The 55515-nt window shown below is 66.4% G+C and carries 53 protein-coding genes and 1 other RNA gene (1 of these 54 only partly in view); 36 read left to right on the top strand and 18 right to left on the bottom strand.

What is annotated here, in order from left to right; genetic code table 11:
* Positions 1-64 precede the first annotated feature (64 nt).
* On the bottom strand, positions 65-1033 hold the full coding sequence (locus MMB92_RS14165) for a hypothetical protein (RefSeq protein ID WP_277562735.1): 969 nt from the start codon (positions 1031-1033) through the stop codon (positions 65-67).
* 354 nt (positions 1034-1387) lie between these two features.
* On the opposite strand from MMB92_RS14165, the gene MMB92_RS14160 reads away from it, so the two are divergent.
* Entirely contained in the window at positions 1388-2683 is a 1296-nt protein-coding gene (locus MMB92_RS14160; RefSeq protein ID WP_011694210.1) for an MFS transporter, read from the top strand.
* A gap of 81 nt (positions 2684-2764) precedes the next feature.
* Here MMB92_RS14160 and MMB92_RS14155 read toward each other — a convergent pair whose 3' ends face one another.
* Positions 2765-4672, bottom strand: coding sequence for a tetratricopeptide repeat protein (locus MMB92_RS14155; RefSeq protein WP_080323309.1), 1908 nt, complete (start codon positions 4670-4672; stop codon positions 2765-2767).
* A gap of 58 nt (positions 4673-4730) precedes the next feature.
* Here MMB92_RS14155 and MMB92_RS14150 point away from each other — a divergent pair, with 58 nt between their 5' ends.
* The gene (locus MMB92_RS14150; RefSeq protein ID WP_006486889.1) at positions 4731-6377 is read left to right on the top strand and encodes an FAD-dependent monooxygenase; all 1647 of its coding nucleotides are present in this window, start codon (positions 4731-4733) and stop codon (positions 6375-6377) included.
* A gap of 6 nt (positions 6378-6383) precedes the next feature.
* Here the strand turns inward: MMB92_RS14150 and MMB92_RS14145 are convergent, their stop codons facing one another.
* From MMB92_RS14145 to MMB92_RS14130, 4 genes are read right to left on the bottom strand one after another with little or no spacing between them, the layout of a single operon-like run.
* Positions 6384-6635, bottom strand: a complete 252-nt coding sequence (locus MMB92_RS14145) for a formate dehydrogenase subunit delta (protein WP_006486928.1) — start codon at positions 6633-6635, stop codon at positions 6384-6386.
* A gap of 7 nt (positions 6636-6642) precedes the next feature.
* The gene (gene fdhF / locus MMB92_RS14140) at positions 6643-9594 is read right to left on the bottom strand and encodes a formate dehydrogenase subunit alpha (protein ID WP_277562734.1); all 2952 of its coding nucleotides are present in this window, start codon (positions 9592-9594) and stop codon (positions 6643-6645) included.
* A gap of 17 nt (positions 9595-9611) precedes the next feature.
* Positions 9612-11189, bottom strand: coding sequence for a formate dehydrogenase beta subunit (locus tag MMB92_RS14135; protein ID WP_275524182.1), 1578 nt, complete (start codon positions 11187-11189; stop codon positions 9612-9614).
* Positions 11186-11686, bottom strand: coding sequence for an NAD(P)H-dependent oxidoreductase subunit E (locus MMB92_RS14130; RefSeq protein WP_277562733.1), 501 nt, complete (start codon positions 11684-11686; stop codon positions 11186-11188). Before MMB92_RS14130 ends, MMB92_RS14135 begins: the two co-directional genes overlap by 4 nt.
* A 131-nt stretch (positions 11687-11817) precedes the next feature.
* On the opposite strand from MMB92_RS14130, the gene MMB92_RS14125 reads away from it, so the two are divergent.
* From MMB92_RS14125 to MMB92_RS14115, 3 genes are all read left to right on the top strand, one after another.
* Complete coding sequence (locus tag MMB92_RS14125; RefSeq protein ID WP_077190896.1) at positions 11818-12924, top strand: substrate-binding domain-containing protein; 1107 nt, start codon at positions 11818-11820, stop codon at positions 12922-12924.
* Positions 12925-13024: 100 nt separating this feature from the next.
* Positions 13025-13294 carry a hypothetical protein gene (locus MMB92_RS14120; RefSeq protein ID WP_006486884.1) on the top strand — a complete coding sequence of 90 codons (270 nt, stop codon included), beginning with the start codon at positions 13025-13027 and terminating at the stop codon, positions 13292-13294.
* A 345-nt stretch (positions 13295-13639) separates the two neighbouring features.
* A complete protein-coding gene (locus MMB92_RS14115) occupies positions 13640-13993 on the top strand; it encodes a DUF4148 domain-containing protein (protein WP_006486887.1) in 354 nt (117 codons plus the stop codon).
* 248 nt (positions 13994-14241) lie between these two features.
* Here the strand turns inward: MMB92_RS14115 and ssrA are convergent.
* The 4 genes from ssrA to ompA all read right to left on the bottom strand — a co-directional run bounded on the left by ssrA (position 14242) and on the right by ompA (position 16875).
* Positions 14242-14611: a transfer-messenger RNA gene (gene ssrA / locus MMB92_RS14110) on the bottom strand.
* Positions 14612-14628: 17 nt separating this feature from the next.
* Positions 14629-15342 carry a phosphoglycolate phosphatase gene (gph, locus tag MMB92_RS14105; protein ID WP_277562732.1) on the bottom strand — a complete coding sequence of 238 codons (714 nt, stop codon included), beginning with the start codon at positions 15340-15342 and terminating at the stop codon, positions 14629-14631.
* Positions 15343-15355: 13 nt separating this feature from the next.
* Positions 15356-16054 carry a bifunctional 2-polyprenyl-6-hydroxyphenol methylase/3-demethylubiquinol 3-O-methyltransferase UbiG gene (gene ubiG / locus MMB92_RS14100; RefSeq protein WP_006486844.1) on the bottom strand — a complete coding sequence of 233 codons (699 nt, stop codon included), beginning with the start codon at positions 16052-16054 and terminating at the stop codon, positions 15356-15358.
* A gap of 152 nt (positions 16055-16206) precedes the next feature.
* On the bottom strand, positions 16207-16875 hold the full coding sequence (ompA, locus tag MMB92_RS14095) for an outer membrane protein OmpA (protein ID WP_006476579.1): 669 nt from the start codon (positions 16873-16875) through the stop codon (positions 16207-16209).
* A 524-nt stretch (positions 16876-17399) separates the two neighbouring features.
* On the opposite strand from ompA, the gene gyrA reads away from it, so the two are divergent.
* The 16 genes from gyrA to cysM all read left to right on the top strand — a co-directional run bounded on the left by gyrA (position 17400) and on the right by cysM (position 35141).
* Complete coding sequence (gyrA, locus tag MMB92_RS14090) at positions 17400-20003, top strand: DNA gyrase subunit A (RefSeq protein ID WP_012492866.1); 2604 nt, start codon at positions 17400-17402, stop codon at positions 20001-20003.
* A gap of 83 nt (positions 20004-20086) precedes the next feature.
* A complete protein-coding gene (locus MMB92_RS14085; RefSeq protein ID WP_006486966.1) occupies positions 20087-20686 on the top strand; it encodes a DUF2059 domain-containing protein in 600 nt (199 codons plus the stop codon).
* A 155-nt stretch (positions 20687-20841) separates the two neighbouring features.
* Positions 20842-21924 (top strand): 3-phosphoserine/phosphohydroxythreonine transaminase, encoded by a 1083-nt coding sequence (gene serC, locus MMB92_RS14080; protein ID WP_111441527.1) that lies wholly within the window; start codon positions 20842-20844, stop codon positions 21922-21924.
* Positions 21925-21957: 33 nt separating this feature from the next.
* A complete protein-coding gene (gene pheA, locus MMB92_RS14075; RefSeq protein WP_034200855.1) occupies positions 21958-23040 on the top strand; it encodes a prephenate dehydratase in 1083 nt (360 codons plus the stop codon).
* Between the two features lie 186 nt (positions 23041-23226).
* Positions 23227-24153 carry a prephenate dehydrogenase/arogenate dehydrogenase family protein gene (locus tag MMB92_RS14070; protein ID WP_111441528.1) on the top strand — a complete coding sequence of 309 codons (927 nt, stop codon included), beginning with the start codon at positions 23227-23229 and terminating at the stop codon, positions 24151-24153.
* Positions 24154-24166: 13 nt separating this feature from the next.
* A complete protein-coding gene (gene aroA, locus MMB92_RS14065; RefSeq protein ID WP_006486921.1) occupies positions 24167-25471 on the top strand; it encodes a 3-phosphoshikimate 1-carboxyvinyltransferase in 1305 nt (434 codons plus the stop codon).
* A gap of 13 nt (positions 25472-25484) precedes the next feature.
* Positions 25485-26171 (top strand): (d)CMP kinase, encoded by a 687-nt coding sequence (gene cmk / locus MMB92_RS14060; protein WP_080323312.1) that lies wholly within the window; start codon positions 25485-25487, stop codon positions 26169-26171.
* Positions 26172-26295: 124 nt separating this feature from the next.
* Complete coding sequence (gene rpsA / locus MMB92_RS14055; protein ID WP_006486958.1) at positions 26296-28026, top strand: 30S ribosomal protein S1; 1731 nt, start codon at positions 26296-26298, stop codon at positions 28024-28026.
* A gap of 22 nt (positions 28027-28048) precedes the next feature.
* Complete coding sequence (locus MMB92_RS14050; protein WP_006486894.1) at positions 28049-28372, top strand: integration host factor subunit beta; 324 nt, start codon at positions 28049-28051, stop codon at positions 28370-28372.
* A gap of 210 nt (positions 28373-28582) precedes the next feature.
* The gene (locus MMB92_RS14045; protein WP_006486935.1) at positions 28583-28876 is read left to right on the top strand and encodes a LapA family protein; all 294 of its coding nucleotides are present in this window, start codon (positions 28583-28585) and stop codon (positions 28874-28876) included.
* A 53-nt stretch (positions 28877-28929) separates the two neighbouring features.
* The gene (gene lapB, locus MMB92_RS14040) at positions 28930-30102 is read left to right on the top strand and encodes a lipopolysaccharide assembly protein LapB (RefSeq protein WP_006496539.1); all 1173 of its coding nucleotides are present in this window, start codon (positions 28930-28932) and stop codon (positions 30100-30102) included.
* Between the two features lie 90 nt (positions 30103-30192).
* Positions 30193-31593, top strand: coding sequence for a UDP-glucose/GDP-mannose dehydrogenase family protein (locus tag MMB92_RS14035; protein WP_006486856.1), 1401 nt, complete (start codon positions 30193-30195; stop codon positions 31591-31593).
* A gap of 7 nt (positions 31594-31600) precedes the next feature.
* Positions 31601-32551, top strand: coding sequence for a D-glycero-beta-D-manno-heptose-7-phosphate kinase (gene rfaE1 / locus MMB92_RS14030; RefSeq protein ID WP_006486931.1), 951 nt, complete (start codon positions 31601-31603; stop codon positions 32549-32551).
* A 64-nt stretch (positions 32552-32615) separates the two neighbouring features.
* Complete coding sequence (rfaD, locus tag MMB92_RS14025) at positions 32616-33608, top strand: ADP-glyceromanno-heptose 6-epimerase (RefSeq protein WP_196445938.1); 993 nt, start codon at positions 32616-32618, stop codon at positions 33606-33608.
* Positions 33609-33681: 73 nt separating this feature from the next.
* Positions 33682-34029: a helix-hairpin-helix domain-containing protein gene (locus MMB92_RS14020; RefSeq protein WP_006496537.1), complete on the top strand. Its 348-nt coding sequence runs from the start codon at positions 33682-33684 to the stop codon at positions 34027-34029.
* A gap of 209 nt (positions 34030-34238) precedes the next feature.
* Positions 34239-35141 (top strand): cysteine synthase CysM, encoded by a 903-nt coding sequence (gene cysM / locus MMB92_RS14015; RefSeq protein WP_012492863.1) that lies wholly within the window; start codon positions 34239-34241, stop codon positions 35139-35141.
* 77 nt (positions 35142-35218) lie between these two features.
* Here the strand turns inward: cysM and mltB are convergent, their stop codons facing one another.
* On the bottom strand, positions 35219-36562 hold the full coding sequence (gene mltB, locus MMB92_RS14010) for a lytic murein transglycosylase B (protein ID WP_077021933.1): 1344 nt from the start codon (positions 36560-36562) through the stop codon (positions 35219-35221).
* 43 nt (positions 36563-36605) lie between these two features.
* Here mltB and MMB92_RS14005 point away from each other — a divergent pair, with 43 nt between their 5' ends.
* Positions 36606-37529 (top strand): histone deacetylase family protein, encoded by a 924-nt coding sequence (locus MMB92_RS14005; RefSeq protein WP_006486840.1) that lies wholly within the window; start codon positions 36606-36608, stop codon positions 37527-37529.
* A gap of 28 nt (positions 37530-37557) precedes the next feature.
* Here MMB92_RS14005 and MMB92_RS14000 read toward each other — a convergent pair whose 3' ends face one another.
* Positions 37558-38466, bottom strand: coding sequence for an alpha/beta hydrolase (locus tag MMB92_RS14000; protein WP_264835629.1), 909 nt, complete (start codon positions 38464-38466; stop codon positions 37558-37560).
* Positions 38467-38682: 216 nt separating this feature from the next.
* On the opposite strand from MMB92_RS14000, the gene MMB92_RS13995 reads away from it, so the two are divergent.
* The 5 genes from MMB92_RS13995 to MMB92_RS13975 all read left to right on the top strand — a co-directional run bounded on the left by MMB92_RS13995 (position 38683) and on the right by MMB92_RS13975 (position 43113).
* Positions 38683-39717: a methionine ABC transporter ATP-binding protein gene (locus MMB92_RS13995; RefSeq protein WP_043205428.1), complete on the top strand. Its 1035-nt coding sequence runs from the start codon at positions 38683-38685 to the stop codon at positions 39715-39717.
* On the top strand, positions 39707-40360 hold the full coding sequence (locus MMB92_RS13990) for a methionine ABC transporter permease (protein WP_006486982.1): 654 nt from the start codon (positions 39707-39709) through the stop codon (positions 40358-40360). Before MMB92_RS13995 ends, MMB92_RS13990 begins: the two co-directional genes overlap by 11 nt.
* Before the next feature lie 28 nt (positions 40361-40388).
* A complete protein-coding gene (locus MMB92_RS13985; RefSeq protein WP_048984666.1) occupies positions 40389-41183 on the top strand; it encodes a MetQ/NlpA family ABC transporter substrate-binding protein in 795 nt (264 codons plus the stop codon).
* A gap of 228 nt (positions 41184-41411) precedes the next feature.
* The gene (locus tag MMB92_RS13980) at positions 41412-42161 is read left to right on the top strand and encodes an electron transfer flavoprotein subunit beta/FixA family protein (protein WP_006496532.1); all 750 of its coding nucleotides are present in this window, start codon (positions 41412-41414) and stop codon (positions 42159-42161) included.
* 16 nt (positions 42162-42177) lie between these two features.
* Positions 42178-43113: an electron transfer flavoprotein subunit alpha/FixB family protein gene (locus MMB92_RS13975; RefSeq protein ID WP_006486854.1), complete on the top strand. Its 936-nt coding sequence runs from the start codon at positions 42178-42180 to the stop codon at positions 43111-43113.
* A 226-nt stretch (positions 43114-43339) separates the two neighbouring features.
* Here MMB92_RS13975 and MMB92_RS13970 read toward each other — a convergent pair whose 3' ends face one another.
* Positions 43340-44626 (bottom strand): D-amino acid dehydrogenase, encoded by a 1287-nt coding sequence (locus MMB92_RS13970; protein ID WP_060263355.1) that lies wholly within the window; start codon positions 44624-44626, stop codon positions 43340-43342.
* 146 nt (positions 44627-44772) lie between these two features.
* Between MMB92_RS13970 and MMB92_RS13965 the strand changes: the two genes are divergently transcribed.
* Together MMB92_RS13965 and MMB92_RS13960 are read left to right on the top strand one after the other, a co-directional pair.
* On the top strand, positions 44773-45261 hold the full coding sequence (locus MMB92_RS13965; RefSeq protein WP_012492860.1) for an Lrp/AsnC ligand binding domain-containing protein: 489 nt from the start codon (positions 44773-44775) through the stop codon (positions 45259-45261).
* A gap of 90 nt (positions 45262-45351) precedes the next feature.
* Positions 45352-46530 (top strand): PA0069 family radical SAM protein, encoded by a 1179-nt coding sequence (locus tag MMB92_RS13960; protein WP_048984663.1) that lies wholly within the window; start codon positions 45352-45354, stop codon positions 46528-46530.
* Positions 46531-46581: 51 nt separating this feature from the next.
* Here MMB92_RS13960 and MMB92_RS13955 read toward each other — a convergent pair whose 3' ends face one another.
* Complete coding sequence (locus MMB92_RS13955; RefSeq protein ID WP_006486876.1) at positions 46582-47049, bottom strand: TM2 domain-containing protein; 468 nt, start codon at positions 47047-47049, stop codon at positions 46582-46584.
* Positions 47050-47160: 111 nt separating this feature from the next.
* A complete protein-coding gene (locus MMB92_RS13950; protein ID WP_062910900.1) occupies positions 47161-48300 on the bottom strand; it encodes a PQQ-dependent sugar dehydrogenase in 1140 nt (379 codons plus the stop codon).
* 152 nt (positions 48301-48452) lie between these two features.
* Between MMB92_RS13950 and rpsP the strand changes: the two genes are divergently transcribed.
* The 6 genes from rpsP (at position 48453) to MMB92_RS13920 (ending at position 52582) form a co-directional block, all read left to right on the top strand.
* Positions 48453-48707 carry a 30S ribosomal protein S16 gene (rpsP, locus tag MMB92_RS13945; protein WP_006476550.1) on the top strand — a complete coding sequence of 85 codons (255 nt, stop codon included), beginning with the start codon at positions 48453-48455 and terminating at the stop codon, positions 48705-48707.
* A gap of 42 nt (positions 48708-48749) precedes the next feature.
* Positions 48750-49427 carry a ribosome maturation factor RimM gene (gene rimM, locus MMB92_RS13940; RefSeq protein WP_006493547.1) on the top strand — a complete coding sequence of 226 codons (678 nt, stop codon included), beginning with the start codon at positions 48750-48752 and terminating at the stop codon, positions 49425-49427.
* A gap of 1 nt (position 49428) precedes the next feature.
* Entirely contained in the window at positions 49429-50223 is a 795-nt protein-coding gene (gene trmD, locus MMB92_RS13935; protein WP_006486979.1) for a tRNA (guanosine(37)-N1)-methyltransferase TrmD, read from the top strand.
* Between the two features lie 133 nt (positions 50224-50356).
* Positions 50357-50749 carry a 50S ribosomal protein L19 gene (gene rplS, locus MMB92_RS13930; protein WP_006486838.1) on the top strand — a complete coding sequence of 131 codons (393 nt, stop codon included), beginning with the start codon at positions 50357-50359 and terminating at the stop codon, positions 50747-50749.
* 87 nt (positions 50750-50836) lie between these two features.
* The gene (locus tag MMB92_RS13925; protein WP_006486824.1) at positions 50837-51523 is read left to right on the top strand and encodes a CoA pyrophosphatase; all 687 of its coding nucleotides are present in this window, start codon (positions 50837-50839) and stop codon (positions 51521-51523) included.
* Between the two features lie 120 nt (positions 51524-51643).
* Positions 51644-52582, top strand: coding sequence for a CobD/CbiB family protein (locus tag MMB92_RS13920; RefSeq protein ID WP_006486900.1), 939 nt, complete (start codon positions 51644-51646; stop codon positions 52580-52582).
* 77 nt (positions 52583-52659) lie between these two features.
* Here MMB92_RS13920 and MMB92_RS13915 read toward each other — a convergent pair whose 3' ends face one another.
* From MMB92_RS13915 to MMB92_RS13905, 3 genes are all read right to left on the bottom strand, one after another.
* Positions 52660-52977 (bottom strand): hypothetical protein, encoded by a 318-nt coding sequence (locus tag MMB92_RS13915; protein WP_011351362.1) that lies wholly within the window; start codon positions 52975-52977, stop codon positions 52660-52662.
* Between the two features lie 64 nt (positions 52978-53041).
* Entirely contained in the window at positions 53042-53983 is a 942-nt protein-coding gene (gene rsgA, locus MMB92_RS13910) for a ribosome small subunit-dependent GTPase A (protein ID WP_006486937.1), read from the bottom strand.
* A complete protein-coding gene (locus MMB92_RS13905; RefSeq protein WP_048984637.1) occupies positions 53980-55239 on the bottom strand; it encodes a M48 family metallopeptidase in 1260 nt (419 codons plus the stop codon). Before MMB92_RS13905 ends, rsgA begins: the two co-directional genes overlap by 4 nt.
* Positions 55240-55364: 125 nt before the next feature.
* On the opposite strand from MMB92_RS13905, the gene orn reads away from it, so the two are divergent.
* Positions 55365-55515: the beginning of an oligoribonuclease gene (orn, locus tag MMB92_RS13900; RefSeq protein WP_006486828.1), read on the top strand. 470 nt of this gene lie beyond the right edge of the window; the window shows 151 of its 621 coding nt (coding positions 1-151); it begins with the start codon at positions 55365-55367; its stop codon lies beyond the right edge, outside the window.

The raw sequence follows: 55515 nt of genomic DNA, 5'->3' as shown, positions 1-55515 counted from the left end.
GACGGAGCGAGACGAGCGAAAACCCGGCGAAGCGATCTTCGCCGGGTTTTTTATTGCGCGGGCGTCAGTGCGTGAACGCGTCCGGCGTGTCGGTCACGCGGCGGTGCGACAGTTGCGACGTCCAGTCGAAACCGGCCGCGCTCGGGTGTGCCGGGCGGGCCGGCTGCGTGGCGCGCAGCGCGTTCGCCATTGCGATCAACGTGGCCGGATCGTCGAGCGAGCCGCGTGCATCGCGCGTGTTGGCGATGCGCGGCGGCGGAGCGAGTCGATCGCGTGTGCCGGTGCCGGCCGCGTCGCGCGGGATCGGCGGATGCGGAATCGTCGGATGCGCAGCGAGCCGCGGCACGACCGGTGTGCGGGTCGGTGACTTCGTTGTGCGCAGGCCGGTTGCTCGACGTGGTGAAGCAGGCGTGACGTGCCGCACGTCGGCCGTCGCTTGCGGGTGAAGCGTTGCCGGTCGAAGCGCGACGCGGTGCCTGGCTGGCGGCGATTCGACCGTGTGCGCGACGGGCGTCGCCATCTTGTGCTGCGGCATGACGCGCGTCGATGTATCCGGCTGTGCCGAGGCGACACGTATCGAGCCGGTCGATGTCGTGACGTGATCGGACGTACGGCCGGTCGCTTGAATCGCATGCACGGGCCCGAAACCCGCAGGCGGGTCGTACGTGCCGATCAGCCAGCCGATGATGCCGAGCGCGCCGATGCTCCAGCAGACCGCGTACATCGCGCGCCGGTCGCGAGGGCGGCGCGCGGGATGGCGCAACCGCCGGGCGGGGGCCGCAGCCGGCGCGACAGCCCGCCCGCCCGAAGCCGGCAGCGCGGCCGCCGGTAGCGGTTGCCACCGGCATGTGCGGTGCGGCCGGCCGACATCGACGCAGGACGTCGTCAGGGTCGCGAGGCCGTGCTTGCCGGGCCGTGCGCCGGGTGCGCCGAGAAACCGCCATTCGCGGCCGAACGGCGGGACGTGATCGAGCGGATTGACGCGCGGGCGGGCGAGCGCGCCTTCGATCGGGACGAGGGGCGATGGGGTCATGAAAGGGGTACACCGTGCGATACGGGCAACCGTGCCGGCGCGCCGCGGAAATGTCGTTGCAAATCGTGACATTGTGGTCAGCCGGCGAAGGCAGGTCGATCAGATCAATCTGATTCTTGTGCCCGTTTGAGGGCGACTGGTACGAGGTGGGTGCCGCGACAGCCGGGACGGGCGCGCCACAAGGCAAATGTCGGCCTGGCGTGGCATGATTCGCGAATCATGCCGGCGGCGCGTCGTTACGCGCCGTGCCGTCGGCGGGCAGCGATGCCCGTGCGCGCGGGTCAACCCGGCGCGTCGCGCATCGCCGGATTCATGCGGCGCGGTATTCGCGCCATCCGAGCTGAGCGAGAAAACATGTCCACAGCGTCCCCTGCCATCGCGCAGGAATCGAAAGTCCGCACCGTCTTCCGGGTGGTCAGCGGCAATTTCCTGGAAATGTACGACTTCATGGTCTACGGGTATTACGCGTCGGCCATCGCGAAAACGTACTTTCCGAGCGGCAACGCCTTCGCATCGCTGATGCTGTCGCTGTCGGTATTCGGCGCGGGTTTCCTGATGCGGCCGGTCGGCGCGATCGTGCTCGGCGCGTACATCGACCATCACGGCCGCCGCAAGGGGCTGATCCTGACGCTCGGGCTGATGGCGATCGGCACGCTCACGGTGGCCGCGATACCGGGCTATGCGACGATCGGCGTGCTCGCGCCGGTGCTCGTGCTGCTCGGCCGGCTGTTGCAGGGCTTTTCGGCGGGCGTCGAGCTCGGCGGCGTGTCGGTCTACCTGTCGGAAATCGCGACGAAGGGGCACAAGGGGTTCTATACGTCGTGGCAGTCGGGCAGCCAGCAGGTGGCCGTCGTGTTCGCCGCGTTCGTCGGTGTCGTGCTGAACCGCGCGCTGCCGGTCGAGGAAATGACCGCGTGGGGCTGGCGCATTCCGTTCCTGATCGGCTGCCTGATCGTGCCGTTCCTGTTCCTGATCCGCCGGTCGCTGAAGGAGACCGACGAATTCCTGGCGAAGCGTCACCGTCCGACGATGGGCGAGATCATGCGCTCGATGCTCGACAACTGGGGCGTCGTGGTGGCCGGCATGGGGATGGTGATCATGACGACGGTGTCGTTCTACATGATTACCGCCTATACGCCGACCTTCGGCAAGGAAGTGCTGCACCTGTCGTCGCTCGATGCGCTCGTCGTGACCGTTTGTGTCGGGATCTCGAATCTCGTGTGGCTGCCGCTGTCCGGTGCGTTGTCCGACCGCATCGGCCGCCGCCCGGTGCTGATCGCGTTCACCGTGCTGACGCTGGTGTCGGCTTACCCGGCCGTGCTGTGGCTCGTCGGCGATCCGTCGTTCCTGCGGCTGCTCGCGGTCGAGCTGTGGCTGTCGTTCCTGTACGCGTCGTACAACGGGGCGATGGTCGTCGCGCTGACCGAAGTGATGCCGGCCGACGTGCGTACGGCCGGCTTTTCGCTCGCGTACAGCCTGGCCACGACGATCGGCGGCTTCACGCCGGCGATCTCGACGCTGCTGATCCACCAGACGGGCAACAAGGCGGCGCCGGGGCTGTGGTTGAGCGTGGCCGCGATCTGCGGCTTGATCGCGACGCTCGTGCTGTACCGCACGGCCGACGCGCGCAACCAGTACAAGTCGGCCTGACGGCGGCAGGGCTAGCGCGCGGCGTCGGCCGCGCATCACATCGAAACAGGGAGCGCGATGCGCTCCCTGTTTCGTTTGCGGTCATGCTTCGCGCAGCAGGTCGGCCACCGCGGCCGCCACGTCGCGCCAAGCGCCCGGTGCAGGCTGGCGCGCGATCCTGGCCCGCGGATACCACGGGCAGTCGTCGCCGGTGAACCAGCGCCAGTCGGCTGCGAACGGCAACATGACCCACAGTGGCTTGCCGAGCGCGCCCGCGAGGTGCGCGACCGCCGTGTCGATCGTGACGACGCCGTCGAGGCGCTCGATCAGCGCGGCCGTATCGGCAAAGTCGTTCAGCCGGCCGTCGAGACGATGCACGCGCGGATGCGCGTCGACGCGCGTCCGTTCGTCGTCGTCGAGCGCGGGCTGCAGCACGATCCAGTCGATGTCCGGCAGCGCGAGCAGCGGCGCGAGCGCGTCGAACGGCATCGAGCGGTTTTCCTGCGCCTGGCGGCGTCCCGACCAGGCCAGGCCGAACTTGCGCTTCGACTGCCCGCCGAGCGAGCCGCGAAAGCGCCGGCGGGCGCCGTCGGGGGCGTCGAGGTAGCGCGAGCCGGCGATGTCGTCCGGCTGAAGCCCGAGCAGGAACGGCAGGCTCATCAGCGTGCAGGCGACGTCCGCGGCAGGCGGCTTCGCGGCGCCCTGCGCGACGAGCGTCACGCGCCAGCGCGACGCGGCCGGCGCCAGCAGCGCGACGAGCTCCGGCTGGACTTCGAGGACGACGCGCGCGCAGCGTGCGCGGACCAGCGGCACGAAGCGGACGAACTGCAGTGTGTCGCCGAACCCCTGTTCCGCGCGGATCAGCAGCGTGCGCGACGCAATCGGCTCGCCCTGCCAGCGCGGCAGCGTGCCGAGCGGCGTCGCGCCGGGCGTCTCGTGGCGCGCTTCGTAGGCGGGTAGGCCGCGCGTGAAGTCGCGCAGCGTCAGCAGCGTGACCGCGCGGTGCAGCCGCGCGAGCGTGAGATCGGGCGCGACGCGCAGCGCCTGGTCGTATGCGCGCAGCGCCATCTCGTGCGCGCAGAGCGCGTGATGCGCGTTGCCGAGATTCAGCCACGCGAGCCCGAACGACGGATCGAGCCCGACGGCGCGTTCGTAGTAGGGCAGCGCGTCGCGGTGGCGCGCCTGCGCGCAGAGCGCATTCGCAAGCCCGAACAGCGCGAGCGGAAACGGCGGATGCAGCGCGAGCGCGGCTTCGAATGCCGCGGCCGCCTCGGCATGCCGGCCGACCGCATCGAACGTATTGCCGAGATTGAAATGCGCGGCGACGAACCGCGGCTGCGCGGCGATCGCGGCCTGGAAGTGTGCGATCGCATCGTCGGCGCGCCCCATCGCGTTCAGCGCCATCGCGAGGTTGTTGTGCGCGCCCGCGTGCCCGGGCCGGAGCTCGAGCGCGCGACCGAACGCGGCGAGCGCGTCGTCGTGGCGGCCGAGCGCGTTCAGCGCGTTGCCGAGATTGTTGTGGATCGACGCGTCGTCGGGCGTGAGCCGCAGCGCGCGGCGGAAGGCGTCGATCGCATCGTCGTGGCGCTGCAGCGCCGCATACGCGTTGCCGAGGTTGTAGTGCGCGAGCGGAAATTCGGGCGCGAGCGTCAGCGCGTTGCGAAAGCGGTCGATCGCTTCGTCGAGCCGGCCGAGGGCTTTCAGCGCGTTGCCGAGATTGAGCTGCAGCGCCGCATCGTCCGGACGCAGCGCGACGGCGCGGCCGACGAGATCGGCCGCCTCGGCGTGCTGGCCCTGCTGGTGCCGCAGCACGCCGAACAGGTGCAGCGCGTCGGCGTCGGCGGGGTTGGAGGCGAGCGCGTTGCGATAGCCGTGCTCGGCCTCGGCGAGGCGGCCCGCACGGTGTGCGGCGTACGCCTGGTCGAATGCGGAATCCATGACGCGAAAACTGGCGGAAAGCGCGTATTTTCCCACACCGCGCGGCGGGGCCGCGGATCGGCCGGTCGGCATATGGCCCCGTCACGCGGAGCGGCGTAGACTTGCATGATCGCGTGTCATCGAGGTCCTCATGGCTGACACACTGTCCGATATCCCGCCCGTGCTGATCGTCGGCGCGGGGCCGACCGGCCTTGCCGCGGCGATGAGCCTCGCGCGGGCCCACGTGCCGGTGCGCATCATCGATCGTCTCGTCGCGCCCGCGCCGTTTTCGCGTGCGATCGGCATCCAGGCGCGCACGCTCGAACTGCTGGAGCAGCATCGCGCGGTCGAGCCGTTTCTCGCGCTCGGTCATCGCGCGCATGCGGCCGAGCTGCATGCCGACGGCCGCGTGATCGCGCGGCTCGATTTCGATCCGCTGCAAACGCGCTATCCGTATCTGATGTTCCTCGACCAGAGCATCACCGAGCGGCTGCTCGCCGAGCATCTGGCCGGGATGGGCGTGAGCGTCGAGCGCGGTACGACGCTGACCGCCTGCGACGCCGGCGGCACGTCGCTCGACGTGACGCTTCGCCGCGCCGACGGCCGCGACGAGTCGTTCACGCCGTCGTACCTGATTGCGGCCGACGGCGCGCACAGCACGGTCAGGCATCTGCTCGGCCTGGGCTTTGCCGGGCATGCGTTCGAACAGACGTTCCTGCTTGCCGATTTCGCGGCGATACCCGACTGGCCGGACGAAGAGATCCGCCTGTTTACGACATCCGCGGGCATCGCGGGCCTGTTTCCGATGGGGGGCGGTCGTTACCGGCTCGTCGCGGACCGGCCGCCCGGCAGCGATGCGTCGCCTGACGCGCCGGCGCCGTCGCTCGACGAATGCGACGCGATCATCCGCGCGCGCGTCGGCGCATCGATCGCGCCGAGCGATCTTGCATGGTCGTCCTATTTCCACCTGCACAGCCGGATGGTCGACCGGCTGCGTCACGGCCGCGTGTTCTTCGCGGGCGACGCCGCGCACGTCCACAGCCCGGCCGGCGCGCAGGGCATGAACACCGGCATCCAGGAGGCGTTCAACCTGGGCTGGAAGCTCGCCCGCGTCCTCCGTGCAGGCGCGCCCGAGCGATTGCTCGACACGTATCACGCGGAGCGCCACCCGATCGAGCGCGACGTGTTGCGGCAGACCGGTTTCGTCACGCAGGTCGTCGGAGCCGAGCGCGGCGCGATGAAGCTGCTGCGCGATCATGTCGTGCCGCTGCTGGCGTCGTTCGGGCCGATGCGCGACGCGGTCAGGCGCACGGTCAGCGAGCTCGGCGTGCAGTACCGGAAGAGTCCGCTCACGCTCGAGCGCGTGCTCGACGGCGGCCCGCGCGCCGGCGAACGCGCGCCCGATGCACTCGTGCACGTGCTAGACGGGCCGCTCGGTCGCGCGCCCGGCACGGCGCGGCTATACGATCTTCACGATCCGGCGAGCTTCACGCTGTTGCTGCTGGAAGAGCCGGTGAATACCGACGCCGGCGAGGTACCGCCGATCTCGGCCGACGCGCAGGTGCTCGTGCAGGGGCTCGAGCGGATCATGCCGGAAGCGGTGCGCGTGTGGCGTGTCGCCGATGCCGAAGGCGACGGGGCGGCGGGGCTCGCGCAGGAATACGGCCGCTCGCGGCCGTCGTTCTATCTGCTGCGGCCCGACGGCTATGTCGCCGCGCGCGGGCGTACGGCAACCGACGCGAACGCGTTGCTGCGCCACTGCGAAAGCTGGTTCGCGGGCATGTCGGTGTCCGCGTAGCCGCGCTCAGGCCGGCGCCGCCGCGGGGACGAGCGCCGCGCGATGCGCGGCGATCGCGTCGCGCACGATCGGCGCCGCGCGTTGCCCGGCTTCGCTCGACGGATCGTCGAGCGCGGCGAGGAATGCGCGACGCATCCGCGGCTCCCAGAATCGCCGGATATGCTCGGCGATCCCGGTCAGCGCTTCGTCGCGATCGGGCATCGATTCGAAGAATGCGCCGATCTGGTTGGCCATGTCGATCAGGTGGTCGTTGTCCATGGTTGCCTCACTTGCCTGTCGTCACGGCGGCCGGCGCGGCGGCGCGGCGCTCGAGCAGGTCGAGCTGCTCCGTGTTGAAGCGCGCATACGAGCGCTGCCAGTCGGACGGTTGCGCAACCGGCATCACCTGCACGGCCGTCACCTTGTATTCGGGGCAGTTCGTGGCCCAGTCGGAACTGTCCGTCGTGATCACGTTCGCCCCCGATTCAGGGAAGTGGAACGTCGTGTACACGACGCCCGGCTGCATGCGGTCGGACACCCGCGCGCGCAACACGGTCTGACCGGCACGCGACTCGATGCCGACCCAGTCGTCGGTCCGGATCCCGCGATCTTCCGCGTCGTGCGGATGGATCTCGAGGCGATCCTCTTCATGCCACTGAACGTTCTCGGTCCGGCGCGTCTGCGCGCCGACGTTGTATTGCGACAGGATGCGGCCCGTCGTCAGGATCAGCGGATAGCGCTGCGTGACCTTCTCCGGCGTCGGAATGAACTTGGTGATCACGAACCGGCCCTTGCCGCGCACGAACGTGTCGATGTGCATGGTCGGCGTGCCGTCCGGCGCCTGTTCGTTGCACGGCCATTGAATGCTGCCGAGCGCGTCGAGCTTCTCGTACGACACGCCCGAGAAGGTCGGCGTGAGCCGCGCGATCTCGTCCATGATTTCCGACGGATGCGTGTAGTGCATGTCGTAGCCGAGCGCCTGCGACAGCAGCAGCGTGACTTCCCAGTCCGCGTAGCCCGCGAGCGGCGGCATCACCTTGCGCACGCGCGAGATCCGGCGTTCCGCGTTCGTGAACGTGCCGTCCTTCTCGAGGAACGTCGAGCCCGGCAGCAGCACGTGCGCGTATTTCGCGGTTTCGTTCAGGAAGATGTCCTGCACGACGATGCATTCCATCGCGGACAGTGCGGCCGCGACGTGCTGCGTGTTCGGGTCCGACTGGACGATGTCCTCGCCCTGGCAGTAGAGCCCCTTGAAGCTGCCGTCGAGCGCCGCGTCGAACATGTTCGGGATGCGCAGCCCCGGCTCCGGCTGCAGCGTGGCCGACCACGCCTGCTCGAACTGCGTGCGCACGACCGTGTCGCCGATGTGCCGGTAGCCGGGCAATTCGTGCGGGAACGAGCCCATGTCGCACGAACCCTGCACGTTGTTCTGGCCGCGCAGCGGATTGACGCCGACGCCTTCGCGGCCGACGTTGCCGGTCGCCATCGCGAGGTTGGCGATGCCCATCACCGTCGTCGAGCCCTGCGCGTGTTCGGTGACGCCCAGCCCGTAGTAGATCGCGGCGTTGCCGCCCGTCGCATAGAGGCGCGCGGCCTCGCGCACTAACTCGGCCGGCACGCCCGTCACGTCGGCGGTCGCCTCGGGCGAATTGTCGGCCTGCGCGACGAAGTCGCGCCATTGCTCGAACGCGCGCGTTTCGCACCGCTCGGCGACGAATGCATCGGCCACCAGCCCTTCGGTGACGATCACGTGCGCCAGCGCATTGACGATCGCGACGTTGGTGCCCGGGCGCAACTGCAGGTGATGCGTGGCCTTCACGTGCGGACCGTCGACGACGTCGATGCGGCGCGGGTCGATCACGATCAGCTTCGCGCCTTCGCGTACGCGCCGCTTCAGTCGCGAGCCGAATACCGGATGGCCGTCGGTCGGGTTCGCGCCCATCACGACGATCACGTCGGCCTGGCCGACCGATGCGAACGTCTGCGTGCCGGCCGATTCACCGAGCGTCGTCTTGAGGCCATAGCCGGTCGGCGAGTGGCACACGCGTGCGCAGGTATCGACGTTGTTGTTGCCGAACGCGGCGCGCACGAGCTTCTGCACGAGATAGGTTTCCTCGTTCGTGCAGCGCGACGACGTGATGCCGCCGATCGAATCGCGGCCGTATTTCTGCTGCAGCTTGCGGAATTGCGTCGCCGCGTAGGTGAGGGCTTCGTCCCAGCTCACTTCGCGCCACGGGTCGGTGATCTTCTCGCGGATCATCGGCTTCGTGATGCGGTCTTTGTGCGTCGCATAGCCCCACGCGAAACGTCCCTTCACGCAGGCGTGGCCTTCGTTCGCGAGACCGTTCTTGTGCGGCGTCATGCGCACGACCTGCGTACCCTTCACCTCGGCCTTGAACGAGCAGCCGACGCCGCAGTACGCGCAGGTCGTGACGACCGAGTGTTCGGCCTGGCCGAGCTGCACGACGGATTTTTCCTGCAGCGTGGCCGTCGGGCAGGCGGCGACGCACGCGCCGCACGACACGCATTCCGATGCCATGAACGATTCGCTTTCGCCGGCGGCGACGCGCGATTCGAAGCCGCGCGCGGCGATCGTCAGCGCGAACGTGCCCTGCGTTTCCTCGCACGCGCGCACGCAGCGGTTGCAGACGATACACTTCGACGGATCGTACGTGAAGTACGGATTCGATTCGTCCTTCGTGTCCTTCAGGTGATTCGCGCCATCGAAGCCGTAGCGCACTTCGCGCAGCCCGACCACGCCGGCCATGTCCTGCAGCTCGCAATCGCCGTTGGCGGGGCAGGTGAGGCAGTCGAGCGGATGGTCGGAGATGTACAGCTCCATCACGTTGCGGCGCAGCGACTGCAGCCGGTCCGACTGCGTGCGCACCTTCATGCCGGCCTCGGCGGGCGTCGTGCACGACGCCGGATAGCCGCGCCGGCCTTCGATCTCGACGAGGCACAGCCGGCACGAGCCGAACGGTTCGAGCGAATCGGTCGCGCAGAGCTTCGGGACGTTGACGCCGGCTTCGATCGCCGCGCGCATCACCGACGTGCCGGCCGGCACCGTGACCGGCTGGCCGTCGATTTCGAGCGTGACGTCGGTGTCGGCATGCCGTTGCGGCGTGCCGTAGTCGGTTTCGTCGAATGGGTCGAATGCGCGCGCCTGCGCGGCGCTCTTGCACGCGCATTGGCCCGAGCCGCAGCCGCCTTGGCGGACGTTGTTCGTGTCGAGGGACATGCAGGGCTCCTTCTGGGTCAGGCCGCAGCCTTGACCGGGCCCGACGCGGCATCCTTGCCGGCTGCGAGCCCGAAATCTTCGGGGAAATGGTCGAGCGCGGACAGCACCGGGTACGGCGTCATGCCGCCCATCGCGCACAGCGAACCGGCGAGCATCGTGTCGCACAGGTCGCGCAACAGCGTGACCTGCCGCTCCGACGTGTCGCCGTCGCGAATCCGCGCGATCGTCTCGACCCCGCGCGTCGAACCGATCCGGCACGGCGTGCACTTGCCGCACGATTCGATCGCGCAGAACTTCATCGCGTATTCGGCCAGCTCGGCGAGATTCGACGTGTCGTCGTGCAGCACGATGCCGCCGTGGCCGACGACCGCGCCGATCGCCGTGTACGCCTCGTAGTCGAGCGGCACGTCCCACTGATGGTCGGGCAGGTAGGTGCCGAGCGGGCCGCCGACCTGCGCGGCGCGGGCCGGCCGGCCGCTGGCCGTGCCGCCGCCGAAGTCGAACAGCAGCTCGCGCAGCGTGACGCCGAACGCAAGCTCGACGAGGCCGCCGTGACGGATGTTGCCTGCCAGCTGGAACGGCAGCGTGCCGCGCGAGCGGCCCATCCCGTAATCGCGATAGAACGCGGCGCCGCGCGCGAAGATCACCGGCGCCGTCGCGAGCGTGATCACGTTGTTGATGACGGTCGGCTGGCCGAACAGGCCCGCGAGCGCGGGCAGCGGCGGCTTCGCGCGCACGACGCCGCGCTTGCCCTCCAGCGATTCGAGCAGCGCCGTTTCCTCGCCGCACACGTACGAACCCGCGCCTTTCGCGACCTGCAGCTCGAACGCATGCGCGGAGCCGAGCACGTGCTCGCCGAGCCAGCCGGCTTCACGCGCGCGGACGATCGCGGCTTCGAGCGTGGCGATCGCGTGCGGGTATTCGCTGCGCACGTAGATGTAGCCGACCGTCGCGCCGGTGGCGACGCCCGCGATGATCATTCCTTCGATCAGGCAGTACGGATCGCACTCCATCAGCAGGCGGTCGGAGAACGTGCCCGAATCGCCTTCGTCCGCGTTGCAGACGATGTATTTCTGCGTGGCGCGTGCTTGCCGCACGGTACGCCACTTGATGCCGGCCGGGAATGCCGCGCCGCCGCGGCCGCGCAGCCCCGATTCGATCAGCGTTTCGCAGGCGGCATCGCCGTCGAGCGCCAGTGCGTTCTTCAGGCCGGCGAGGCCGCCGTGTTGCAGATAGTCGTCGATCGACAGCGGATCGGTCAGGCCGATGCGCGCGAACGTGAGTCGCTGCTGACGGGCGAGGTAGGGCAGTGCGTCGACGAGGCCGACACTGCTCGGATGCGTGCCGCCGTCGAGCCAGTTGGCGTCGAACAGGGCGGGCACGTCGGCGGCCGACAGGTTCGCATAGCCGACGCGGCCCGCGGCCGTCCCGACCTCGACGAGCGGCTCGAGCCACAGCAGCCCGCGCGAACCGTTGCGAACCAGTTCGATCGCGACGCCGCGCCGTTCGGCTTCGGCCACGATCGCGGCGGCGAGCGCGTCGGCGCCGAGCGCCAGCGCGGACGAATCGCGCGGAACGTAGATGCGGGTCGTCATGCCAGCTCCTGCGTGTGGGCGACCGCGTCGGCCAGCAGCGCGTCGAACTTCTCCGGCGTGACCTTCGCGTGGAGCACGCCGTTGACCGTCATCGACGGCGATTGCGCACATAGCCCGAGGCAGTAGACCGATTGGAGCGCGACGTCGTCCGGCGCGTGGGGCGCGGCGGCATCGCCGTGCGCGGCGTCGAACCGGCAGCCCGTGCGGGCTTCCGCATGAGCGGCGAGCGTTTCGCAGCCCATGCTGCGGCACGCTTCGGCACGGCACATCTGGATCGTCACGCGCGCGGGCGGCGCGGTGCGGAAATGGTGGTAGTAGGTCAGCACGCCGTGCACTTCCGCGCGCGACAGGTTCAGCGCTTTGGCGAGCGGCGCGACGCAGCCCGGCGGCACGTAGCCCGCGTCGTCCTGGATCGCGTGCAGGATCGCGACGAGCGACCGGCCGGCGCGCGCATGGCGTCCGACGAGCGCGTCGGGCGCAGGGGAATTCGGGGACATCGGTTATGCTCCTCCAAAGTCTCATATGCGCTCGAAATTCATATAGTGCGCATCGGGACTTCGTTCTGATTGATTTTGACCAACGATAAGCGGAAGATTTCGCGGTCGCAATAGGAAATCGGAGTGCATAATTGATTCGGATCGAATGCGACGCGTATCTGACCGTACGCGACACGGAAGGCCGCTCGGCCAGTCTGTCCGAGGTCGCGCCGCTGCTGGAGCTCGTGGCCGATACGGGCAGCATTGCACAGGCCGCGCAAGCGAAGGGACTGTCGTACCGGCACGCGTGGGGCATGCTGCGCGCGCTGGAGTCGTGCATCGGCGGGGAATTGATCGAAACCGCACGCGGCAAGGGTTCGACGCTGTCGGCGCTCGGGCAGGTGGTCGTCGATGCGCAGCGTCTGGCGCGCAGCCGCCTCGACGGGAACCTGCGTACGCTGGCGGCCGAGGTGGCCAGCGAGCTCAACCGGCGGCTCGCGCAGCGCGATGGCGCCGTGCGCATTCATGCGTCGCACGGTTACGCGGTCGCGGCGCTCGTCTCCGCGCTCGTCGATGCGCAGGCGGCCGTCGACATCAAGTATCGCGAGAGCGTCGAGGCCGTGCAGGCGCTCGTCCGCGGCGAATGCGACCTCGCCGGCTTTCATTTGCCGCGCGGCGCGTTTCGCGCGCAGTGCGCGCAAATCTACCGGCCCTGGCTCGACGACACGCGCCACGTGCTGATTCATCTGACGCGCCGCCAGCAGGGGTTGTTCGTCCCGCGCGGCAATCCGAAGCAGGTCCGCGGGCTGGCGGATCTGGCACGCAACGACATCCGCTTCGTCAATCGCCAGCCGGGGTCGGGCACGCGCATGCTGCTGGATCTCGCGTTGCGCGCGATCGGCATCGATCCGGAGCGCATCGACGGCTATGCGTCGGCCGAACTCACGCATTCCGCGATCGCGGCGTTCGTCGCGAGCGGCATGGCCGATCTCGGTTTCGGTGTCGAGCCGGCCGCCCGTCATTTCGGGCTAGACTTCATTCCGGTCGTCGACGAGGACTATTACTTCGCCTGCGAGCGCGCCCGGCTCGATGTGCGGCCGCTCGCCGACGTGCTGGCGCTGCTGCGCGACGCACGGTTCGTCGAACGGGTCGCGCATCTCGACGGCTACGATCCGGCCGCGTGCGGCGCGCTGGAGTGCATCGCGACCGGGCTGGCCGGCAGCGACGGCGCGAGCGCGTCTGACGGCAATTCCCGGTAACGAAGACGCGATCGAACCGCGCTGCAGCAGTGGGGGATTTGCGCTACGCTTGCCGCTTGATCAACGTTCCAACAAGCACGCCGTTCAGGCGTCATCCGCCATGAAATTTTCCGTTCCCCTTGCCGCGGCAGCGTTGACCGCGGGGCTGCTGGTCGTCGCTTCGCCGTTTGCGTTCGCGCAGAATTCCCCGGGTGTGCCCGGCGGGATCCTGAGCGAACAGTTTCGCCTGAACGAACATCCGCAGATGCCGTTCGCGGCGTCGGCGCCGTCGCAGAAATACCAGGGCAGCAAGAAGTCGGCATTGCGCCGTAAGGGGGACCTGGGCGATCCGAACGGCTGCAACCTGAAGTGCCCGATGGATAGCCGGTAACGCGCAGGCTGTGTGCTTGCGCCCGGGTGAGGCGCCTGTCCTCTGGACAGCAGCCGGATCAACTGACAACCGATTGCGCCCGATCCGCTTTGTTCGAGCCCCGCGAAGCCTGCCGCTTCGCGGGGCTTGTGCTTTGGGGCAGGCATTTCCTGCAATGCGGGGACGACCCCGCGACCGTTCGCCTGCGCGTCATATCGACGGTGATTCAGGGTTAACCCGTAAATCAGGAAGGATGTCTTCCTGAAACCTGCCTTATTCTTAAGCATCCACCTACATAAACTTCGGTTTGTCGGCGCTGATCAACGTGTTCACCGCCGAATCAGACAAACCTGGAGGTAGGTCATCATGAAGTCGCTCGTTCAAGCTGTTGTCGTTGCTGCCGCTCTCGTTGCCCCGGTCGTGTCGTTCGCCCAGTCGGGTTCGACGATCACCCGTGCGCAGGTCCGTGCCGAACTGGTTCAGCTCCAGCAGGCCGGTTACAACTCCGCCCGTGGCGAAGATCCGCATTATCCGGAAGCGATCCAGGCCGCAACGGCGCGTATCGCGGAGCAGCAGCGCAGTGCACTGGCGCAAGCGCAAGGCGCCGACGTCAGCGGCTACGGTGCGCAGGCACAGGGCGCATCGGCATCGGGTTCGCGTGCGATGGGCGTGCGCCCGGCCAGCGCGGAAGAAATGAAGTCGCTGTATCGCGGCAGCTAAGTCGTACATCGCCCGGTGCGGGCAGGCGCGACGCCTGACCGCCGGGCCGGCCGCTGCCCCGCGCAAGCGATGATGCCGCGGGCGCGGCAGAACATCCGTCACCTCCTGCCGCCGGAACGCCGGCGGCATTCCGCCCGGCCCGCCCGTGGCTGGGCGCTTTTTCGGAAGGGGTCGGACGTGCGTTTCGTCGGCAACAAAAAACCCCGCAGACTTGCGTCTTGCGGGGTTCGTGCGACGAACGCGGAATTTGGTGGAGGCGGCGGGAATCGAACCCGCGTCCAGAAGCGCTCCACGACTAGTTCTACATGTTTAGTCCAGTCTTTTGATTTAACCGCAGCGACGCGGACGAACACGCTGCACTACGGCGATTCGCTAGATTTTCGACCCTGGCGTCGCGACGCCGACAGGGCTTAACTGACGTAAATGACCTCTGGCGGTATTGCTACCGGTCTTGCGACACTAGCCCGTCAGTGAACTAGGCAGAGGACGGCGGCCCTTAGGCTGCCAGTGCGAACGTATCGTCGTTTGCAGTTACGATTTTCCCATTGATTAACGAGGTGACGGGTCCTCGACATGCCCTAGCCGCTTCACAACCCCTGTCGAAACCAGGTCGCCCCCGCGGATAAGATCAATCATTATAGCCCAACATCGCGCAGCAGGTCCCGCAGTTCCTGCGTCGTGTCGACGAGGTGCTGGGCCTGCCAGTCGGCCGGCGCGATACCGTCGCCGCAATAGCCGTATGCGGCCGCGACCGTGGCCATGCCGGCGGCGCTGCCGGCCTGAATGTCGCGCAGGTCGTCGCCGACGTAGACGATGCGCGCGGGCGCGAGCGTCAGCTGGCCGGCTGCATGCAGCAGCGGGGCCGGATGCGGCTTCGAGTGCGGCGTTGTGTCGCCCCCGACGACGCAGGCGGCCCGCGACGCGAGGCCGAGCAGCTCGACGAGCGGTGCCGTGAGCCGCATCGCCTTGTTCGTGACGATGCCCCAGCGCACGCCGCGCGCATCGAGTTCGTCGAGCACGTCGCGGATGCCCGGGAACAGCGTGGTATGCACGCACAGATCGGTCGCATAGTTGGCGAGGAACTCGTCGCGCATCGCGTCGTAGCCCGGCGTGTGCGGGTCGATGCCGAACGCGCCGCCGAGCAGCCCGCGCGCGCCGGCCGAGGCCAGCGGCCGCAACACGTCGAGCGACGTTTCGGGCAGGCCGCGTTCGCGCTGCATCTTGTTGACGGCTGCCGCGAGATCGGGCGCCGTGTCGGCGAGCGTGCCGTCCAGGTCGAACAGGACCGCATCGCAGTGCAGCAGGCGCGGCTCGTCGGCGATCCGCGCGGTCGAAAGGGAAGTCGTCATGCGGGTCGGGGAGTCACGCGCCGCGGCGGCACGCGACGAGGTAGTTGATGTCGGTGTCGTTCGACAGCGCGAAGCGCTTGCCGATCGGGTGATACGTGATGCCCTTGATCTCGACGATGTGCAGATCCGTCGCACGCACGAAGCCGGCCAGCTCCGACGGGCGGATGAAGCGCGCGTAATCGTGCGTGCCCTTCGGCAGCATTTGCGCGATGTACTCGGCGCCGATCACGGCGAACAGGTAGGACTTCAGGTTGCGGTTCAGCGTCGAGAAGAACACCCAGCCGCCCGGCTTCACGAGCGTCGCGCACGCGGCCACGACATCGCCCGGCGACGGCACGTGCTCGAGCATTTCCATGCAGGTGACGACGTCGTAGGTACCCGGTTCGCGCGCGGCGATCGCTTCGGCGGCGATCGCCTCGTAATCGACCGAAATGCCGCTTTCGAGGCTGTGCAGGTCGGCCACGCCGAGCGCTTCGGTCGACAGGTCGATGCCTTTCACCTGGGCGCCGAGCCCGGCCATCGATTCGGACAGGATGCCGCCGCCGCAGCCGATGTCGAGTGCGCGCTTGCCGGCCAGATGCGCATGCGCGTCGATCCAGCCGAGCCGGACCGGGTTCAGGTCGTGCAGCGGTTTGAATTCGGCATTCGGGTCCCACCAACGGTGGGCGAGGTCGCTGAATTTCTGGAGTTCGTGCGGATCGGCGTTGGTCATGTCGGCAAACGGGCTACGAGAGGAGGGCGGTGCTTCGGTGCGTCAGCCCCGAGTATATAAGCGGGCGGACTACGAGGCCAGCGAGCGCCTGGACGGGCGTCAATGAAAAAGCCCCGCCGGAGCGGGGCTTTGAAGCAGTCGAAAACCGCGGCTTAGTTTGCCGGAACGGTCGTCTTCTGCACTTGCTGCGTACCAACCACTTCGACTTCCACGCGGCGGTCCGGTGCGAGGCAGGCGATGAGTTGCTTGCGGTTCTTCTGGTTGCAGCCAGTCGTAACCGGGTTGCGCTTGCCCTTGCCTTCCGTGTAGATCTTGTTGGCCGGCACACCCTTGCTGACCAGGTACGACTTCACGGCTTGCGCACGGCGCAGCGACAGACGGTCGTTGTACTTGTCCGAACCGATGCGGTCCGTGTAGCCCGTTGCGACGACCACTTCCGTGTTCATGCCTTCGATCTTCGAAGCCAGTTCGTCCAGCTTTTGCTTGCCCAGCGGCTTGAGCGTTGCCTTGTCGAAGTCGAACAGTGCGTCAGCTTGATACGTGATCTTCTGGCTCGTGATGGCCGGAGCGACCGGAGCGACCGGCGGCTGCGGTGCCTGGGCGACCAGTGCGCCATCGCACTTCGCGTTGGCGGTGGCCGGCGTCCAGAACGCATCGCGCCAGCAGAGCTCGTTCGTGCCGTTCATCCACACCCATTCGCCCGTGCCGTTCACCCAGTTGTCATTGACGGCTTGACGCGACGCCGGCACCGACTGTGCCGAAGCGGATGCAGCCATAACTGCGGTAGCTGCAATGAACGCGAGCTTTGAAAGTTTATTCATATTTCTCCTCTCGAAATTGAGATTACCGCAGGTTTACTGCGAGCCTGTTGACGGTGACAAGTCATACATTGCTCGAAGTATAACATTGGTGCGGCACAAAAAACGCGGCACCGCTCTGTGTAGACTTCGAGCAGCGTCTAACTTTCAGTGCGTTGGCATTTTGCCATATCGTTCCCTTCCTACGAAAAAAAATCCTCCCCACCCCAAGATCGCTTCAACTTTGTGGTGCATGCGCAACACCGGCCTGCCGTAACTTTTAGAGATTGTCAAGAGCGGGGCGGCGAAATTGCGTGAATGCATGCAGTTGTTTACTCGTGCGCATGAAACGCGGGGGCGACCGCCTGCGACGTCGAGTCGCACGCGATTTCGGCCGATTCGCGGCGACCGCGATTTTTGCTGTTTACATATAGAGGGGGAGGCGGATTGGCGGCTGATGGGCGCATGTTAGAATCTCGCGTTGCGTTGCGCATGCAGCGCCCACGCGAAAGGCGTTCGCCGTCTTCGCTCCGAAACGATACGGATACATGGATCAATTCGCCAAAGAGACCCTGCCCACCTCCCTAGAGGAGGAAATGCGCCGTTCGTATCTCGATTACGCGATGAGCGTGATCGTCGGACGTGCCCTCCCGGATGTCCGCGATGGCCTCAAGCCCGTGCACCGGCGCGTGTTGTTCGCGATGCACGAACTGAACAACGACTGGAACCGCGCGTACAAGAAGTCGGCGCGTATCGTCGGCGACGTGATCGGTAAATATCACCCTCACGGCGATACCGCGGTCTACGACACGATCGTGCGGATGGCGCAGGACTTCTCGCTGCGCTACATGCTGATCGACGGACAGGGCAACTTCGGCTCGATCGACGGCGACAATGCCGCGGCGATGCGTTACACCGAAATTCGCATGGCGAAGATCGGTCACGAGCTGCTTGCCGACATCGACAAGGAAACGGTCGATTTCGAGCCGAACTACGACGGCAACGAAATGCAGCCGTCGGTCCTGCCGTCGCGCATCCCGAACCTGCTGATCAACGGCTCGTCGGGCATCGCGGTCGGCATGGCGACCAACATCCCGCCGCACAACCTGAACGAAGTCGTCGACGCGTGCCAGCACCTGCTGGGCAACCCGGAAGCGACGATCGACGAGCTGATCGAGATCATCCCGGCGCCGGACTTCCCGACGGCCGGCATCATCTACGGCGTCGCCGGCGTGCGCGACGGCTACCGCACCGGGCGCGGCCGCGTCGTGATGCGCGCGGCCACGCACTTCGAGGAGATCGACCGCGGCCAGCGGATGGCGATCATCGTCGACGAGCTGCCGTACCAGGTGAACAAGCGCTCGCTGCTCGAGCGGATCGCCGAGCTCGTCAACGAGAAGAAGCTCGAAGGCATTTCCGACATCCGCGACGAGTCCGACAAGAGCGGCATGCGTGTCGTGATCGAGCTCAAGCGCGGCGAAGTGCCTGAAGTGGTGCTGAACAACCTGTACAAGGCGACGCAGCTGCAGGACACGTTCGGCATGAACATGGTCGCGCTGGTCGACGGCCAGCCGAAGCTGCTGAACCTGAAGGAAATCCTGCAGTGCTTCCTGTCGCACCGACGCGAAGTGCTGACGCGCCGCACGATCTACGAACTGCGCAAGGCCCGCGAACGCGGCCACGTGCTCGAAGGTCTCGCGGTCGCGCTCGCGAACATCGACGAGTTCATCGCGATCATCAAGGCCGCGCCGACGCCGCCGATCGCGAAGCAGGAACTGATGGCCAAGCCGTGGGATTCGTCGCTCGTGCGCGAGATGCTGACGCGCGCCGAGAGCGAGAACGCGGCGGCCGGCGGCCGTTCCGCGTACCGTCCGGAAGGCCTGAACCCGGCGTTCGGGATGCAGGCCGACGGGCTGTACCGCCTGTCCGACACGCAGGCGCAGGAAATCCTGCAGATGCGCCTGCAGCGCCTGACCGGCCTCGAGCAGGACAAGATCATCGGCGAGTACCGCGACGTGATGGCGCAGATCGCCGACCTGCTGGACATCCTCGCGCGCCCCGAGCGGATCACGACGATGATCGGCGAGGAGCTGACCGCGGTGAAGGCCGAATTCGGCGACGCGCGCCGCTCGAGGATCGAGCTGAACGCGACCGAGCTGAACACCGAGGATCTGATCACGCCGCAGGACATGGTCGTCACGATGTCGCATGCGGGCTACGTGAAGTCGCAGCCGCTGTCCGAGTACCGCGCGCAGAAGCGCGGCGGTCGCGGCAAGCAGGCGACGCAGATGAAGGAAGACGACTGGATCGAGACGCTGTTCATCGCGAACACGCACGACTACATCCTGTGCTTCTCGAACCGGGGCCGCGTGTACTGGGTCAAGGTCTATGAGGTGCCGCAAGGCTCGCGCAACTCGCGCGGCCGTCCGATCGTCAACATGTTCCCGCTGCAGGAAGGCGAGAAGATCAACGTCGTGCTGCCGGTCAAGGAATTCTCGGCCGACAAGTTCATCTTCATGGCGACGTCGCTCGGCACCGTGAAGAAGACGCCGCTCGAAGCGTTCAGCCGCCCGATGAAGAAGGGCATCATCGCGGTCGGCCTCGACGAGGGCGACTACCTGATCGGCGCGTCGATCACCGACGGTGCGCACGACGTGATGCTGTTCTCGGACTCCGGCAAGGCCGTGCGTTTCGACGAGAACGACGTGCGCCCGATGGGGCGCGAGGCGCGCGGCGTGCGCGGCATGCAGCTCGAGGACGGGCAGCAGGTCATCGCGCTGCTGGTCGCGGGCAGCGAGGAGCAGACCGTGCTCACCGCTACCGAAAACGGCTACGGCAAACGCACGCCGATCACCGAGTACACGCGCCATGGCCGCGGCACGAAGGGTATGATCGCGATCCAGACGTCCGAGCGCAACGGCAAGGTCGTGGCTGCCACGCTCGTCGACGCCGAGGATCAGATCATGCTGATCACGACGGCCGGCGTGTTGATTCGCACCCGCGTATCCGAGATTCGCGAGATGGGGCGCGCCACGCAAGGTGTTACACTCATCAGTCTCGATGAGGGTACCAAGCTCTCTGGCCTGCAGCAGATCGCCGAGGCCGAAGAGGGAGAGGGCGAGGCCGACGAGGCGTCGGACGGCGAAGCCTGAAGAACGGATGAGACTCTGGCCGCCGCGGGCGAAAAGCGCCGCGGCCGGCGAGCAACCATTCATATTTCCAAAAGGGAGTGATGATGCAAAAGCAATTCAAGCAACTGGTCCTGCTGGCTGCACTGGTGCCGACGTTCGCGATGGCGCAGGCGCTGTCGAATTCCGCACCGGCTGCACCGGCGGCAGCTGCGCCGATCGACGCCGACAAGAAGGCGGCGATCAAGGATCTGCTCGACGCGATCGACGCGCCGAAGCTCGTGTCGGCAATCGGCAACAGCGCCGAAATGCAGGCCAAGCAACTCGTGCCGGCGATCCTGTCGGACGCGCTGTCGGAAAACAAGACGCTGAACGACAAGCAGAAGCAGGCTGCCGTTCCGACGCTGCAGAAGAACGCGGTGCCGAAGCTGGTCGACGGCGCAGGCAAGGTGTTCGGCACGCAACAGTTCCAGAGCGACGCGATGTCGGCTCAGTACGACGCGTACGCGAAGTACTACAGCACGTCGGAGATCAAGGATCTGACGACGTTCTACAAGAGCCCGACGGGCCGCAAGTTCATCCAGGTTCAGGATCAGGTCGGTCGCGACGTGGTCAACGGCCTGATGCAGAAGTACATGCCGCAAGCGATCCAGGCAACGCGTACGCAGGCTGACAAGGAAGTCGCAGCAGTCAAGCCGGGCAAGTAAGCTGTCCGGGCGCGCCCCCGGCCGTTCGGCCGGGTTTGGCGGGAGCCTGACGACAGTGCGATAATGGCCGTTTGCGCGCGAGCGCAAGCGGCCATTTCTTTTCTGGCGCGTTTTGCCGGTGGCAAGCCGGTCGCGTCCCTCCCGAGGTTTTCACGATGCGCGTCTTTAATTTCTCCGCCGGCCCTGCGGCGATGCCCGAGGAAGTGCTGCGGCAGGCCGCCGACGAAATGCTCGACTGGCATGGCAGCGGCATGAGCGTGATGGAGATGAGCCATCGCGGCAAGGAATTCATGTCGATCCACGAGGCCGCGCTGACCGACCTGCGCGACCTGCTCGGCGTGCCGGCGAGCCACCGGATCCTGTTCCTGCAGGGCGGCGGCATCGCGGAAAACGCGATCGTGCCGATGAACCTGCTCGGCGCGCGCAACACGGCCGACTTCGTCGTGACGGGTTCGTGGTCGCAGAAATCGTTCGGCGAGGCGAAGAAGTTCTGCACGCCGCATCTCGCCGCGAGCGGCAAGACGGAGAACGGCTTCACGCGTGCGCCCGCGCGCGCCGAATGGCAGCTGTCGGACGATCCGGCCTACGTGCACCTGTGCACCAACGAGACGATCGACGGCGTCGAGACGTTCGAGATCCCGGATCTCGGCGACGTGCCGCTGGTCGCCGATGTCTCGTCGCACATCCTGTCGCGCCCGATGGATGTCGCGAAGTACGGCGTGCTGTTCGGCGGCGCGCAGAAGAACATCGGGATGGCCGGCGTGACGGTCGTGATCGTGCGCGAGGATCTGCTCGATCGCGCGCTGTCGATCTGCCCGTCCGCATTCGAATGGAAGACCATCGCCGCGAACAACTCGCTGTACAACACGCCGCCCACCTACGCGATCTACATCGCGGGCCTCGTGTTCCAGTGGCTGAAGCGGCAGGGCGGCCTTGAGGCGATCGAGGCCCGCAACATCGAAAAATCGAAGCTGCTCTACGACACGATCGACGCGAGCAGCTTCTATCTGAACAAGGTCGAGCCGGCAGCACGTTCGCGGATGAACGTGCCGTTTTTCCTGGCCGACGAAACGCGCAACGAAGACTTCCTTGCCGGCGCAAAGGCGCGCGGGTTGCTGCAGCTGAAGGGCCACAAGTCCGTCGGCGGCATGCGGGCGTCGATCTACAACGCGGTGCCGCTCGAGGGCGTGAAGGCGCTCGTCGAGTACATGAAGGACTTCGAGCAGCGCGGCGCCTGACGGCGGCGCTGTTCAAACAGCACGGCAAAACGCATGGACGACGAACTGAATTCCCGCCTGAAACCGCTGCGCGACCGCATCGACGCGATCGACGCGCAGCTGATCGCGCTCCTGAACCAGCGCGCCGCGGTGGCGCTCGAGGTGGGCGAGGTCAAGAAGCATTTCAACGCGCCGGTGTTCCGGCCGGAGCGCGAGCTGCAGGTGATCGCGCGGCTGCAGGACATGAGCGCCGGGCCGCTCGCGAGCGAGCACATCAGCGCGATCTGGCGCGAGATCATGGCGGCGAGCCGCGCGCTCGAGCAGACGATCCACGTCGCGTTCCTCGGGCCGGTCGGCACGTACAGCGAGCAGGCGATGCTCGAGTATTTCGGCCAGTCGATCGAAGGGCTGCCGTGCCCGTCGATCGACGAGGTGTTCCGCTCGGTCGAGGCCGGGGCATCCGCGTTCGGCATCGCGCCGGTCGAGAATTCGACCGAAGGCGCCGTATCGCGCACGCTCGACCTGCTGCTGCAGACCCAGCTGCTGATCAGCGGCGAGCTCGCGCTGCCGATCCATCACAACCTGCTCACGCAGAGCGGCACGCTCGACGGCGTGAAGCGCGTCTGCGCGCATGCGCAGGCACTCGCGCAATGCCAGCAGTGGCTCGCGGCGAATGCGCCGCAGCTCGAGCGGCAGGCCGTCGCGAGCAACGCGGAGGCCGCGCGTCTTGCGGCGGCCGATCCGACCGTCGCCGCGATCGCAGGCGATCGTGCAGCCGCGCATTACGGCCTGCAGATCGCGTTCTCGCTGATCCAGGACGATCCGCACAATCGCACGCGCTTCGTGATCATCGGCAAGCAGCCGGCCGGCCAGAGCGGTCACGACCAGACGTCGCTGATCGTGTCGGTGAAGAACGAGCCGGGCGCCGTGTTCAAGCTGCTCGAGCCGCTCGCGCGGCACGGCGTGTCGATGACGCGCTTCGAATCGCGTCCGGCGCGCGTCGGCACGTGGGAGTACTACTTCTACATCGACATCGAAGGGCACCGCGACGATGCGGCGGTGGCGGCCGCACTGACGGAGCTCGGCCAGAAGGCTGCGTTCCTGAAGATACTCGGTTCGTATCCGCGCGCACGCTGACGCGCGGTGGCCCAGCGCCTGCTTGAGGCAGGCGTGGCGGCCGGGCGGGCGGGGCAGGCCGGTCGGCGCTGCCGAAGGCGGGTTCGGGCGGTATCCGGTGCAGGCTGCGCCGGGTGCGGGCCCGGTGCCCGGAATCTGGAATTCCGCGTGCGGGCGTCGTTTCGTGCGCGTAACTTGGCTCTTGTCGTGTCAGGCTTTGCATTCAACAAACTGGTCATCTTCGGCGTCGGCCTGATCGGCGGATCGCTGGCCCGCGCGCTGCGCGAGCGCGCGCCGGGCGGCGCGGGCGAGATCGTCGGCGTGGGCCGCTCGCGCGCATCGGTCGAGCGCGCGCTGTCGCTCGGCGTGATCGATCGCGCGGCGGCACTCGACGACGACGCGCAGTTGCGCGACGCGCTCGCCGGCGCCGATCTCGTCTTGCTGGCCGCGCCCGTCGCGCAGACGGGCCCGTTGCTCGCGCGCATCGCGCCGTGGCTCGACGGCGCGACGATCGTCACCGACGCCGGTAGCACCAAGTCCGATGTCGTCGCGGCCGCGCGTGACGCGCTCGGCGCGCGGATCGCGCAGTTCGTGCCCGGTCACCCGATCGCGGGGCGCGAATCGAGCGGGGTCGAGGCTGCGTTGCCGGACCTCTACGTCGGTCGCAACGTCGTGCTGTGCCCGCTGCCGGAGAGCGCGCCCGAAGCGGTGGCCCGGATCGACGCGATGTGGCGCGCGACCGGCGCCGACGTGCGCACGATGAGCACCGAGCAGCACGATCGCGTATTCGCGTCGATCAGCCATCTGCCGCACGTGTTGTCGTTCGCGCTCGTCGAGCAGATTCTCGGCGAGGCCGACGCGGAACTGAAATTCTCGTACGCGGCCGGTGGTTTCCGCGATTTCACGCGCATCGCGGCGTCGAGCCCGGAAATGTGGCGCGACGTGTGCGTCGCGAACCGCGCGGCGCTGCTCGACGAACTCGACGGCTACACGCGCGTGCTCACGCGGTTGCGCGCGGCGATCGACGCCGGCGACGGCGCGGCGCTCGAAGCCGTCTTCACGCGCTCGCGTGCCGCACGCAAGGCATGGCAGGAACGCGGCGGCACGCCTGCTGCCGAACCGGTCAAGAAATAACAGGACGATTCCCATGGACTACCTCGATCTCGGCCCGTACTCCAGCGCATCGGGCACCGTGCGCCTGCCCGGCTCGAAAAGCATTTCGAACCGCGTGCTGCTGCTCGCGGCGCTCGCCGAAGGCGAAACGACGATCACCAACCTGCTCGACTCCGACGACACGCGCGTGATGCTCGACGCGCTCGGCAAGCTCGGCGTGAAGCTCGCGCGCGACGGCGACACCTGTGTCGTCACCGGCACGCGCGGCGCGTTCACCGCGAAGACGGCCGACCTGTTCCTCGGCAACGCGGGCACGGCCGTGCGGCCGCTGACCGCCGCACTCGCGGTGAACGGCGGTGACTACCGCGTGCACGGCGTGCCGCGCATGCACGAGCGGCCGATCGGCGATCTCGTCGACGGCCTGCGCCAGATCGGCGCGCAGATCGACTACGAGCTGAACGAAGGCTACCCGCCGCTGCGGATCAAGCCGGCGACGATTTCGGTCGATGCACCGATCCGCGTGCGCGGCGACGTGTCGAGCCAGTTCCTCACCGCGCTCCTGATGACGCTGCCGCTCGTGAAGGCGAAGGACGGCAGGACCGTCGTCGAAGTCGACGGCGAATTGATCTCGAAGCCGTACATCGACATCACGATCCGGCTGATGGCGCGCTTCGGCGTGACCGTCGAGCGCGACGGCTGGCAGCGCTTCGTGGTGCCGGCCGGCGTCCGCTACCGCTCGCCGGGGCGGATCATGGTCGAGGGCGACGCGTCGTCCGCATCGTACTTCCTCGCGGCCGGCGCGCTCGGCGGCGGCCCGCTGCGGGTCGAGGGCGTGGGGCGCGCGAGCATCCAGGGCGACGTCGGCTTCGCGAATGCGCTGATGCAGATGGGCGCGAACGTGACGATGGGCGACGACTGGATCGACGTGCGCGGCATCGGCCACGATCACGGCAAGCTGGAGCCGATCGACATGGACTTCAACCTGATTCCCGACGCCGCGATGACCATCGCGGTCGCGGCGCTGTTCGCGAACGGCACGAGCACGCTGCGCAACATCGCGAGCTGGCGCGTGAAGGAGACGGACCGCATCGCCGCGATGGCGACCGAGCTGCGCAAGGTCGGCGCGATCGTCGAGGAAGGCCCCGACTATCTCGTCGTCACGCCGCCGGCCAAGCTCACGCCGAACGCGGCGATCGATACGTACGACGATCACCGGATGGCGATGTGCTTCTCGCTCGTCAGCCTGGGCGGCGTGCCCGTGCGGATCAACGATCCGAAGTGCGTCGGCAAGACGTTCCCCGACTATTTCGACCGCTTCGCCGCGCTCGCCAAAGCCTGACCCGACTGTTCCGATGAAATCGACCCGACCCTTTCACCCGACTCCCGTCATCACGATCGACGGCCCGACCGCTTCCGGCAAGGGCACCGTCGCGGCGCTCGTCGCCGCGCACCTTGGCTTCCACCTGCTCGACAGCGGCGCGCTGTACCGGCTCGCGGCGCTCGCGAGCGTGCGCTACGGCATCGCGGCGGAGGACATCGACGCGCTCGTGAAGCTGATCGACGATCTGCACATCACGTTCCGTGAGGGGTGCGCGCAACTCGACGGCGTCGACGTGTCGAACGACATTCGCGCCGAAGCGGTCGGCAACCGCGCGTCGGCCATTGCCGTGCACGGCCCCGTGCGCGCCGCGCTCGTCGCGCGCCAGCGCGCGTTCCGCAAGACGCCGGGCCTCGTGGCGGACGGGCGCGACATGGGCACCGTGATCTTCCCGGACGCCGTGCTGAAGGTGTTCCTGACGGCCAGCGCCGAGGCGCGCGCGACCAGGCGGCATAAGCAATTGATGCAAAAAGGTTTTTCTGCTAATATAGATGACTTGCTCCGGGATCTTCGTGAACGTGACGCGCGCGACAGCAATCGCGCGGCCGCGCCGCTGAAGCCTGCGGCAGATGCCAAGCTGCTCGATACGTCGGCACTTTCGATCGATGAAGCCGTCGATCAGGTGCTGCAGTGGTACCGGGCGCTCGGCCAGCCCGCCTGAGTAGGCGGGCAGCGGTAGGTGCTCCGCGTCGCAAGCGCGGAGCGTGTTTCGAACCCTTAACCCCGTGTGGTCCTCGATCTGGCCCTTTCAGCCTGCCATTCCGGCCGGCGTGGCACAGCGAGCCATGCACAATCAGATTTTTATGTCCGACCTGCAAACCTCCAACCCGAATACCGAATCCTTTGCGGCTCTGTTCGAAGAGTCGCTGACCCGCCAAGACATGCGCGCCGGCGAAGTGATTTCCGCCGAAGTCGTGCGCGTCGACCACAACTTCGTGGTCGTCAATGCAGGCCTGAAGTCCGAGGCTTACATTCCGATCGAGGAATTCCTGAACGATCAGGGCGAGGTTGAGGTGCAGTCGGGCGATTTCGTGTCCGTCGCGATCGACGCACTCGAAAACGGCTACGGCGACACGATCCTGTCGCGCGACAAGGCGAAGCGCCTTGCATCGTGGCTGTCGCTGGAAAAGGCACTCGACAACAACGAGCTCGTCACCGGCACGATCACCGGCAAGGTGAAGGGCGGCATGACCGTGATGGTCAACGGCATCCGCGCGTTCCTGCCGGGTTCGCTGGTCGACACGCGTCCGGTCAAGGACACGACCCCGTACGAAGGCAAGACGCTCGAGTTCCGCGTGATCAAGCTCGATCGCAAGCGTAACAACGTCGTGCTGTCGCGTCGTGCAGTGATCGAAGCAACCCAGGGCGAAGAGCGCGCGAAGCTGCTCGAGACGCTGAAGGAAGGCGCGATCGTCAACGGCGTGGTCAAGAACATCACCGACTACGGCGCGTTCGTCGACCTCGGCGGCATCGACGGCCTGCTGCACATCACCGACATCGCATGGCGTCGTGTGCGTCACCCGAGCGAAGTCCTGTCGGTTGGCCAGGAAGTCACCGCGAAGATCCTCAAGTTCGACCAAGAGAAGAACCGCGTCTCGCTGGGCATCAAGCAACTGGGCGACGATCCGTGGGAAGGCATCTCGCGCCGTTACCCGTCGGGCACGCGCCTGTTCGGCAAGGTCACGAACATCACCGACTACGGCGCATTCGTCGAAGTGGAATCGGGCATCGAAGGCCTCGTCCACGTGTCGGAAATGGACTGGACCAACAAGAACGTTGCGCCGTCGAAGGTTGTCCAGCTGGGCGACGAAGTCGAAGTCATGGTCCTCGAGATCGACGAAGACCGTCGTCGTATCAGCCTCGGCATGAAGCAGTGCAAGCCGAATCCGTGGGATGACTTCAGCCGCAACTTCAAGAAGGGCGACAAGATCACGGGCGCAATCAAGTCGATCACCGACTTCGGCGTGTTCATCGGTCTGCCGGGCGGCATCGACGGCCTGGTCCACCTGTCGGACCTGTCGTGGAGCGAAGCCGGCGAAGAAGCCGTTCGCAAGTACAAGAAGGGCGACGAAGTCGAAGCAATCGTGCTCGGTATCGACGTCGAGAAGGAGCGCATTTCGCTCGGCATCAAGCAGCTCGAAGGCGACCCGTTCAGCAACTACGTTGCAATGAACGACAAGGGCTCGATCGTCGACGGCGTCGTGAAGACGGTCGATGCGAAGGGTGCGGTCGTCACGCTGACGGGCGACGTCGAAGGCTACCTGCGTGCGTCGGAAATCTCGCAGGATCGCGTCGAAGACGCACGCAACGTGCTGAAGGAAGGCGACAAGGTCAACGCGATGGTGATCAACATCGATCGCAAGTCGCGCGGCATCAACCTGTCGATCAAGGCGAAGGATTCGGCTGAACAACAGGAAGCGATCCGCGGCCTGCAGTCGGACTCCAGCGCTGCTGCGACCGGTACGACCAACCTCGGCGCGCTGCTGAAGGCGAAGCTCGACGGCCAGAACCAGTAAGCCTTACGAGGTCTGCTGAAGTATGACCAAATCCGAGTTGGTCGCGCAGCTGGCATCGCGATTTCCGCAACTTGTCCTCAAGGATGCGGATTTCGCGGTGAAAACGATGCTCGATGCGATGTCCGACGCCCTGGCGAAAGGGCATCGCATTGAAATTCGGGGTTTCGGCAGCTTTGGCCTCAATCGTCGCCCGGCGCGCGTCGGACGCAACCCGAAGTCGGGGGAGAAAGTGCAGGTGCCCGAGAAGTTCGTGCCGCACTTCAAGCCTGGCAAGGAATTGCGTGAACGCGTCGACGGCCGCGCCGGTGAACCGCTGAAGGCTGACGATCCGGACGACGAGCGTTGAGCGTCGTTCGGTTTGCCCGGAACCTGTCCGGCGAAGGCTGAAAAGAAAAGCGCCCCTTGCGGGCGCTTTTTTCATTTCCGGCAACCTGACGCGCAACGTGGCGCACAGGATCTGCGCAGCCGCGGAAACGCTTCCTTTACAATACGGGTCGATTCGGTGCGACGAAGGGGAGTCGCGCGCCGCGGCAAACCTCAACAAAGAGAGGGCTTCATGAAGTTTATCGTCTGGCTGATCCGGGTATTGGTGTTCGTCCTGCTGCTGGTGCTTGCGCTGGCCAATACACAAACCGCGACGCTGAATTTCGTTGCCGGCTACGCATGGCAAGCGCCGCTGATCCTGATCGGCCTGGCATTCTTCGCCGTGGGGCTGCTGGCCGGCCTGCTGTCCGCGCTGCCTTCGATCTTCCGGCTGCGCATCGAGAACGGGCGTTTGAAGCGCGATCTGCGTGCGGCGCGCGAAACGCCTGCCGTCATCGACCAGCCGCCGATGCCGCCCGTCATTTAACACGGACGCCGCGCGATCATCGCGCGGTTTTCGTCTCTGCTTCGATATTTCGCATGGATCTGGATTTCTGGTGGTTGCTCGCGATTCCGGTCGCGTTCGCGCTCGGGTGGGCGGCGTCACGCTATGACCTGAAGAATCTCCTGTCGGAGAGTGCCAACCTGCCGCGCTCGTATTTTCGCGGCCTGAATTTTCTGTTGAACGAACAACCCGACAAGGCGATCGATGCGTTCATCGAGGTGGCCAAGCTCGATCCCGAAACGGTCGAGTTGCACTTCGCGCTGGGCAACCTGTTTCGCCGTCGCGGCGAGACCGATCGCGCGATCCGCGTGCACCAGAACCTGCTGAGCCGCACCGATCTGCCGGTCAACGAGCGCGACCACGCGCTGTACGAGCTCGGCCAGGATTTCCTGAAAGCCGGCCTGCTCGATCGCGCCGAAGAGGCGTTCCACAAGCTCGCCGACGGCGACTACGCGCTTGGCGCACAGCGGGCGCTGCTGACGATCTACGAGATCGAGAAGGACTGGAACAAGTCGATCGATACCGCGAGGCGCATCGAATCGATGAGCGACAAGCCGCTCGGCACCGAAATTGCGCAGTTCCACTGCGAACTCGCGCAGGACGCGCTGCAGCGCAAGAACGCCGCCGCGGCGGCCGAACAGTTGCGCCTCGCGCTGACGGTGAATCCGCAGAACGTCCGGGCGACGGTCCTGTCCGGCGACGCGGCCGAGGCGGCGGGCGATCACGCGGCCGCAATCGAGCACTGGAAGCGCGTCGAAGCGCAGAATCCGGCGTATCTGCCGCTCGTCGCGGACAAGCTGATGAAGGCGTACGTCGCGCTCGGCAAGAACGTCGAGGGCGCGGAATTGCTGATGGGGTACGTCGATCGGTATCCGTCGAACGACCTGCTCGACATCGCCTATCAGCATATCGCCGGATTGCGCGGCCAGGATGCGGCCCACACGCTCGCGCGCACGCAAATGGAAAAGTCGCCGAACCTGTCGGGGATGCTGCATCTGCTCGATGCGCAGATCGCGGCGGCCGACGAACCGCGTCGTAAGGAACTTGAAATGATGCGTGCGTTGATCAAGCAGCGCACGAAAAATCTGCCACGGTATACGTGCCAGAATTGCGGTTTCCGGGCACGGCTCTTCTACTGGCAGTGCCCCGGATGCAGCGGCTGGGAAACCTATGCGCCGCGCCGCGTCGAACCTGCGATGCCGGGCTGATCCCGGCACGCGGAGCCAACGCGCTGCGGTTGCCGCCGGGCTCGTCCCGGCGGCCAAGTTAGTCCATTACCGGGAAGTACCGGAACATCTATGAAAATCACCATCATCGGCACCGGCTATGTCGGTCTCGTCACGGGCGCCTGCCTCGCGGAGATCGGTCACGACGTCTTCTGTCTCGACGTCGATCCGCGCAAGATCGACATCCTGAACAACGGCGGGATGCCGATTCACGAACCGGGGCTGCTGGACATCATCGCGCGCAACCGCACGGCGGGGCGCCTGCGCTTCTCGACCGACATCGAGGCGAGCGTCGCGCATGGCGAGATCCAGTTCATCGCGGTCGGCACGCCGCCCGACGAGGACGGCTCGGCCGACCTGCAATACGTGCTCGAGGCCGCGCGCAACATCGGTCGCCACATGACGAGCTTCAAGGTGATCGTCGACAAGTCGACGGTGCCGGTCGGCACCGCGCAGCGCGTGCGCGGCGTGGTCGACGAAGCGCTTGCGGCACGCGGGCTCGCGGGCAGCGTCGCGCACCGCTTCTCGGTCGTGTCGAACCCGGAGTTCCTGAAGGAAGGCGCCGCGGTCGAGGACTTCATGCGCCCCGACCGGATCATCATCGGCGTCGACGACGACGAAACCGGCACGATCGCGCGCGAGAAGATGAAGAAGCTCTACGCGCCGTTCAACCGCAACCACGAGCGCACGATCTACATGGACGTGCGTTCGGCGGAATTCGCGAAGTATGCGGCGAACGCGATGCTCGCGACGCGCATCTCGTTCATGAACGAAATGTCGAATCTCGCCGACAAGGTCGGCGCCGACATCGAGGCCGTGCGCCGCGGGATCGGCTCCGATCCGCGCATCGGCTATCACTTCCTGTATGCCGGCGTCGGCTACGGCGGCTCGTGCTTTCCGAAGGACGTGCAGGCGCTGATCCGCACCGCGGGCGAGAACGGCCAGCCGCTGCGTATCCTGGAGGCCGTCGAGGCCGCCAACCATGCGCAGAAGGACGTGCTGATCGGCAAGATCGAGCAGCGCTTCGGCGCCGACCTGACGGGCCGCGAATTCGCGGTCTGGGGCCTCGCGTTCAAGCCGAACACCGACGACATGCGCGAAGCGCCGAGCCGTCGCCTGATCGCCGCGCTGCTCGAACGCGGCGCGACCGTGCGCGCCTACGATCCGGTCGCAGTCGACGAAGCGCGCCGCGTGTTCGCGCTGGATTTCGGCGACGATGCGGACGCACTGGCGCGGCTGCATCTCGTCGATACGCAGGACGTCGCGGTCACCGGTGCGGATGCACTCGTGATCGTGACCGAATGGAAGGAATTCCGCAGCCCCGATTTCACGCGCCTGAAGGCGGAGCTGAAGGCACCGGTGATCTTCGACGGGCGCAACCTGTACGAGCCGGATGCGATGGCCGAGTTGGGCATCGACTACTACGCGATCGGCCGGCCGTATGTCGATCCCCAGTTGTCCTCCCGTGGCTGAACCTACGATGAATACTCTTCGCGAAGTCGTTCCGGTGCCGCGCGAGCAACTCGCGCGCTCGCGTGTGCTCGTCGTCGGCGACGTGATGCTCGACCGTTACTGGTTCGGCAACGTCGACCGCATTTCGCCTGAGGCGCCGGTGCCGGTCGTGCACGTGCAGCGTCAGGAGGAGCGGCTCGGCGGCGCGGCCAACGTCGCGCGCAATGCCGTGACGCTCGGCGGCCAGGCCGGGCTGCTGTGCGTCGTCGGTTGCGACGAACCCGGCGAGCGGATCGTCGAGTTGCTCGGCAGCAGCGGCGTGACGCCGCATCTCGAGCGCGATCCGGCGCTGCCGACCACGATCAAGCTGCGCGTGCTCGCGCGCCAGCAGCAACTGCTGCGCGTCGACTTCGAGGCGATGCCGACGCACGAGGTATTGCTTGCGGGGCTCGCGCGCTTCGATGTGCTGCTGCCGCAGCACGACGTCGTGCTCATGTCGGATTACGCCAAAGGCGGCCTCACGCACGTCACGACGATGATCGAGAAGGCGCGTGCGGCGGGCAAGGCGGTGCTGGTCGACCCGAAGGGCGACGACTGGGCACGCTATCGCGGCGCATCGCTGATCACGCCGAATCGCGCGGAACTGCGCGAGGTGGTCGGGCAGTGGAAATCGGAAGACGACCTGCGCGCGCGCGTCGCGAATCTGCGTGCGGAGCTCGACATCGACGCACTGTTGCTCACCCGTTCGGAAGAGGGCATGACGCTCTTTTCCGCCGGCGGCGAACTGCATGCGCCGGCGCTCGCGCGCGAAGTGTTCGACGTGTCGGGCGCGGGCGACACCGTGATCGCGACGGTCGCGACGATGCTCGGCGCCGGGGTGCCGCTCGTCGACGCGGTGGTGCTCGCGAATCGCGCGGCAGGCATCGTGGTCGGCAAGCTCGGCACGGCCACGGTGGATTACGACGAACTGTTTCACTGAGCGCATTCGGCGGCGCGACGAGCGCGTCGCCCGAGTGGGCTCGCACTTTTCAGGCAGGACGATCATGACCCTCATCGTCACCGGCGCAGCCGGTTTTATCGGCGCGAACATCGTCAAGGCGCTCAACGAGCGCGGCGAGACGCGCATCATCGCGGTCGACAACCTGACCCGCGCAGACAAGTTTCGCAATCTCGTCGATTGCGAGATCGACGACTATCTCGACAAGACCGAATTCGTCGAGCGCTTTGCGCGCGGCGATTTCGGCAAGGTACGCGCGGTATTTCATGAAGGCGCCTGTTCGGACACGATGGAAACCGACGGCCGCTACATGATGGACAACAACTTCCGCTACAGCCGCGCGGTGCTCGATACCTGCCTCGCGCAGGGCACGCAGTTCCTGTATGCATCGTCGGCCGCGATCTACGGCGGCTCGACGCGTTTCGTCGAGGAGCGCGACGTCGAGGCGCCGCTGAACGTGTACGGCTATTCGAAGTTCCTGTTCGACCAGGTGATCCGTCGCGTGCTGCCGAGCGCGAAGAGCCAGATCGCGGGCTTCCGCTATTTCAACGTGTACGGCCCGCGCGAGACGCACAAGGGCCGCATGGCGTCGGTCGCGTTCCACAACTTCAACCAGTTCCGCGCGGAAGGCAAGGTGAAGCTGTTCGGCGAATACAACGGTTATGCGCCGGGCGAGCAGACGCGCGATTTCGTGTCGGTCGAGGACGTGACCAAGGTGAATCTGTTCTTCTTCGACCATCCGGATAAGTCGGGCATCTTCAATCTCGGCACGGGCCGGGCGCAGCCGTTCAACGATATCGCTTCGACGGTCGTGAACACGTTGCGCGCGCTCGACAACCAGCCGCCGCTGACGCTTGCGCAGCAGGTCGAGCAAGGGTTGATCGAGTACGTGCCGTTCCCCGATGCGCTGCGCGGCAAGTACCAGTGCTTCACGCAGGCCGACCAGACGAAACTGCGCGCGGCTGGCTACGACGCACCGTTCCTGACCGTGCAGGAAGGCGTCGATCGTTACGTGCGTTGGCTATCCGGCCAGGTTTAAACCGGCGCGTTGCATCGATAGACTGGGTCTCACGGTCGGCAGCCGCCGGCCGTTTTCTTCGGAGATCCAGCACATGTTCAGGAAATGGTTTGCCGCAGCGGTCATGCTCGGCGCAGTAGCGTCGGCCTGGGCGGCCGTCGACGTCAACACCGCGAACGAGGATGCGCTCGTCGGCATCAAGGGCATCGGCCCGGCACGCGCGAAGGCGATTCTCGACGAGCGCGGCGCACGCGGTCCGTTCAGGAATGCGGACGATCTCGCCAAGCGTGTGAAAGGCATGGGCGGGCACACCGTCGAGCGGCTTCAGCAGGAAGGCTTGACGATCGGTGCGGCGGCCGGCGCCGGTACGACGCCGGCCGCCGCGGGCAAGCCGGCGGCAGCGAAGCCTGCTGCCGCACCGGCCCGCACCGCGCAGAAATAACGCGTCACGCAAGCGACAAAGCGCTCCTTCAGTCGCCGTCGTTGCGACGGCTTCCCGCGGCATGCCGCGGGTTTTTTGCGTGGTGCGGCGTGCGGCGCGATCACGAACCGCGGCACGCGTATTCCATCGGCGCAATGGGGTTGCCGGCGCGCGTGCCGGTGCTGGTTTACAATCGATCGATTGATCGGCCTCGTACTCACGGTATACCCATGGCTTACAAAACTATCGAAGACACGATCGGCAATACGCCGCTCGTGCAACTGGTCCGCCTGCCGGACGACGAGATTCGCGCTCGCAACAACGTGGTGCTCGCGAAGCTCGAGGGCAACAATCCGGCCGGTTCCGTGAAGGATCGCCCGGCGCTGTCGATGATCAGCAAGGCCGAGGCGCGCGGGCGCATCAAGCCGGGCGATACGCTGATCGAGGCGACGAGCGGCAACACGGGCATCGCGCTCGCGATGGCCGCAGCAATCCGCGGCTACAAGATGGTGCTGATCATGCCGGAGGATCTGTCGGTCGAGCGCCGCCAGAGCATGGCGGCTTATGGTGCTGAAATCATCCTGACGCCGGTGAAGGGCGGGATGGAACTGGCGCGCGACCTCGCGGAGCAGATGCAGCGCGAAGGCAAGGGCGTGATTCTCGACCAGTTCGGCAACCCCGACAATCCGATCGCGCACTACGAAGCAACGGGGCCGGAGATCTGGCGCGATACCGAAGGACGCGTCACGCACTTCGTGTCCGCCATGGGCACGACGGGCACGATCATGGGCACGTCGCGCTACCTGAAGGAGCAGAATGCGGCGATCGAGATCGTCGGTGCGCAGCCGGAAGACGGCTCGCGTATTCCGGGCATTCGCAAGTGGCCGGAAGCCTACATGCCGACCATCTTCGATCGCAGCCGCGTCGATCGCGTCGAAAACGTGAGCCAGGCCGCGGCGGAAACGATGGCGCGCCGGCTCGCGGCGGTCGAAGGCATCTTCGCGGGGATTTCATCGGGCGGCGCATGCGAAGTCGCGATGCGCATCGCGCGTCAGGTCGAGAATGCGACGATCGTGTTCATCGTCTGCGATCGCGGCGACCGTTACCTGTCCACGGGCGTGTTTCCGGCTTGAGCGAGAGAAAGGCGCGCTTCGCGCCGCGATAAAAAAAGCGCCGCTCGTGCGGCGCTTTTTCTTTGGCTGGCCGGCGCTTATTGCGACTGAGCCTCGCCAGCGGCGGGCTGCAGCGCGCCGCTCGCTTCCATCTGCGCTTTCACGGCCTCGCCGAGCTGGTACACGGTGAGCGCGTAGAAGAAGCTGCGGTTGTAGCGCGTCAGCACATAGAAGTTCTTCAGGCCGAGCATGTATTCGGTCGCGCGCCCCGGCGTCGGCAGGTCGACCACGGTCACCGGCGTGCCGGCTTCGGTCGTGATGTTGACCGTCGGCTCGTTCAGCGTCATGCCCGCGCGCAGCAGTTGCGACAGCGCCCAGTGCGGTTCGGGCTGGCCGTCGGCGGCGGCCTGTGCGATGCCCAGGCTGCCCGTGTCGGGCGTGATCTGCCAGACCACCGGGCGGTCGGTTTCCCAGCCGTGCTGCTTCAGGTAGTTCGCGACACTGCCGATCGCATCGACAGGACTGCTGCGCAGATCGACATGGCCCGTGCCGTCGAAGTCGACCGCATATTCGCGGATGCTGCTCGGCAGGAACTGCGGAATCCCGATCGCGCCGGTGTACGAGCCGAGCACGGTGGTCGGGTCGAGCTGGTTGTCGCGGGTCCAGACCAGGAAGTCTTCGAGGTTCTTGCGGAAGGTTGCCTGGCGGCTGTCGCGATTCGGCGTGTCCGGGTAGTCGAACGTGAGCGTCGTCAGCGCGTCGAGCACGCGGAAATTGCCCATGTAGCGGCCGTAGATGGTCTCGACGCCGATGATGCCGACGATCACCTCGGGCGGCACGCCGAACTGCTCGGATGCGCGCTGCAGCGTCGCCTGGTTCGCCTTCCAGAACTTCACGCCCGCGTTGATGCGGATCGGCTCGATGAAGCGCGAGCGATACACGCGCCAGTTCTTGACCGTCGGCGACGGGGCCGGCCTCACGAGCTTGACGGCCGTCGCCGAGTAGCTGACGCGCGAGAACAGCGCATGCAGGCTCGCCGAATCGAAGCCGTTGCGACTCACCATCTCGTCGATGAACGCGTCGACCTTCGCGTTGCTCGCGTAACGCTGTGGAACGATTTCCTCTTCGAAGGTCTGACCTTGCGGTGTCGGCTGCTGCGGCTGGGCCTGGGCGACGAGCGTGCCGGCGGACTTCGCAGGCTGCGTCTGCGCCATGGCAGGCGCGGTGCCGAGGGCCGCGGCGATGGCAGCGACGACGAGCGGAGCGCGAACACGGAACAGCGCGGAGAGAAGGGCGGCAGGCTTGCTGGAATTCATGTCGAAGCGGGCGGACAGGGCGATGGTGTTCGGCGCAGTATACCCGACGCATCCGGCGCGCCGGGACGAAGCTGGCCCCCGTTGTGGTAAGTTAGCGGCGAATTCGCGGCAGACGATGGACATCATTGAGGGAGACCTGCGGCGCATCGTGCGCCGCGGATGACAGCTTATGGCAACCGCTTTCTACACGCACCCCGACTGCATGCTGCACGAGATGGGGGAATGGCATCCGGAATGTCCGGCCCGCCTGTCGGCGATCCAGGATCAACTGATTGCGAGCCGCATCGACGACCTGATCGTGCACGAAACCGCGCCATTCGCGAGCGAGGTCGCGCTGGGCCGCGTGCATACGCAGGCGCACATCGACTACATCCGCAGCATGACGCCGGTCGACGGTTACGTCGAGATCGATCCCGATACGCTGATGAATCGCGACACGTGGCGCGCGGCACTGCGCGCGGCCGGCGCGGCGATCGCGGCGACCGACGCGGTGATCGAAGGCCGCTATGCGAATGCGTTCTGCGGCGTCCGTCCGCCCGGTCACCATGCGGAGCCGGCGCGCGCGATGGGCTTCTGCTTCTTCAACAACGTCGCGATCGCCGCGCGGCATGCGCTCGACGTACACGGCATCGAGCGTGTCGCGATCATCGATTTCGACGTGCATCACGGCAACGGCACCGAGGCGGCGTTCGCGAACGACGAGCGCGTGCTGATGTGCAGCTTCTTCCAGCATCCGCTGTATCCGTTCTCGGGCGTCGATCATCAGGCGCCGAACATGGTCAACCTGCCGATGCCCGCCCGCAGCAACGGGATGGCGATCCGCGAAGCGGTCGACATGTTCTGGCTGCCGCGTCTCGACGCGTTCAAGCCGCAGATGCTGTTCGTGTCGGCCGGCTTCGATGCGCATCGCGAGGACGACATCGGCAATCTCGGCCTCGTCGAGGCCGACTTCGAATGGCTGACCGCGCAGATCGTCGACGTGGCGCGCCGGCATGCGCAGGGCCGCATCGTCAGTTGCCTCGAAGGCGGCTACAACCTGTCCGCGCTCGGGCGCAGCGTGGTCGCGCACCTGCGCGTGCTGGCCGGGATCTGATTTCCGCTTGACCGGCGGGCCGGCGTGTTCAGTGCGCCGGCACGCGCGCATGAATCCACGCGATCAGCGCGTCGATCACGCGATCGCGTTCGAGATCGTTCATCGTTTCGTGGAAACCGCCTTCGTACAGCGTCAGCGTACGGTCGGGCGAGCCGACGCGCGCGCCGAACGCGCGACTGCCGTCGGGTTCGGTCAGCTTGTCCTCGGTGCCGTGATAGACGAGCACCGGTACCCGCAGCGCGCCGCGGCCATTCTCGATGCGCGCCATCGCGTCGAGAATCTCCGCGCCGGTGCGGGCGGGCACCGCGCCGTGATGCACGAGCGGATCGGCGCGATTGGCGGCGACGACGGCCGGATCGCGCGACAGCAGCGCCGCATCGATCCTGATCGCGGGGAACGTGGGGCACACCCGGCTGATGACGCGGCTGACCGCAAGCATCCAGCGCGGCACGTCGCGCCCCGGCGCGAGCGCCGGACTCGACAGCACGAGGCCTGTCAGTCCATGGCCACGGGCCGGTGCGCGTTCGATCGCATAGAGCGCCGCGACCGCGCCACCCATGCTGTGTCCCATCAGGAACAGCGGCGCATCGCCACGCGCGGCTTCGGCGACCAGCGCATCCGCATCGTTCAGGTAGCCGTCGAAGCGCTCGACCCACACGCGTTTGCCGGGCGATTGGCCATGCCCGCGCAGATCGATCGCCAGCACGTCGATGCCGGCTGCATTCAGCCGGCCGGCGAGCGCGGCATAGCGGCCCGCGTGTTCGGCGAGGCCATGCACCAGCGCGATCGTCGCGCGCGGCGGCGCGGTGCCGTCGCCGGCCGGCCAGCGGTACGACGCCAGTTCGAGCCCGTCCGCGGTATGCAGCCGGCCCATGCGCGGCGCGGGTGCCGATCCGGTGGCGGCGGGTGCGGCGGCCGGCGTGGTGGTGATACTCATCTGGCGTGTCCCCTGTTCGTTGGTCGGTGTTCCGGATCATAGACGCGGCCTTCCCGCGCGGGCCCAGCGGCGCCCCTCTAATTTCGTCCGGTTATGAAAAGATCGAAATCGATTATTAAGGGGAATGAGGGGTTTGCGGTAAAATCGCCGGTTATTCCAGATGCATCGGCGGCCGACTGGCGGGCCAACTCGCCGGCCGGCCGCCGTTTTGTTTACATGATCGAATTACGCAATCTCTCGCAGCGTTTCCCCGGCCCGGGCGGCTGGGTCGATGCGCTGCGCAACGTCAACCTGACGATCCCGCAAGGCGAGGTGTTCGGCATCATCGGCCGAAGCGGCGCCGGCAAGAGCACGCTCGTGCGCACCATCAACCTGCTCACGCGGCCGACCGAAGGCAATGTCGTCGTCGGCGGGCGCGACCTGATGCTGCTGTCGGCCGGTGCGCTGCGCGAGGCACGCCGCGAGATCGGCATGATCTTCCAGCACTTCAACCTGCTGTCGTCGCGCACGGTGTTCGACAACGTCGCGCTGCCGCTCGAACTGGCCGGTGCGAGCCGTGCCGACATCGAAGCCGCCGTGCTGCCGCTGCTCGATCTGGTCGGGCTGTCCGCGCAGAAGGATCGCTATCCGTCGCAGATCAGCGGCGGCCAGAAGCAGCGCGTCGGCATCGCCCGCGCGCTGGCGAGCCAGCCGAAGGTACTGCTGTCGGATGAAGCGACGTCCGCGCTCGATCCCGAAACCACGCGTTCGATCCTCGACCTGCTGAAGCGCATCAACCGCGAGCTCGGCCTGACGATCGTGCTGATCACGCACCAGATGGAAGTGATCAAGCAGGTCTGCGATCGCGTCGCGGTGCTCGATGCGGGACGCGTGGTCGAGGAAGGTCGCGTGATCGACGTGTTCCTGCAGCCGCATCACGAAGTGACGCGCGCGCTGATCGGCGACGTGATCGCGCAGGAGCTGCCGCCCGCGCTGAAGGCGCGCGTGGCCGAGCGGCTGAAGACGGGCAGCGGCCATCTGCTGCGGCTCGCCTTCACGGGCTCGGGGGTCGACCAGCCGATCCTGTCGGAGACGATCCGCCGGTACGAACTCGATTTCAACATCCTGCATGGCCAGATCGACGAGATCCAGGGGCAGGCATTCGGTTCGCTCGCGGTGCTCGCGGGCGGCGAGCCGGGCAAGGTCGGACAGGCGCTCGCGTTCCTGCGCGAGCAAGGCGTGGTGGTAGAGGAGCTTTCGTATGTTGAGTGAGATGTTCGATATGTTCGTGCAGTCGTTCTGGGAGACGCTGATCATGGTCGGCATCTCCGGAGCGGTCGGCGCGCTCGTCGGCCTGCCGCTCGGCGTGCTGCTTTACCTGACCGATCGCCAGGGCGTGCTGCAGAACCTCGCGGTGAATCGCGTGCTCGGCGGCATCGTGAACGCCGTCCGCTCGACGCCGTTCATCATCCTGCTCGTCGCGGTGATTCCGTTCACGCGGCTCGTCACCGGTTCGTCGATCGGCACGGCCGCGGCGGTCGTGCCGCTGACACTCGCGGCCGCGCCGTTCATCGCGCGTCTCGTCGAAACGGCGCTGCGTGAAGTCGACCGCGGGCTGATCGAGGCCGCGCAATCGATGGGCGCGACCACGTCGCAGATCGTATTCAAGGTGCTGTTGCCCGAATCGCTGCCGGGCGTCGTCGCGGGCCTGACGATCACGTTCGTGTCGCTGGTCGGCTATTCGGCGATGGCGGGTGCGATCGGCGGCGGCGGTCTCGGCGATCTCGGCATCCGCTACGGTTACCAGCGCTATTTGCCGGAAGTGATGTGGACGGTCGTCGCGATCCTGATCGTGTTCGTGCAGATCGTGCAATCGTTCGGCGACTGGCTGGTGCGCCGGCTGAGCCACAAATAAGACAGACCGATCCGATAGGGGAGACACGATGCAACGACGCTTCATGCTGAAATTTGCCGCGGCGCTGGGCGCGGCCGCACTGTTCGCGGGCGCGCACGCCCGGGCCGAAGCCATCAAGGTGGGCGTGACGGGCGGCCCGCACGCGCAGATCATGGAAGTGGTGAAGCAGGTCGCGGCGAAGGGCGGCCTGGAGATCCGCATCGTCGAATTCTCCGACTACGTGCAGCCGAACGCCGCGCTCGCGTCGGGCGATCTCGACGCGAACAGCTACCAGCACGATCCGTATCTGCAGGCGCAGGTGAAGGATCGCGGCTACAAGCTGATCAAGGTCGCGGATACCGTCACGTTCCCGATGGGCATCTATTCGAAGCGCGTGAAGTCGCTGGCCGAACTGAAGCCGGGCGCGCGCATCGCCGTTCCGAACGATCCGACCAACGGCGGTCGCGCGCTGCTGTTGCTGCAGAAGCAGGGGCTGCTGAAGCTGCGCGCGGATGCGGGGCTGAAAGCGACGCCGCTCGATATCGTCGACAATCCGCGCAAGCTGAAGATCGTCGAGCTCGACGCGGCGCAGATCCCGCGCTCGCTCGGCGACGTCGACGCGGCCGCGATCAACACCAACTACGCGATGGAAGCGGGGTTGAAGCCGAAACAGGACGCGATCGCGATCGAGGGCCCGAACGGTCCGTACGCGAACATCCTCGCGATTCGCGAGACGGACCGGAACAAGCCGTGGGTCGCGAAGCTGATTGCGGCGTATCACTCGGCCGACGTGAAGCAGTTCATCGAAGGCAAGTTCGGCGGCGCGGTCATCGCCGCCTGGTAACGGGCGAAGCACGGGATGCCCGGCGGGATTAGAGTCGATGATCGAAAACCCGGGCTTTGCGTCCGGGTTTTTTCTCTTTTAAAATAGAACGACCGTTCGCTATCATTGGCGCGTCGCCAAGAAGCGGTATCCTCGACAACCATCATGGTTGGGTCCGCCTGGCCGCGCAGTCATGAGGCCTCGCTATAAAATGGCCTCTGGTCGTATTCGTAACTTTGGAGCGTGTGCATGAAAATCCTGGTGCCAGTGAAAAGAGTGGTCGATTACAACGTGAAGGTCCGCGTGAAGTCGGACAACACGGGCGTCGACATCGCGAACGTGAAGATGTCGATGAACCCGTTCGACGAAATCGCCGTTGAAGAAGCCGTGCGCCTGAAGGAAGCGGGTGTCGCGACCGAAGTGATCGCGGTGTCGGTGGGCGTCACGCAAGCGCAGGAAACGCTGCGCACGGCGCTGGCGATCGGCGCGGATCGCGCGATCCTCGTCGAGTCGAACGACAGCGTCGAGCCGCTGGCCGTCGCGAAGATCCTGAAGGCGCTGGTCGACAAGGAACAGCCGCAACTCGTGATCCTCGGCAAGCAGGCGATCGACGACGATTCGAACCAGACGGGCCAGATGCTGGCCGCGCTGGCAGGCTTGCCGCAAGCGACGTTCGCGTCGAAGGTGACGGTGGCCGACGGCAAGGCGACGGTGGCGCGCGAAGTCGACGGCGGCGCGGAAACGCTGTCGCTGACGCTGCCGGCGGTTGTGACGACCGACCTGCGCCTGAACGAGCCGCGCTACGTGACGCTGCCGAACATCATGAAGGCGAAGAAGAAGCCGCTGGAAACCGTGAAGCCGGAAGACCTCGGTGTGGACGTCGCACCGCGCCTGAAGACGCTGAAGGTGGTCGAGCCGCCGAAGCGCGCAGCCGGCGTGAAGGTGCCGGACGTGAAGACGCTGGTCGAGAAGCTGAAGACCGAAGCCAAGGTGCTGTAAGAGGGAGCGGAAAGAAATGACGATTCTGGTGATTGCAGAACACGACAACGCGTCGATCAAGGCCGCGACGCTGAACACGGTGGCGGCGGCAGCGAAGATCGGTGGTGACATCCACGTGCTGGTCGCGGGCCACAACGCGCAAGCGGCGGCAGACGCTGCAGCGAAGATCGCAGGCGTGTCGAAGGTGCTGCTGGCCGACGCGCCGCAACTGGCCGAAGGCCTGGCGGAAAACGTCGAAGCGACCGCGCTGAACATCGCGAAGGACTACTCGCACATCCTCGCGCCGGCGACGGCCTACGGCAAGAACATCGCGCCGCGTATCGCGGCGAAGCTGGACGTCGCGCAGATCTCGGACATCACGGCAGTCGATTCGGCCGACACGTTCGAGCGCCCGATCTACGCGGGTAACGCGATCGCGACGGTGCAGTCGAGCGACCCGATCAAGGTCATCACGGTGCGTGCAACGGGCTTCGATCCGGTGGCGGCGGAAGGCGGCAGCGCGGCGGTCGACAAGATCGAAGCGGCGGCCGACGCCGGCAAGTCGCAGTTCGTGAGCCGCGAAGTGACGAAGCTGGACCGTCCGGAACTGACGTCGGCGAGCATCATCGTGTCGGGCGGCCGCGGCCTGGGCAGCGGCGAGAACTACACGAAGGTGCTGGAGCCGCTGGCCGACAAGCTGTCGGCAGCGCTCGGCGCATCGCGCGCGGCAGTCGACGCCGGCTACGTGCCGAACGACTACCAGGTCGGCCAGACCGGCAAGATCGTCGCGCCGCAGCTGTACATCGCGGTCGGCATTTCGGGTGCGATCCAGCACCTGGCCGGCATGAAGGATTCGAAGGTGATCGTCGCGATCAACAAGGATCCCGAAGCACCGATCTTCAGCGTGGCCGATTACGGCCTCGTCGGCGATCTGTTCGCGCTCGTGCCGGAACTCGTGACCGAGCTCGGCTGACGCGGTGTGATTCTTCAGCGGTAAGCACACGAGAAGAGGGGCGCGACGAGCGCCCCTTTTTGTTGTGTCATCGCGGAAGAGGCGCGAGCGGCGTGCGCCTGGATGATCCGCGATCGTCTCGTGCCGAGCGGCGCTCGCACGCTCGCAGTCGCCCAAAAGAGAAAGGCGCCCTCGGGCGCCTTTCTCGCTGATGCAACGGGCCCGCATCGCCGCGGGCCGTTCCGACTTACGCGTATGCCGGGCGCGTCTGGCCGGGCACGTCCTTCAGGTAACGATGCACCGACAGGTCGTCGGCCTGGATCGCGGGCATCTTGCCCGAGATCAGGTCCGCGAGCAGTTGGCCCGAGCCGCACGACATCGTCCAGCCGAGCGTGCCGTGGCCGGTGTTCAGGAACAGGTTCGACACCGGCGTGCGGCCGACGATCGGCGTGCCGTCCGGCGTCATCGGGCGCAGGCCTGTCCAGAACGTCGCCTTCGACGTGTCGCCGCCGCCCGGGAACAGGTCGTTCACGCACATCTCCAGCGTTTCGCGGCGTGCCGCGCGCAGCTTCTTGTCGAAGCCGACGATTTCCGCCATGCCGCCGACGCGGATGCGCTGGTCGAAGCGCGTGATCGCGATCTTGTAGGTCTCGTCGAGCACGGTCGACACGGGCGCGGCGGCTTCGTTGACGATCGGCGCGGTGATCGAATAACCCTTGAGCGGATAGACCGGAATCTTCATCAGGTTCGAGATGAAGTTCGTCGAGTACGAGCCGAGCGCGACGACGTACGCGTCCGCGCGTACCGTCTCGCTGCCGCACTGCACGCCGGCGATCTTGCCGCCCGCGATCGCGAGCGCATCGATCGGCGTGTTGTAGCGGAACTTGACGCCAAGCGATTCGGCGAGCGCGGCGAGGCGCGTCGTGAACAGCTGGCAATCGCCCGTTTCGTCGCCCGGCAGGCGCAGGCCGCCCGTCAGCTTGTGCGAGACGGCGGCGAGCGCCGGTTCGGCCTTTTTCAGTTCGGCCGGCGACAGCAGTTCGAACGGCACGTTCGCTTCCTGCAGCACGGCGATGTCCTTCGCCGCGCCGTCGAGCTGCTGCTGCGTGCGGAACAGTTGCAGCGTGCCGCCCGTGCGGCCTTCGTACTGGATACCGGTATCGGCACGCAGCGCCTGCAGGCAGTCGCGGCTGTATTCGGCGAGACGGACCATGCGGCCCTTGTTGACTGCATAGCGCTCGGCCGTGCAGTTGCGCAGCATCTGATACATCCACTGGAGCTGGAAGCGCGTGCCGTCGAGGCGGATCGCGAGCGGCGCGTGCTTTTCGAACATCCACTTGACCGCCTTCAGCGGCACGCCGGGCGCGGCCCACGGCGCGGCATAGCCGGGCGAGATCTGGCCTGCGTTCGCGAAGCTCGTCTCCAGCGCCGGGCCGGCTTCCCGGTCGATCACCGTGACTTCATGGCCGGCGCGCGCGAGGTAATACGCGCTTGCCACGCCCACCACACCGCTGCCCAGAATGACGACTCGCATAGCTGCTCCAGATGGAAGGGACCAGGTTGAGGCCGGGCGCACCCTGCGGCTCCGTGTAACCTCTAGCTGATCTAGTTTTTTGAGCTATGGTATTGTCGAATGTGCAGTTTTTGTTATCGTATTTTTTCGATTTTCAGCATAAACAAATGAGAACGCAACGTCAGCCCGTACGCTCGCTCGACAAGCTCGACCGACGCATCCTGAAACTGCTCCAGGACGACGGCCGGATGGCGATGAAAGACCTTGCGGAACAGGTCGGCCTGACCGTCACGCCGTGTATCGAGCGTGTGCGGCGCATGGAGCGCGACGGCGTGATCACCGGTTATCACGCGCGGGTCGACCCGGGCCAGCTGGGCGCCGCGCTGCTGGTGTTCGTCGAGATCACGCTCGGCCACAAGGGCGGCAACATGTTCGAGCAATTCCGCCGGGAAGTGATGAAGATCGACGAGGTGCTCGAATGCCATCTCGTCTCCGGCGATTTCGACTATCTGATCAAGGCGCGGATCGGCGAGATGGCCGACTACCGCAAGCTGCTCGGCGACATCCTGCTGCAGTTGCCCGGCGCCGTGCAGTCGAAGAGCTACGTCGTGATGGAAGAAATCAAGGAAACGCTGACGATCGCCGTCGGCGAATGACGTGCCGGCGGCCCGTTGCCGGGCCCTTTATCCCGCCCTTGGCATGCTGCGCCCAATACTGTATAAATGTACAGTATTGGGCGCAGGCGAATGGGTGGGCACATGGACGATCGGTCCGACAACGAATTTCCGATAGCGCCGCCCGTGCCCCGCAAGGGGCGCGGTGCGGTCGACAACCTGCAGGGGCGGTATGAACTCGCGCAGCGCGAAGCGGTGGACGACGGCTGGACGCACGAGTCCGACGATGCCGATTTCCCCGCGCCGCTGCGCACGCAGGTATTCGAGGAGCGGGCGAAGAGCATCCTGACGCACAACCAGTCGCCCGATATTCCGTTCAGCGTGTCGCTCAATCCGTATCGCGGTTGCGAGCACGGTTGTATCTACTGTTTCGCGCGACCGACGCACAGCTATCTCGGGCTGTCGCCGGGGCTCGATTTCGAAAGCCGCATCTACGCGAAGGTGAACGCGGCCGAGCTGCTCGAACGCGAGATTTCCCGCAAGCGCTACGTGCCGGAGCCGATCGCGCTCGGCGTCAACACCGACGCATACCAGCCGGTCGAGCGCGACCTGCGCATCACGCGCAGCGTGATCCAGGTGATGCACGATCGCGGCCTGCCGTTCGCGGCGATCACGAAATCGTCGCTGATCGAGCGCGATCTCGACCTGCTTGCGCCGATGGCCGAACGCGGGCAGGTGATGGCGGCGGTCACGATCACGACGCTCGATGCCGAACTCGCGCGCACGCTCGAGCCGCGCGCGGCCACGCCGGCGCGGCGGTTGCGCACGATCCGCGCGCTGCGCGATGCGGGCGTGCCGGTCGGCGTGAGCATCGCGCCGGTGATTCCGTTCGTGACCGAGCCGGACATGGAGCGCGTGCTGGAGGCGTGCGCGGAAGCCGGTGCGACGCATGCGAGCTACATCATCCTGAGGTTGCCGTGGGAGGTCGCGCCGCTGTTCAAGAGCTGGCTTGCCGCGCATTTTCCCGATCGTGCGGAGCGCGTGATGAACCGCGTGCGCGACATGCGCGGCGGCAAGGATTACGACTCGGATTTCTCGAAACGGATGAAGGGCGAGGGGATCTGGGCCGACCTGTTGCGGCAGCGCTTCCGTCAGGCGGTCAAGCGGCTCGGGTTGAACGAGCGCACGAACGGCATTCTCGATCTGTCGCGGTTCAGCGGGGCGCCGGCCGCTGCGGTGCCGGCGCCGCGTGTTGCGGTTCGCTCAGCCGGCGCGAAGCCGCGCGACGACATGCAGTTGAGCCTGTTCTGATGGACGAGCGATACGGTTGCCGGTGTGCCGTATCGACCGTATCGGTGGTGCTTACTGCGAAATCTGCTTGGCTGCTTCGACCTGCGATTCGAAGTAAGTCTGGAACGACAGCGCGAGCGCGGTCATCAACAGGAACGCGCCGATCAGCAGCGAGAAGATCACGACGAAGATCACGGTCCAGCCCGACTTGCTGTGCTTGCCGGTGTCCGCGTTGAATTGCGCATCCCATTTTTCGTCGGGACGCAGCCCGTAGACGAGTGCGGCGAGGAACGCCGCCAGCAGCGAGATTGCGCCGGGGACCGCGAGCCACCAGCCGAGGCCGGCGCTGCGCTGGGTAGCCGCGAGCAGGAGGAAGCCCGGGATGCCGACGATCGTCGCGAGCAGGTGGGCCCAGCCGTACACGTCGCGAAAGCCGTACAGATAGAAGCGGTGCGCGCCGAGCGATCCGAGCAGGAACGCGAGGGCGGCGGTGAGCGTCTTGGAGCGGAAGCGGCGGGGCGATGCGGTGCTGCTGGACATGGATGGCGGCGTCTTGTCGTTGGCATGGGCGGGGCCGGCAGGCCGGCGCGGGCGCGCGGCCCGGCACGCATTCTACGATGCCCGGTCGGGCCCGGTCACCCCTCGCCTGCGTCAAGGTGCCGCATAGGTCACGCGATAGATCGCGCCTGCGTAATCGTCGCTGACGAGCAGCGAGCCGTCCGGCAGCGGCAGTACATCGGCCGGGCGTCCCCATACCGTGCCGTCGGGTCGCAGCCAGCCGGTAACGAACGGCGTCTGGCGTGCATGGCTGCCGTCCGCCGAGACGACCACGCGCATCACGCGGTAGCCGACCTTCGTGCTGCGGTTCCACGAGCCGTGTTCGGCAATGAAGACATTATTGCGATACGACGCCGGAAACATCGGCCCGGTATAGAAGCGCATCCCGAGCGCCGCGACGTGCGCGCCGAGTTTCAGGACGGGCGGCACGTAACGGCGGCAAACCTCGGCGCTGCCGAATTCGGGGTCGGGTGTATCGCCGCCGTGGCAGTAGGGAAAGCCGAAGTCGAGGCCGGCGCGGGGCGCGCGGTTCAGCTTGTCGTCGGGTACGTCGTCGCCCATCATGTCGCGCCCGTTGTCGGTGAACCACAGCTCGCCCGAATCGGGGTGCCATGCAAAGCCGACCGTATTGCGTATGCCGCGGGCGACCACTTCGCGTCCGCTGCCGTCGGCGTTCATTCGCGCGATGATCGCGTAGCGGTTGCGATCGGCGAGGCAGGCGTTGCACGGTGCGCCGGTCGGCACGTACAGCTTGCCGTCGGGGCCGAACGCGATGAATTTCCAGCCGTGATGGTGGTCGGTCGGCAGCGCGTCGGTCACCACGACAGGGGCGGGCGGTCTGGCGAGCCGGTCGTCGATATGGTCGATGCGCACGATGCGCGACACGGCGGATATATAGAGAGCGCCGTCGCGGTAGGCGACGCCGACGGGCATGTCGAGCCCGGACGCGACGACGTAGCGCGCGCTGATCCGGCCCTCGTGCATGACGAACGCGTGGACGCGGCCGTCTCGTGTGCCGACATACAGGATGCCGCGCGGCGACCACGCCATTTCGCGCGCGGCCGGTACGGCGTCGGTCAGCACGTCCACGTGGAAGCCGGGCGGCACGACGAGTTCGTTCACCGGCAGCGGCGCGGTAAACGCCGGCGCGGACACGGAGCAGGCAAGGCCGGCAAGCAGCGCCGCGAATGGGCGCCGTGCGCGGCGCACGAGGGCGGCGCGAAGGGGCAACATGACGGTCGGGAGCGTCCTGGACACGACGATTGTAGGCCCGGCGGACGGGCCGTCCGCGGATTTTTACGCGTAAGTGTTTGTTGTACCTCTGGTTTCCGGCTATAATCGCGTGTTTCAGTAGTTTCGAACCCGGTTTTCCCGAAGGACATCATATGGTTATCATCCGTCTGGCTCGTGGCGGCTCGAAGAAGCGCCCGTTCTACAACATCGTTGCTACCGATTCGCGCAACCGTCGTGACGGCCGCTTCATCGAGCGCGTCGGCTTCTACAACCCGGTCGCCACGAAGGGCGAATCGCTGCGTATCGCTCAGGATCGCCTGACGTACTGGCAAGGCGTTGGCGCGCAACTGTCGCCGACCGTCCAGCGTCTCGTGAAGGAAGCGCAAAAGGCGCAACCGGCTGCCTAACATGGCACGGTGTGCCGGTCGTGCCGGCTATGAGGTGCATTGATGGCGGGTCACGATTCCGGTAATGCAAGGCGCGGGCGTGCGTCATTCGGCGCATTCGTCCGCAAACCGGTCGAGCGCGACATGGTCGCGAACGCCGGTCAGGCTGCCGAACCAGGCGGCCCCGACGCGACGCAAACCTGGCCCGACGATGCCGTCGAGGTCGGGGCGGTGGTCGACGCCTACGGCCTGAAAGGCTGGGTCAAGGTGGCGGCGCATGCCGATGCCGGTCGCGGTGGCGACGCGCTGCTCAATGCGCGTCGCTGGTGGCTGGAACGCGGTGCGGAGCGGCTTTCCGTCCGCATCATGCAGTCGAAGACGCACAGCGACACTGTCGTTGCGCAACCCGCGGGCGTCAGCGACCGCGATGCTGCGCTGTCCATGCGCGGCTTTCGCGTGTTCGTGCGCCGGGAAGATTTCCCGGCACTGGCCGCGGACGAATTCTATTGGGTCGACCTGATCGGTCTCGAGGTCGTCAACGAGCAATCGGTGGCGCTCGGGAAGGTGAGCGGGATGATCGACAACGGCGTGCATTCGATCATGCGTGTCGAGTATCCGGCGACCGGCAAAGACGGTCGGCCGACCACCGACGAGCGGTTGATTCCGTTCGTCGGCGTCTACGTCAAAACGGTGGATCAGGCGGCGCGTCGCATCGTCGTCGACTGGGAAGCCGATTACTGAAATGAACCAGGTTACCGAGAGCGCGGTGCAGTTCGACGTCATCACGCTCTTTCCCGAGATGTTCCGCGCACTGACCGACTGGGGAATCACCAGCCGGGCCGTCAAGCAGGGGCGCTTCGGGCTGCGCACCTGGAACCCGCGTGATTTCACGACGGACAACTACCGCACGGTCGACGATCGTCCGTACGGCGGCGGTCCGGGCATGGTGATGCTGGCGAGGCCGCTCGAAGCCGCGATCGATGCCGCGAAAGCGGCACAGGCGGAGCAGGGCATCGCGAGCACGCGCGTCGTGATGATGTCGCCGCAAGGCGCGCCGCTCACGCATGATCGCGCGGTGCGGATGGCGCAGGAACCCGGCGTCGTCGTGCTGTGCGGTCGTTACGAAGCGATCGATCAGCGCCTGCTCGACCGTTGCGTCGACGAGGAAATCAGCCTCGGCGATTTCGTGCTGTCGGGCGGCGAGCTGCCGGCGATGGCGATGATGGATGCAGTCGTGCGGTTGCTGCCCGGTGTGCTGAACGATTCGCTGTCGGCAGTGCAGGACAGCTTCGCCGATGGTCTGCTCGATTGTCCGCACTACACGCGTCCCGAGGAATACGACGGCGTGCGCGTGCCGGACGTGTTGCTCGGCGGGCATCATGCCGAGATCGAGAAGTGGCGGCGCCAGGAAGCATTGAGGAATACGTTGCGGAAGCGGCCGGACCTGATCGTCCGGGCGCGCCGCGAAAAGTTGTTGAGCCGGGCCGACGAGGCGTGGCTTGCGAACCTCGCACGCGAAGCGAAGGACGCCTCCTGAGGCGGCTGCGCGAGCGGGAATTGGCGGTGCCGTACATGCGTGTACGGTGCCTGATGTGAATCCATCCTCTATCGGGGCCAGGCCTGGAAGCAGGCGGGTGCCAACGCCGACACGATGGCATAAGGAGTCAGTAATGAATCTGATCGCAAAACTTGAGCAGGAAGAAATCGAGCGCGCGCTCGCCGGCAAGACGATCCCCGATTTCGCCCCGGGCGACACGGTGATCGTGAACGTGAACGTGGTTGAAGGTAACCGCAAGCGCGTTCAGGCTTACGAAGGCGTCGTGATCGCGATTCGCAATCGTGGTCTGAACTCGAACTTCATCGTTCGCAAGATCTCGTCGGGCGAAGGCGTCGAGCGTACGTTCCAGACGTACTCGCCGCTGCTGGCAAGCATCGTCGTGAAGCGTCGCGGTGATGTGCGTCGTGCGAAGCTGTACTACCTGCGCGAGCGTTCGGGCAAGTCGGCTCGTATCAAGGAAAAGCTGGTGTCGAAGGATCGCGCCGCAGCAGCTTCCCAAGAGTAAGAGCTGTAAGGAAAAAGCACCCAACCGGGTGCTTTTTTCATTCTGGCGCGACAATATGCTCGATACGACACGAACCCGAGAGCCCCATTGAATCGCCGCCCCATCATCGATCCCGAAGTCTTGCCGGTCGAAGGCACCGGCGCCGGCCTGCCCGTCATCGACTCCCGGCTGATGACGCCGTCCGGCCTGCGCGAACGTTTCGCGCGCACGCTCGAATGGAGCGTCGAGCCCGGCGAGGCGAGGCTGCAGGAGGGCGTCGATCCGCGTAGCGCGGCCGTCCTCGTGCCGCTCGTCGTCCGCGAGTCAGGCCTCACCGTGCTGCTGACGCAGCGCGCCGATCACCTGAACGACCACGCCGGACAGATCAGCTTTCCCGGCGGCCGTCGCGAGCCGTTCGACCGCGATGCGACCGCCACCGCGTTGCGCGAGGCGAAGGAAGAGATCGGGCTGGCCGCCGAACGCGTCGAGATTCTCGGCGCGCTGCCCGACTACCTGACCGGCACGGGTTTCTGCGTGACGCCGGTCGTCGGCCTCGTGCATCCGCCGTTTACCGTGCAGGCCGATACGTTCGAAGTCGCCGAGATTTTCGAAGTGCCGCTCGCGTTCGTGATGAATCCCGCGAACCATCAGGTCCGCGTGTTCCGGTGGGAAGGCGGCGAGCGTCGTTTTTTTGCCATGCCCTATCCGAATGGCGAACCGGGCGGGCATTACTTCATCTGGGGCGCAACTGCCGGCATGTTTCGCAATCTGTATCGCTTCTTGGCCGCCGGCTAGGCGGGCGCGCCGACTGGCGCGCGCGACCGGCTGCCGGGCGACCGCGCCGGCAGCCATGCGCGGCTGACGCTGTGCTATCGTTATGCAAAAAATGACATAACTCCGAAGACGGCGCCACGCATGACTTTCTTTTCGGTTCTCCTCGCTCTCATCATCGAACAGGTCCGCGCGTTGTCGCCGAGCAATCCGGTATTCGCGCTGTTCCAGTTTCATGCGGAAACCGTCGCGCATGGCCTCGACGCCGGCAAGCAGAAGCACGGGATCCTCGCATGGCTTGCGGTCGTGCTGCCGTGGGTGCTGATCGTCGCGCTGATCTATTTCCTGCTGTACAAGGTGAGCTTCGTGCTCGCGTTCCTGTGGAACGTCGCCGTCGTGTATTTCACGCTCGGCTTCCGCCAGTTCAGCCACTACTTCACCGACATCCACCTCGCGCTCAACAACGACGACGTGCCGCGCGCGCGTGAAATCCTCCATGAATGGACGGGCATCGACACGGTCGACATGCCGGTGGGTGAAATCGTCCGCCATACGCTGATCCATGCGGTCGTCGCGTCGCATCGCCACGTGTTCGGCGTGTTCTTCTGGTACGTGCTGCCGATCGGCCCGGCCGGCGCCGTGCTGTACCGGATTTCCGAATATCTCGCGCGCAGCTGGGCGACGCCGGGCGACGACCGTACGGCCGCGTTCTCGACGTTCGCGCAGCGTGCGTTCTTCGTGATCGACTGGATTCCGTCCCGACTGACGGCGCTCGGTTTCGCGATCGTCGGCAATTTCGAGGATGCGATTTACGCGTGGCGCAATCACACGCGCCAGTGGCCCGACCCGAACGACGGCGTACTGCTGGCCGCCGGCAGCGGGGCGCTCGGCGCGCGTCTTGCCGGGCCGCTCGCGGAACCGTCGAGCCTCGATGCGCTGGCAGTCGGCGACAGCGGCCCGTTGACAGTTGGTGACGATTGCACGCCGCGCACGCTGCAGTCGGCGGTCGGCCTCGTATGGCGTGCGGTGATTCTGTGGATGATCCTGCTGCTGATGCTGACGCTTGCCGTCTGGGTGTCGTGACGGGGCAGCCTGACGCGCGATGAAATGAAAAGGCCGGCTCGATGCCGGCCTTTTCGCTGTGTGTCAGCGCGGTGCATTCAGTCATCGAGCGGGTCACGCACGGCGCCGCATTGCCAGCACGCGGTGAATTGCGCTTCGAGCGCTTCGCCGCACTGCCGGCAGCGCCAGGGCGCCGCGCCCGCCGACGGGCCGTGCGACGCGGCGTCGAGGAGCCGGCGGGCGAGCGCGTCGTCACGTTCGTCGTCGAGCCACAGCTCGGGCGTGCACGCATCGGCCGGCAGGCCGCCGAGCGCGCCGGTCGCGTAGCAGTTGTGCAGTTCGCAACCGATGCCGGCTACCTGGAGCACGTTGGCCCAATGCTGCGCGGTCGCGAGGTCGGGTGCCTTGAAACGCATCGCGGCTCCTGTCGATGAAAGCCGGCCCGGCTGGCGCCGGCCGGCCGTCGTGCACGTCGCGCGGTCAGCGGACGATCTGGCTCGCCTCGTGCACGAGCTGCGCGTACAGCGCGTGCCGCGACGGCGCGATACGGCCGTCGGCGACCGCTTCGAGGATCGCGCAGCCGGGCTCGTGCAGATGATGGCAATTATAGAAACGGCAGTCCGCGAGCAGCGGCCGGAATTCCGGAAACGCGCGCTCGAGGCGGCCTTCGGTCAGGTGGTAGAGGCCGAATTCCTGGAAGCCCGGCGAATCGATCAGCGCACCGCCGCCTTCCAGCGGGTACAGGCGCGTGAACGTCGTCGTGTGACGGCCGCTGTTGAGCGCGGCCGAAATCTCGCGGGTTGCGGCTTCGGCGTCGGGCACGAGCAGGTTCACGAGCGTCGACTTGCCCATCCCGGACTGGCCGAGCAGGATCGTCGAATGCCCGGCGAGGTGCGGCATCAGCTGCGCGCGCGCATCGTCCGGCGCGCCTTTCACCGACAGCTCGAGCACGTCGTAGCCGAGCGCGCGGTACGGGGCGAGGCGTTCGCGCGCGACCGGCAGCGCGGCCTCGACGTCGATCTTGTTCAGCACGACGAGCGGCTTCAGCTCGTTCGCTTCGGCGGCGATCAGCGCGCGGCCGAGCAGATCCTCGCTGAAATAGGGCTCGGTCGCGAGCACGATCAGCAACTGGTCGAGGTTCGCGGCGAACAGCTTCGATTTGAACTGGTCGGAGCGGTACAGCAGGTTGCGCCGTTCGCCGATTTCCACGATCACGCCCTGGTCGGCCGACGCGAGTTCGTACGCGACGCGGTCGCCGACCGCGATGTCGCTCTTCTTGCCGCGCGGGAAGCATTGCAGCATCGGGCCGCCGTCGTCGGGGGCGACGATGTAGTGGCGGCCGTGCGCCGCGATCACGCGGCCTTCGGCCCGTTGCGCGCTCGACGCGCGCGGGGCCGGCTTGCGGGAGGTCGGCCGGCTCATGCGTGTTGCAGCAGGCGGTCGATCCGCTGCGAGGCCGGCGGATGCGAGTAGTAGAAGGCCGTGTAGACGGGGTCGGGCGTCAGCGTCGACGCGTTGTCCTCGTAGAGTTTCACGAGCGCGCTGACGAGATCCTGCGCGTCGGTCTGGCTGGCCGCGAACGCGTCGGCCTCGAATTCGTGCTTGCGCGACGTGAGGCTGCTGAACGGCGTCGCGAAGAACAGGAACACGGGAATCGCGAGGAAGAACAGCACGAGCGCGGCGCCCGCGTTGCTGGTGTCGAGCGACGGCGTGACGCCGAGCCCCGTATAGAACCACGTGCGCTGCGCGAGCCAGCCGAGCAGCGCGAGCAGCACGAGGCTCAGCACGAACGACACGAGCATGCGCTTCATCACGTGGCGGCGCTTGAAGTGGCCGAGTTCGTGCGCGAGCACGGCCTCGATCTCCTGGCCGGACAGGCGCGCGAGCAGCGTGTCGAAGAACACGATCCGTTTCGATGCGCCGAAGCCCGTGAAGTACGCGTTGCCGTGCGCGGAGCGGCGGCTGCCGTCCATCACGAACAGCCCCTTGGCCGCGAAGCCGCAGCGCTTCATCAGCGACTCGATGCGCGCGCGCAGCGCGTCGTCCTTCAGCGGCTCGAACTTGTTGAAGAGCGGCGCGATGAAGGTCGGGTAGATCAGCAGCACGAGCATCTGGAACGCGACCCACACGATCCAGGTCCACAGCCACCACAGGCTGCCGGCCTGGTTCATCAGCCACAGCACGACGAACAGCAGCGGCAGGCCGAGCGCGGCGCCGAGCAGCGAATTCTTCAGCATGTCGGTGAAGAACAGCTGCTTCGTCATCCGGTTGAAGCCGAAGCGCTGCTCGATCCCGAACTGGCGGTAATACTCGAACGGCACGTCGATCACGCCCGTGATCACGAGCACCGCGGCGACCAGCGCGACCTGCTGCCCGTAGCCGCGGCCGAGCCAGCCGGTCAGCAGCGTGTCGAGCGCGCCGACGCCGCCGAGCAGCGTGAGGCCGACCAGCACGGCCGCGCTGACGACGATCTCGAGCATCGTCAGCCGGGTGCGCTCGACCGTGTAGTCGGCCGCGCGCTGGTGGGCGGTCAGCGGGATGGTGGCGCTGAACTGCGCGGGTACGCCGTTACGGTGCGCGGCGACGAAGCGGATCTGCCGCGATGCGAGCCACAGTTTGGTGACGACCATCGCGAGTACGGCGAGCGCGAACAGCAGGGTGAACGAAAAGGGTGACATCGAAGGCGCCAAAGGGTTCTATGCGAGAATTATATGTTCTTGCGGACCGGCCCCGCTGATGCGATGCCGGCCGCCCGGGCGGCGCTGCATCGGCGCGCCCGGTCCGCCATTTTCCAGGATGAATCATGACCGATACCGCCGCTTCCGCCAGCCAGCCCGCGCTCGTGCGCAACGAGTTGAACCTCGTCTGGCTCGACATGGAGATGACGGGCCTCGACCCGGATAACGACCGCATCATCGAGATCGCGGTCGTCGTGACCAACTCCACGCTCGACA

Source organism: Burkholderia sp. IO2 (assembly GCF_029522185.1).
Taxonomy (GTDB): domain Bacteria; phylum Pseudomonadota; class Gammaproteobacteria; order Burkholderiales; family Burkholderiaceae; genus Burkholderia; species Burkholderia cenocepacia.
This window is presented reverse-complemented; position numbering and strand designations above follow the sequence as displayed.

What these genes read in the sequence shown, in the direction of transcription:
- MMB92_RS14165 (WP_277562735.1), bottom strand. Translation starts at nt 1,033, where the DNA reads ATGACCCCATCGCCCCTCGTCCCGATCGAAGGCGCGCTCGCCCGCCCG.
- MMB92_RS14160 (WP_011694210.1), top strand. Translation starts at nt 1,388, where the DNA reads ATGTCCACAGCGTCCCCTGCCATCGCGCAGGAATCGAAAGTCCGCACC.
- MMB92_RS14155 (WP_080323309.1), bottom strand. Translation starts at nt 4,672, where the DNA reads ATGCCGACCGGCCGATCCGCGGCCCCGCCGCGCGGTGTGGGAAAATAC.
- MMB92_RS14150 (WP_006486889.1), top strand. Translation starts at nt 4,731, where the DNA reads ATGGCTGACACACTGTCCGATATCCCGCCCGTGCTGATCGTCGGCGCG.
- MMB92_RS14145 (WP_006486928.1), bottom strand. Translation starts at nt 6,635, where the DNA reads ATGGACAACGACCACCTGATCGACATGGCCAACCAGATCGGCGCATTC.
- fdhF (WP_277562734.1), bottom strand. Translation starts at nt 9,594, where the DNA reads ATGTCCCTCGACACGAACAACGTCCGCCAAGGCGGCTGCGGCTCGGGC.
- MMB92_RS14135 (WP_275524182.1), bottom strand. Translation starts at nt 11,189, where the DNA reads ATGACGACCCGCATCTACGTTCCGCGCGATTCGTCCGCGCTGGCGCTC.
- MMB92_RS14130 (WP_277562733.1), bottom strand. Translation starts at nt 11,686, where the DNA reads ATGTCCCCGAATTCCCCTGCGCCCGACGCGCTCGTCGGACGCCATGCG.
- MMB92_RS14120 (WP_006486884.1), top strand. Translation starts at nt 13,025, where the DNA reads ATGAAATTTTCCGTTCCCCTTGCCGCGGCAGCGTTGACCGCGGGGCTG.
- MMB92_RS14115 (WP_006486887.1), top strand. Translation starts at nt 13,640, where the DNA reads ATGAAGTCGCTCGTTCAAGCTGTTGTCGTTGCTGCCGCTCTCGTTGCC.
- gph (WP_277562732.1), bottom strand. Translation starts at nt 15,342, where the DNA reads ATGACGACTTCCCTTTCGACCGCGCGGATCGCCGACGAGCCGCGCCTG.
- ubiG (WP_006486844.1), bottom strand. Translation starts at nt 16,054, where the DNA reads ATGACCAACGCCGATCCGCACGAACTCCAGAAATTCAGCGACCTCGCC.
- ompA (WP_006476579.1), bottom strand. Translation starts at nt 16,875, where the DNA reads ATGAATAAACTTTCAAAGCTCGCGTTCATTGCAGCTACCGCAGTTATG.
- gyrA (WP_012492866.1), top strand. Translation starts at nt 17,400, where the DNA reads ATGGATCAATTCGCCAAAGAGACCCTGCCCACCTCCCTAGAGGAGGAA.
- MMB92_RS14085 (WP_006486966.1), top strand. Translation starts at nt 20,087, where the DNA reads ATGCAAAAGCAATTCAAGCAACTGGTCCTGCTGGCTGCACTGGTGCCG.
- serC (WP_111441527.1), top strand. Translation starts at nt 20,842, where the DNA reads ATGCGCGTCTTTAATTTCTCCGCCGGCCCTGCGGCGATGCCCGAGGAA.
- pheA (WP_034200855.1), top strand. Translation starts at nt 21,958, where the DNA reads ATGGACGACGAACTGAATTCCCGCCTGAAACCGCTGCGCGACCGCATC.
- aroA (WP_006486921.1), top strand. Translation starts at nt 24,167, where the DNA reads ATGGACTACCTCGATCTCGGCCCGTACTCCAGCGCATCGGGCACCGTG.
- cmk (WP_080323312.1), top strand. Translation starts at nt 25,485, where the DNA reads ATGAAATCGACCCGACCCTTTCACCCGACTCCCGTCATCACGATCGAC.
- rpsA (WP_006486958.1), top strand. Translation starts at nt 26,296, where the DNA reads ATGCACAATCAGATTTTTATGTCCGACCTGCAAACCTCCAACCCGAAT.
- MMB92_RS14050 (WP_006486894.1), top strand. Translation starts at nt 28,049, where the DNA reads ATGACCAAATCCGAGTTGGTCGCGCAGCTGGCATCGCGATTTCCGCAA.
- MMB92_RS14045 (WP_006486935.1), top strand. Translation starts at nt 28,583, where the DNA reads ATGAAGTTTATCGTCTGGCTGATCCGGGTATTGGTGTTCGTCCTGCTG.
- lapB (WP_006496539.1), top strand. Translation starts at nt 28,930, where the DNA reads ATGGATCTGGATTTCTGGTGGTTGCTCGCGATTCCGGTCGCGTTCGCG.
- MMB92_RS14035 (WP_006486856.1), top strand. Translation starts at nt 30,193, where the DNA reads ATGAAAATCACCATCATCGGCACCGGCTATGTCGGTCTCGTCACGGGC.
- rfaE1 (WP_006486931.1), top strand. Translation starts at nt 31,601, where the DNA reads ATGAATACTCTTCGCGAAGTCGTTCCGGTGCCGCGCGAGCAACTCGCG.
- rfaD (WP_196445938.1), top strand. Translation starts at nt 32,616, where the DNA reads ATGACCCTCATCGTCACCGGCGCAGCCGGTTTTATCGGCGCGAACATC.
- MMB92_RS14020 (WP_006496537.1), top strand. Translation starts at nt 33,682, where the DNA reads ATGTTCAGGAAATGGTTTGCCGCAGCGGTCATGCTCGGCGCAGTAGCG.
- cysM (WP_012492863.1), top strand. Translation starts at nt 34,239, where the DNA reads ATGGCTTACAAAACTATCGAAGACACGATCGGCAATACGCCGCTCGTG.
- mltB (WP_077021933.1), bottom strand. Translation starts at nt 36,562, where the DNA reads ATGATGTCCATCGTCTGCCGCGAATTCGCCGCTAACTTACCACAACGG.
- MMB92_RS14005 (WP_006486840.1), top strand. Translation starts at nt 36,606, where the DNA reads ATGGCAACCGCTTTCTACACGCACCCCGACTGCATGCTGCACGAGATG.
- MMB92_RS14000 (WP_264835629.1), bottom strand. Translation starts at nt 38,466, where the DNA reads ATGAGTATCACCACCACGCCGGCCGCCGCACCCGCCGCCACCGGATCG.
- MMB92_RS13995 (WP_043205428.1), top strand. Translation starts at nt 38,683, where the DNA reads ATGATCGAATTACGCAATCTCTCGCAGCGTTTCCCCGGCCCGGGCGGC.
- MMB92_RS13990 (WP_006486982.1), top strand. Translation starts at nt 39,707, where the DNA reads ATGTTGAGTGAGATGTTCGATATGTTCGTGCAGTCGTTCTGGGAGACG.
- MMB92_RS13985 (WP_048984666.1), top strand. Translation starts at nt 40,389, where the DNA reads ATGCAACGACGCTTCATGCTGAAATTTGCCGCGGCGCTGGGCGCGGCC.
- MMB92_RS13980 (WP_006496532.1), top strand. Translation starts at nt 41,412, where the DNA reads ATGAAAATCCTGGTGCCAGTGAAAAGAGTGGTCGATTACAACGTGAAG.
- MMB92_RS13975 (WP_006486854.1), top strand. Translation starts at nt 42,178, where the DNA reads ATGACGATTCTGGTGATTGCAGAACACGACAACGCGTCGATCAAGGCC.
- MMB92_RS13970 (WP_060263355.1), bottom strand. Translation starts at nt 44,626, where the DNA reads ATGCGAGTCGTCATTCTGGGCAGCGGTGTGGTGGGCGTGGCAAGCGCG.
- MMB92_RS13965 (WP_012492860.1), top strand. Translation starts at nt 44,773, where the DNA reads ATGAGAACGCAACGTCAGCCCGTACGCTCGCTCGACAAGCTCGACCGA.
- MMB92_RS13960 (WP_048984663.1), top strand. Translation starts at nt 45,352, where the DNA reads ATGGGTGGGCACATGGACGATCGGTCCGACAACGAATTTCCGATAGCG.
- MMB92_RS13955 (WP_006486876.1), bottom strand. Translation starts at nt 47,049, where the DNA reads ATGTCCAGCAGCACCGCATCGCCCCGCCGCTTCCGCTCCAAGACGCTC.
- MMB92_RS13950 (WP_062910900.1), bottom strand. Translation starts at nt 48,300, where the DNA reads ATGTTGCCCCTTCGCGCCGCCCTCGTGCGCCGCGCACGGCGCCCATTC.
- rpsP (WP_006476550.1), top strand. Translation starts at nt 48,453, where the DNA reads ATGGTTATCATCCGTCTGGCTCGTGGCGGCTCGAAGAAGCGCCCGTTC.
- rimM (WP_006493547.1), top strand. Translation starts at nt 48,750, where the DNA reads ATGGCGGGTCACGATTCCGGTAATGCAAGGCGCGGGCGTGCGTCATTC.
- trmD (WP_006486979.1), top strand. Translation starts at nt 49,429, where the DNA reads ATGAACCAGGTTACCGAGAGCGCGGTGCAGTTCGACGTCATCACGCTC.
- rplS (WP_006486838.1), top strand. Translation starts at nt 50,357, where the DNA reads ATGAATCTGATCGCAAAACTTGAGCAGGAAGAAATCGAGCGCGCGCTC.
- MMB92_RS13920 (WP_006486900.1), top strand. Translation starts at nt 51,644, where the DNA reads ATGACTTTCTTTTCGGTTCTCCTCGCTCTCATCATCGAACAGGTCCGC.
- MMB92_RS13915 (WP_011351362.1), bottom strand. Translation starts at nt 52,977, where the DNA reads ATGCGTTTCAAGGCACCCGACCTCGCGACCGCGCAGCATTGGGCCAAC.
- rsgA (WP_006486937.1), bottom strand. Translation starts at nt 53,983, where the DNA reads ATGAGCCGGCCGACCTCCCGCAAGCCGGCCCCGCGCGCGTCGAGCGCG.
- MMB92_RS13905 (WP_048984637.1), bottom strand. Translation starts at nt 55,239, where the DNA reads ATGTCACCCTTTTCGTTCACCCTGCTGTTCGCGCTCGCCGTACTCGCG.